This window comes from Lachnobacterium bovis (assembly GCF_900111325.1).
Lineage (GTDB): Bacteria > Bacillota > Clostridia > Lachnospirales > Lachnospiraceae > Roseburia > Roseburia bovis_A.
Map to the genome: position 1 here is coordinate 1 of NZ_FOGW01000021.1, position 46,772 is coordinate 46,772.

Below are 46,772 nucleotides of genomic sequence, written 5' to 3' on the forward strand. Positions count from 1 at the left end.
AACCACACTCTTATATATTAAATGTACATATATAGAATGTGGCTCTTTTTATTTTTTCTAAAATTATTACATACTATACAAAAATTATTATTTATGATTTCTTAAGACTACTCCTCAAAACAACGCATATTTTTTACTGTTTTTTAGATAATAAAGAACTATATTTTGAGTATGGTTTTCTTTAATTTCTAGGTTTTTCATATTTCTTGTTTCTACCTTTAGTCATAGAGATATATTCCTATATACAAAATTTTTATATAGAGAATATATCTCATTGTATTTTTACTTGTCTTACTGTCTAATATTGATCATCTCAACAATTCTATCTGCTCTTTTTGCTAATTCCATATTATGAGTTACCATTACCACTGTTTTACCATTTTCCTTACACAATTGTTTAATTAAACCAAATGCATTATCTGAGGATTTGGGATCTAGAGAACCTGTTGGTTCATCGGCTAATACAATGTTTCCTGGTTTTAATATAGTTCTTGCTAAGGCCACTCTTTGTTGCTCTCCACCTGATAAAGTATTTACAACTTCCTTTTGTAAATGTTTTAATCCCACATAATCTAACGTTTTTGAAATCATATTTATCTTTTCTTTATGAGATTTATTTACAAATTCCATTGCTATAAGCAAATTTTTCTCTACAGTCTCATTATCTATTAATGCATAATTTTGAAAAAGATAGTTAATTACATTTCTCCTAACCATTGTGGCTGCCTTAGAGTTTATTTCTGGCAACTTTTTCCCATTTATTTTAATTTTTCCTCCATCATAATTTTCTAACATTCCCAAAATATTAAGAAGTGTAGATTTTCCACATCCACTAGGCCCTACAATTGCTACAAACTCTCCTTTTTCTATTTCAATATTAAAATTTTCTATAATATGTCTATTCCCAAACTTTTTATTTAAACCAGTTACTTCTATGGCATTTTGTTTCATTTTTTAATTCTCCTTAAATTCTGTGATTATACTTTCTACTGCATTTTTTGACAAGTACACTTTAAGCACAACCAATTGCACTATTCCTAACAATGTTGTCATAAGCATACCAATTCTGCACTGTAACAATTTTGCAATTAAAATTTCTATTATTACAGCCACAATAACTACAGCCGAAATTTTTCCATGCATTTGTAAATTACTATAACCTAAAAATTTCTTTATACTGTTTTTCTTGATATTAGTCTTTTTATAAAGTACTGCTATTGCCAATAAATTTCCTGTTACTATAACGGATAAAATACCAATAACAACTCCAAACCAACATATTGATGTTCTTAGGCTTTTTTGTATTCCATTTATATATTCTCTTACTGCAATAAATTTAATTTTATTATCATCCAAATGATATTTCTTTAAATACTTTATATCAGTGTACTTGTCAGCAAGTTTTGTATTTTCAAGTTTAATCATAGTATTTTCAAGTGTTTCCGCCCTTAAATTATCACATTCAACAGAATTTATATTTTCAGACGTTGTCAACAAAATATAAGGTGAATCTGTTTCGATTTTTTCTTTAGATTTAGTTCCCCATGTAAAGAATTTTTTCTTTGGTTTGTAGTATACAAACTTATACTCTTTGTTTCTTTCAAATGAAGTTTGAATATCATCATCAGATATGTTGCTTTCTGTGTCTTCCTTAATCCATTTTTCAACCTTGATTTTTTCTTTTTTTGATAGTGTATCTGGTAAAAGATATACTCTCACTCCATTTCTTGCCTCATCTAACAGTTTCGAATCTAAATCTGGAATCTCTTTTTTAGCATAATTAGGTGAATAATAAAAATACCAAAATGGCTTATCTGGTATATTTTTATAAGACTTGTAATCTTTCCACCCCTGTATTACACTGCTACTATACTCGGAAGTATTAATTATATATACACCTTTTTTATCTTCCATGCTCTTATACCAATCAAGCACATCCATACTTAATTTATTAGAATTATTCGCAAATGATTCTTGGTCATCACCTGGTAAAATGTCATACAATACATTATAATCTGACACCTTTTCCCAACGACTTAGCAATTTTGAATTTTCATCTATACTTTTTTTCAAACCATCTACGTACCAACATGATCCTTGCAACATTCCTACAACAATCAAGTATACAACTGACATAGAAATATACAACATTTTTTTCGGCACTCTACCATGAATAGCATTAATAGGTTTTACACTAAAACATGTTAATGCAACTGGAATTAGTTCGATAAACATTAAAATCACATTTATCAAACCTGCCAAAATACAATAGCTAATAAAACTTATAGAACTATTATTCCATCCCGAAAAAACAAATAACGCTATTGCAACTATTGGAATCAAAATAAATGCAGCATTAATAATCTCTTGATAGCACATAGCGAAAAAAGATTTTCTAGACCATCCCATCAATATATATTTGCCTTCATCCTTCATTCTTAACAAATAAAGTATCATATTGGCTACTGCATTAAGTATAACGCTTCCTATTACAAATCCTATTATAAACATATCCCTTAATGGCGCTGTCTCACTTTCTTGACAATTTGATATCAAGAAATTATCTCTATTTTGTTTTGTTGCTTTTGCTAAATCATTTAATAAACTGTCAAATTTTGCAGTATCTAATCCCGATATGTAATATTGTCCATTTACAGTTTCCTTAGTTGTCTGTTTTAATTTTTCTATAACAAAGTTATCTCCAAAGTTAAAAAGGGGAATATTTCCGATTGAATTTGCACTACCATTTAGAACTCCTAAAGTAGTTTCATCTTTCTCTGACTTTAACAATTTTTTGACTGATTTCTTATTTACAATATCACGACCAAGGAAGTCAAACTCTGGCATACTATTTACATCTCCGTATACCCCCATCTTCATTCCTCTTATGGATTCTCCTTGGTCAAGACTTATTTTTTTAAAAATAAAAGCGTGTTCCCTATCTACTTCTTCTAATAGTAAACTTCTAATCTGTTCTTGTTTGTCATTTGATATATCTTTAATATAGAGTTTATGAGTTTTTTGCTCATTTTCGCCATAATTTCTCCATTTATCATTATACATATTACTCAAACAATTTAAAACAAGCAAGGCGCATATAGCACCTTGCATAATTAATAAACTGATTAAGACATATGTAGAAGTATTTTTCTTCTTCATTTCCTTTACCTCTTTGTTTTCCTTGCCACCATGATGTCAAATTTTATAAACCGTTTACATTTTTATGGTATCAATAGCAATTTTATTTGTCAAGTTTAACATTGTTTTTTCACTTTTATCAAAAGCAAATGGTCCTGGAATTGTTGACTTCTCTCTCATGTTACCATAGAAATCTCTGTCTAAAATTAATGGCTCACCATTTGGATTTTCAAATTGTTCTTCTGGTTCAAATGCTATTCCAAGAGTTTTTGTTGTTACTAAATTACTCTTTACTTCTGCTACAAAGTCATATATATCAGTATCTAAATACCAACCATTTTCGTCAGAAACAAGTTTAAGCTTGTATTTTTTATCAGAATCCACCTTATAATTTTTTTCCTTTTTCCAAGGTTTAGCTCCATTTAAAAATACATTTCCATTTGTCCATACTGGAAGAGGCATATAATATCTATCTGTATCCGGCGAACCCATTCCACAATATCCTTCAAACTCATGTTTCCACTCGTCAAATGACAAAAATCCATTATCAAATACATCTGTTCCAACATTTATATTTCCATCATCCCATCTATTGCCGTCCTTTGATAACTCTTCCATAACATTTTTCATAACTGCTCTTTTTTCTTGCTGAATAAAAATGTTATTATAGAACTTATCATCTCCATGTAAGATAGTCATAAATCCCATTATATCTGTACTATGTGCCATATGATATGGTGTATACCTAACTGTTTTATCTTTAAGTTTCACTCCACCATTATCTGTGCCTATCCCAATTGATACTAATCCTCCTGCAATTAAATTGTGAACAACCGCCACGCCCTGACTTGCAAGTTTAATAGCTCGATCTGATAAAAGAACATTATTATCTATCAGTGTTGGTCCATGTGACACTTCTACAAAAATATCTTCACCCATCCCTTGAAAAGCTGCTACGTTTAATTTTTCAATCTTTTCAAGTTTTGGCAGCGTATTATGATGGAACAAATTTTGAGAAACCCTTGTTCCTTGTGCCTGCCAGTCTAACCACAATCCTCGTGTACAATTATAAATATGATTTCTTCTGATAATTGTATCTATTGCAGCATGTAATTTAATTCCTCCAATTTCAGCACCTGCAAGATTCTGCTTATTATTAATATTGTAGATTTCATTATCCTCAATTATACTAAATACCGCGCCTAAATGTCCCACTATTCCGGCTTGTCCGCAATCGTGAATCTTACAATTTCTAACAATATGACTACCTATATTATCTTTGTTCCATCCATTTACAACTGCTTCACAGATACATTCTCGTTCAGTTTGTGCTCCATCTTTGTATTTCCAATTCAACCATTTGTTGTCATTATCCTCTTGTTTGTACTTTCCCAAAGATATTCCAACACATTTGCTTTCATATACATCACAATCTTCTATCATCCAACCTTTTGACCAATGTGGGCCAATCATTCCATCTTGAAAAGCTGTAGGTGGTGCCCATTGAGTTGCTGCTTCTCTTATAACAAAACCGCTTAGATGTATATAATTTTTCCCTATTTGTTTTGGGAAAAAGCAATTTTTTCTTACGCTTATCTCAACTATTTCCTCATTTGGATCTACTTTATCAAAATTACAAAGAAATACTATCTGATTATTTTTTTTATCCTCTTTGGCATACCAAACATATTTTGAAAATTCTTTATCCCATGAATTTGGATTTAATTTAGGATTTTTTACATCTTCTTCAGATGTTACTTCATACATAGATTTATGATTCAAATAAACATCTCCTGTATGTGCAACAAAATCCGCAATAAACCAATCCCCAGAAACTCTCGTTGTGTAAGGATTATAATCTCCAAAAATTTCGCAGTTTATCCTTCTTTCCCAAACACCATTTCCAAGCGCCTTCCAGCCTTTAACTCTTTCTGCACCCGTAATAATAGCCTTATGTTTTTCAACGCTAATATATTTTATTGGTTTATTTTCTTCTCCTGAATAAACTGGATTAACAGACTCACGATAAACTCCAGGATAGACATATATTTCATCTCCTGGTTTTGCTACATCTGCTGCTTCCTGAATTGTCATAAAAGGTGCGTATTCATCCCCAATTCCTGTTCTTTTTACATTTCCATTTACATAATACTTCATATTTTTCCCTCCATAACATTATTTTCTCCTTTAATAAAATTATACCCTTCTCTAACTTTTTTTAAATATATTTTTTATTTATACATATTTTTTATACTCAATTTTCACAAATAGTCGTGTTATTTTATTACACTTTTTCTTTATACATCTCTAAATTTACATAAAAATATAAAAAAATGCAGTTTTAAGACAAATTTCGACCTTTTTACGACTTAAATGTTCACAAACAAAATTTTTTGATATTATATACATATACGAAAGAGAAACAATTGATTCTGTTAAGATTAGGGGATTTCTTACAGGCAATTGGTACAGTTGGGGATGTATCAAATAGTTAATTGTTATCTTGAGGAGTACTGAATAATTAATCAGTTTAGGTATAACTTTGGGGAGTTTATATTTATAAGGGTAAGAAACAAATTATAGGGATTGTGTTATTTCATTAAAGAAGTAGTTTAGGGGTAGACTACTTCTTTTTTGTTTGTTTTTCATTATATATTCTTTAGTTTTTGTTAATTATTTAGTTATGAAAAATAAAATTTTTCTTTATCTTTTTTTTATAGTATCTTAATTCATTCTGTACAGTATTCTTGCTCTATTGCGCATTTTCAACCGATACAATATGTGAAAAAGTTCCAATCCATCAAGTTAAACCAATATAAACTTTACCATACACTTGGAGGTACAAACTAATGGAAAAAGAAAATCCAAACACAACAAAACGTAACGCAAAACACGGTGTAAAAAGAAGCATACGGTGGACTCTTGTTTTAGGCTTAATGCCTATTATTGTAAAATGCATTCTCTATTCTTAACTTAAGCAATTCATCTTCTAATTCTTTTACATGTTCAATACTTGTGTCAACAACTGTTTCTTCACAAGGTTGAACATTTATATTTTTCTGATGTTTATCCAATGCTTTCTTCCTACCTTTCTTATGCGGTCTCAGCGCATCAGGACCAGAAATGCGAAAGCGATTAACCCATGCAGCAATCATACTAGGATTGCTTATACCTTCTTGAATGGCCAACTCCTGATATGAAACCTCATTTGATAGATAAAATTCTACCACAGAAAGTTTCTTTTCGAAAGAATACTTTGCTTGTTGACGAGAACGCATTAAGCCTTCATCACCAAAGGACTGGTAGTTATTGACCCATTTTTGTATATTTTCTTTATGTGGACCATAGACGGATGAAAGATACTTGTAGCCTCCTTCACCTCTTAAATAGGCATCAACAATTTTTTTTAAACTCGTAGCTGTACTTAGCCATAAAAATACCGACCTCCAATCGTTAGATTTTTGGTCTAACTTTTGGGGGTCGGTACAGGGTAGGCTACTTTTTTTATAGAAAATTTTTACATGCTTATTTCTAATTCAGCCAATTCCTGCCTAATTTTTTTTATATGAGATGTCATTATTACTGTATTTCCGTTCTTTACATATTCCTTCAAAATTATTTTTATCTCTTCATATTTTTCTGAATCAATTCCTGAAAAGAATTCATCCATCAACATCAATTTTGGCTCAAGAACCATTCCACACATGAGTTGCACTCTTTTTTTCATTCCTAGCGAGCATTGTTTTATTTTTTTATTCTTTATTTCTTCACAATAGAAATGTTTAAGAATTTCTTGTTTCTGAGATGTATTCTTCTTTATATCGTTTATATCTAAAACAAGAGCAAGCATCTCACATACAGTTAAATTATCATATAAAATCACCTGATCCGTTATAAAACAAATATCTGTTTTTTTCTTAATAATAGAATCATCTATCAAAATTTTTCCATCATCTACTTTTACCATTTGCATAATTGCCTTAAATAGTGTAGTTTTTCCTGAGCCATTTTCACCACATAAAAAAATGAATTTTCCTTTCGGTATTGTAAATGATATATTTGAAAACACCTCTTTATCACCATATCGTTTGGTCAGATTTTTTACAATTAAAATATCCATCTATATGCTCCTTTTTTACATCTTTATTCAAAAAAAGTATTTAAAAAACTTTCAATCCGTATTATTTTTTTTATTTGTCGGATTCTAATTAATATATAAATTTTTATGATAATAATAATTATAATTTGATAAATAATCATGCAAATTTTATCAATTTCCCCACATGCAAATAATATCGTTCCTAAAACCAAAAGCACCGACGCAATAAAAACTTTAAAATCCTTTGAAACTTCATTTGTTCTACGGTTATACGTATTTTTCATTGCGTCATATTGGGCACTAATAGAAACGGGATTATCAACTATAAGATAATTCTTTTCAACAAATGCAAGCTCCATTAAAAAAGCTACTGCAACCAACAAATATATTATTATTCCAACATCTGTTACTTTTTTTATACATGTGAAATATGCCGCCCCATATATTGCAGTCACTGGAAGGATTTCTCTTTTATAATATATTTTTCTCTTTACTTCAAATAGTTTTGAAAAATCATTAATCCATAATAGAATCCTCTCCCTTTCATAGTCAAAACTGTATTGATTATTCATATCTAAAATGTCGCTACATATAAAAAACAATGAATTTGATATCATTACAAAAGCCAACATCAACGTAGCTTTATTATAAGTCACTCCACTTACCACTAATATTCCAACAAAAAATCCAATTATAGCACATTGAAAAAATCCAATTTTTTCAATAAAATTTTTTTCTTCTTGTCCATAAATATTCATTTTTATATTCTGTGAGTTTCTTTCATTTAATATTGTTTTAATTTTCATTACCACAGCATAAATCACTGCTACCACAACAAATCTTATGCTAATTCCAAAAAAATATGCTGGATTATTCACTATATTAGCAACACTGTTTCTTATACTACTTTTCACATCAAACGAATAAAACCACTTCCAAAAAATATTTGAATTTTTTGCATTAAATTTTAATGGTATTAGAATCACATGTTTTGATATAACATTTCCTGCGATAATTGCCGCAATAACTTCTAAATATTTTAAAATTATTTTAAATCTTTTCGATGTAATCCTAAACGCTTTTTTACTATTAGAATTATATGTTTTTACTGAATTATTTTCGTGACTTATTATCTCATGATATAGTTTTTGACACATTACCACCGAACAAATAATCACCATAATAATCCCACAAAAAAAATTTACAATACTTGACACTTTTGTTATTCCTAATATGTTAAATATTGCAATAAAAAGGATTACATTCTCTTGTAAACTCCAAATCACTTCTGCTTTTATTATGTTTTTTAAAATTTGTTTACGAGTTAACTCAGAAAAAATCAGATATACTTCAAATTCCTGCTCTTCTATTATATTTAAAACTCTGATTTTCAACTCTCTCCATGTCAGAATCACAGATAAAATAATTATTGCACTCAATAATCCTATACGTATTTCTTCTTTATCTATTTCAACATTCCAAAACATCGTTACACTCGATGCCAGGATTATCATAGTTCCCAAAGCGAACAAATATATTGGAACGAATACAGGAAATGGTATATTTTCTAATAAAACATTACTACATATTCTATCTTTGAGTTTCCTTTTCAATTCCCATATAAGCATTTTTGTACTTTCTTTTTTCATTTTTTCTCCCATACTCACACACTAACAACATTGTAATTTTTTACGTTGCTTTTTTTTAATTTATAATAATGAGCTTCTATGCGTTTTAACTTATAATGTTGCTATTTTATAAGAAATATTTGCTTCTATTAAAGCCGCTACTATTAACGCCAGTACTATAAGAATTCCCAATTGTAAATATTTTCTCCACACAACATGATTATTAATTTTAATTATTTGATTTACACCGATGGATGCACATACTATCAAAGCTGTAATTTCTATTATTCCATGTGGTAAGAGCGACAAATATTTAAAATGGGATTCAATATAGAAATCAGCACCAACTACGACGCCCCAGAAAAAGCCATTTACAAAAATTATAAGATATGATAACAATTTATTTACAATGATTCCTGCACATAACAAAAAACATACAATTAAGTTTTTTAAAAAAATCATATTCCACTTTGGTGCACCGTCATTGCTCAACACATCTGTTTCTTTTACAAATTCTATACTTCTGGATACATTTCCATATTGGGAATAAATAACACAAATAATTCCTAAGACTACTCCAGCAAACAAAACAACGCATACTTTTTTACTGTTTTTTAGATAATAAAGAACTATATTTTGAGTATGGTTTTCTTTAATTTCTACGTTTTTCATATTTCTTGTTTCTACCTTTAGTCATAGAGATATATTCCTATATACAAAATTTTATATATAGAGAATATATCTCATTGTATTTTTTATGCTGCAATTATTACTTTTTTTGCACCATGTTGAAAAGCTTTTTTTACAATATATGCTGTAATACCTGTTCCTGCTACTAATGCTATAATTGTAGTTGCTGTCGCGCCAGCATTTATGGCCGCAATAACAACTTTCGCATTTTTACTTGTAATAACTCCTGCTGCTGTTAAATTTGAAATAATCTTCGTAATAAAATACATTTATTAATCTCCTTTAAGTTTTTTTCATCATGATGTCATTTTTTAAGTAAACTGTTTACGTAATAATAATAATAATAATATCACTTGTCAATACTTTTAACTATATTTTTTTAAGTTTAATATATTCTAAATATTTTACGTCTATAAAAAATGGATGCCTCCCACCAAAACGGTCGACATCCATTAATAAATTACGATTATTCTTTATAATCAGATACATCTATACGTGTCAAAGCTTTTCTTAGAGCATATTCAGCACGTTTAACATCAATTTCATTTACATGATCTTTTAGACGTTCTTCTGCTCTTTCCTTAGCTGCCTGAGCACGATTTATATCAATTTCCCCAGGCCACTCAGCTACCTCTGCTAAAACAGTAACCTTATCTTGAAGGATCTCTACGAATCCAGAGTGAACTGCTGCCACTTTTTCTTCTTCTCCTTCATAGATAGATACTTTGCAAGGAACTATTGGCGCTGTTAAAGGAATATGATTTTTATACACACCCATCTCTCCATTTACAGTTGTAAGCTCTATAAAATCTGCTTGTCCTGTGTAAAAAACACGATCTGGTGTGATTATCTCTACTTTAAAAATATTGTCTGCCATAAGCTCCCCCTTAATTCATGCGGGCACGTACATCATCAATACTTCCTGCATTTAAGAAATAGCTTTCTGGAACATCATCATGTTTTCCATCAAGAATCTCACGGAATCCACGAATTGTTTCAGCAATTGGAACATATTTTCCTTCAAGACCTGTAAACTGTCCTGCTACGAAGAATGGTTGTGACAAGAATCTTTGAATCTTTCTTGCTCTACTTACAACAAGTTTATCATCTTCTGATAACTCATCCATACCAAGAATTGCGATAATATCTTGTAATTCTTTGTATTTCTGTAAGATTTCCTGTACACCACGAGCAACTTCAAAGTGCTCTTTACCAACGATTCTTGGATCAAGAATACGTGATGTTGATGCAAGTGGATCTACGGCTGGATAAATACCTAACTCAGCAATAGAACGCTCAAGAACTGTTGTAGCATCCAAGTGAGCGAATGTTGTAGCAGGTGCGGGATCAGTTAAGTCATCGGCAGGTACATATACAGCTTGAACGGATGTGATAGAACCATTCTTTGTAGAAGTAATTCTCTCTTGTAATGCACCCATTTCTGTCTGTAATGTTGGCTGATAACCTACGGCTGATGGCATACGACCTAGCAAAGCTGATACTTCTGAACCAGCTTGTGTAAAACGGAAAATATTATCAATGAATAAAAGTACGTCTTTTCCACCTTTATCACGGAAATATTCTGCCATTGTAAGTCCTGTTAGAGCAACTCTCATACGTGCTCCTGGTGGCTCATTCATCTGACCGAATACCATAGTTGTTTTATCAATAACGCCTGATTCTTTCATTTCATAGTAAAGATCGTTACCTTCACGAGTACGCTCACCTACACCAGTAAATACTGAATATCCACCGTGCTCTGTAGCGATATTGTGAATTAACTCCTGAATTAATACAGTTTTACCTACACCGGCACCACCGAATAATCCAATTTTACCACCTTTTTGATATGGACAAAGTAAATCTACTACTTTGATACCTGTTTCTAACATCTCTTGAGATGTTGCCTGATCCTCATATTTTGGTGCTTGTCTATGTATTGGCCATTTTTCTTCTGTATCTGGATCTGCAATTTCATCAATTGCATCTCCTAATACGTTAAAAATACGTCCTAAAGTTTTTTCACCAACTGGTACACTAATGGAAGCCCCTGTTGCAATTGCGTCCATTCCTCTTACCAATCCACTAGTAGGACCCATGGCAATACATCTTACTGTATCATCACCCAAATGCTGAGCAACTTCTACTACTAAATTTTTTCCATCTTTTAATGGTACTTTAATAGCTTCGTTGATTTCAGGCAAGTTGCCTTCTGTGAATTTGATATCCAAGACGGCACTAATAATCTGAGTAATTTTACCTACATTATTTGCCATTTTAATTCTCCTTGTTTGTTTTATCTAAATATGCACTCTTTACTGCTCAACCGCATTTGCTCCAGCAATAATTTCTGTAAGCTCTTGAGTAATTGAACTCTGACGTGCACGATTGTACTTCAACGACAAATCGCTAATAATTTCTTCCGCATTACTTGTTGCAGAATCCATCGCTGTCATTCTTGCGCCATTTTCACTGGCAACCGCTTCTACCAAAGCTCCATATAAAAGACTTGTAACATACTTTGGTATAATCATATCAAGTGCTTCAATTTCATTTGGTTCATAATTCATCAAAATTTCATTATCGCCTTCTTCTACTTCAATTTCAGATACATCCACTGGAAGTAACTTAATCATAGTAGGTACCTGGCTTACTGTGTTTTTGAAATGTGTATAAACCAAATATATCTCTCCAATTTCTCCATTTTCATAAGCTTCAAGAACTCTTTTGCAAAGTCCTGCTGCTTCATCATAAGATGGAGACTCTATTAAATCTGGAATACTTTCCTTAACGTTATAGCCACGTCTTTGGAAAGCTTCTGCACCTTTATTACCAACTGCATAAATTTCTAAGTCTTCTTTATTTAACTTTCCGTCAGTTACTAATTTAACAATATTCGAATTATATCCACCTGCTAAACCTCTGTTAGAAGTTATAACTACTACGCCTTTTTTATTTGTTTCAGGTTCATGTAGATATTTATGGTCGATATTTTGACTTCTTGCTAACATGCTTGCAACTGTTTTATACATATAGTTAAAATATGGATTTGTTTGCTCTGCACGGCTTCTTGCTTTTTGCAATTTTACGGTAGAAACAAGCTTCATGGCGTTTGTGATTTGCTGAGTACTTTGTATACTGCTTTTTCTTCGCTTAATGTCTCTCATTGAGGCCATTTCTTACCACCTACTCTTTCCTACCGATTTATTTGAACTGAGCTTTACATTCCTCAATTGCTTTAACAAGTTTTTTCTCTGTATCGTCGTCAACTACTTTCTTAGTAGAAATTGCTTCGAATACTTCTGGATATTTTGTATCAATGAAATCAAATAATTCATCTTGGAATCTTAAAATATCTTCAATTTTTACATCTAACAAATATTTCTTTGTAGCTGCATAAATGATAACAACTTGTCTTTCAACTGGCATTGGCTGATACTGTGGCTGTTTAAGAATTTCTCTAATTCTTTCACCTTGAGCCAAACGCTCTGCAGTATCTGCATCTAATTCTGAACCAAACTGAGCAAATGATGCTAACTCACGATACTGTGCTAACTCAACACGGATAGGAGCAGCAATTTTCTTCATAGCCTTAATCTGAGCAGATCCACCTACACGGGATACTGAAAGTCCGGCATTGATAGCTGGTCTAAATCCAGAGTTAAACATTTCTGTTTCAAGATAAATCTGACCATCTGTAATTGAAATAACGTTTGTAGGGATATATGCTGATACATCGCCTGCCTGTGTTTCAATAATTGGTAAAGCTGTAAGTGATCCTCCACCTAATTCATCTGAAAGTCTAGCTGCTCTTTCAAGCAATCTAGAATGTAAGTAGAATACATCACCTGGATAAGCCTCACGTCCTGGTGGTCTCTTAAGTAGTAATGAAAGTGTACGGTAAGCTGCAGCATGTTTTGACAAATCATCGTAGATAATCAATACATCTTCGCCATTTTCCATCCACTCTTCACCAATAGCACATCCTGCATATGGTGCAATATATTGTAATGGTGCTAACTCACTAGCTGTTGCTGCTACTACTGTAGTATAAGCCATTGCTCCAGCCTCTTCAAAAGTTTTAACTAATGAAGCTACTGTAGATGCTTTCTGACCTATAGCAACATAGATACATTTAACACCTTTTCCTTTTTGGTTTATGATAGTATCAACTGCGATTGCAGTTTTACCTGTTTGTCTATCACCGATAATAAGCTCACGCTGTCCACGTCCGATTGGTACCATGGAATCGATCGCTTTAATACCTGTCTGTAATGGAGTATCAACTGATTTTCTTGAAATAACACCAGATGCTACTCTCTCAATTTGACGGAATTTATTTGACTCGATTGGTCCCTTGCCATCGATTGGCTGACCTAACGCATTTACAACACGTCCTAACATCTCGTCGCCTACTGGAACTTCAACTACTCTACCTGTAGTTTTTACGGTATCTCCCTCATTGATATTTTTTGCAGCACCTAATAATACGGCACCTACATTATCTTCTTCAAGGTTTAATACCATTCCATAAACTTTGCCTGGAAATTCAAGCAACTCATCTTGCATCGCGTTCTCTAAACCATGTACACGAGCAATACCATCAGCCACCTGTATAACTGTTCCCACATCAGCTACTTCAAGTTCAGAAGCATATCTTTTAATCTGTTCTTTAATAACTGAGCTGATTTCTTCTGGTTTTAAATTCATGGAGTGTTGTCACCTACCTTCAACTGTATTTTCGATAAATCACGTGTCAATCCATATAATTTTGTTTTGACACTACTATCAACGACTCTGTCGCCAATTCTAATTATCATTCCTCCTATAATAGAAGGATCAACTTTAAAGTACATTTCGAACTTATTATAATCTGTTGTGCTTAAAAGTTTCTTTTCAATTTCTTCTTTTTGATTCTTAGATAATTCTATGGCTGTTGTTATATCGGCAATACCTATGCCTTTATATTCTTTGACCTGATTAATAAAATAATCTAATACACTATCAACTTCGTTGTAATGGTCTTTTTCAACAAGCATACTAAGTAATCCAATAATTTCATTAGAAACAAACTTTTCAAAGCAATTTTTTAAGATTTTTACTTTTTCATCTTTATCAATTTTTGGATGATTCATAAGTTTGTTCAGGTCTTCATTTTCCTGTAAAGCTGTACGAATCGCACTAACTTCATCAAAGAATTGTCCGATTCTGCCTTCTTCAACAGCTACACCAAACAATGCATCACCATATGTTTTTGATACTAGCTTCGCCATGTTGAATCACCCATCTCTCTAAGTGTTGCATCTATCAACTCATTCTGAATAGATGTATCAATATTTGCTGCTACAACTTTACTTGCCATTAATGAAGCAATTTGTATTACTTCTTGCTTCATTTCATCCATAGCACGTTTCTTTTCAAGTTCAGCTTCTTGCTGAGCTCTTTTTGTGATACGAAAAGCTTCTTCTTTTGCGCCTTCGATAATTTTGGCTTCTTGACGAATAGCTTTCTGACGAGCCTCTGCTAAAATAGTTTCAGCTTCTTTATCTACATCTCTTAGTTTAGCCTCATATTCAGCTTTTAATTTTGCAGCAACATCTTTGTCTGTCTCAGCATCTTTAATGTCTTTGGCAATTCTATCTGATCTGTCTTGTAAAATTTTACGGACTGGATTAAATAGTAAGTAACCCATGAAGAAAGATAAAACTAGAACAGATAATCCAATTGTTGATGCATCAAACAAAAGCTGTGGATCAAGACCAAACAATCTGGTATATTGTTCTGCTATAAGCAATCTCAAACTCTCCTTTCTATTGGATTTTTACTCCAATATTTATTAACTTAATGGCTGTACGAAGAGTAAAAGCATTGCAACTAATAATCCATAAAGACCAGTTGTTTCAGCTACGGCCTGTCCTAATAACATAGTTGACATAATCTTTCCACTTGCGCCTGGGTTTCTACCTACTGCAGAAGCACCATGACCAGCTGCAATACCTTGACCTACACCAGGTCCAATACCTGCTATAACTGCTAAACCTGCACCGATTGCTGAGCATGCTTTAATTAAATCGCTACCATTGATATTCATAATGAAATCCTCCTTATTTATAAAAGATAATAATACTATTCTTCAGACTCACACGCCTGAGCTATGTATGTCATAGTTAACATACAGAATACATATGTCTGAATTGCTCCTGAGAACAAATCAAAGTATACATGTAACGCTGCTGGCCAAACTTTTGCTACGGCTGTCAGTAATCCATATACCAACGCCATCATAACTGTACCTGACAAAATATTGGCAAACAAACGTAGTGACAATGAAATTGGAACTGCAATTTCACTTATCAAGTTGATTGGGAACCAAATTGGCAACCATGGTGGTAATGGTGAACACATATCTGTCCAAATCTGTTTTCCACTCTGATGCTTAAACTGGTTATAGTGAATCAGAATAAACGTCATAATACCTAAAGCAAATGTAGTACCATAGTCTGCTGTTGGTGGTCTCAAGCCCAATAAGCCTGAAATATTACTAAATAGTATGAAAATAAAAATCGTACTAATGTAATTAACAAACTTAGGAGCCCATCTTCCCATCGAACCTACAACCATGCTATTTAACAATTCAACAATGAATTCAACAACATTTTGGAAGCCCGTTGGTACATCCTCTGCTTTTTTTAACTTTACGTGTGCGACTATTGAAAAAATCAATAAAACCATGAAAACAATAAATACACACACATGCGTCGTCGTAATATAAATAGTTTGACCAAATAATTTGAATTTAGTTAGACCATGAACCATAAAATCAAGATTTTGGTCACTAGACGACAAGAGTATTGCTTGATTCACGAAGTCACCTCCTTATCCAAGTTTTCGCTATTTCCTTCCTTGGCAGACGCATCATTTCTACCAAGCAATCTATTTATGATTTTTGTCCTTATAGGTTGGGTATATGCTGAAACTTTAAGTCCCAGCACACCTATAAAAGCCATAAATAAATTTCCAAATCTAAAATAGCCCAATATAATAAACAAAATTACTACAACTACATACCTAAAAACACTTTTAGTAATAATTTTGCGATTGGCATTCTCCATATACTGCATATCTACAGCATCTCTAATTACCTGTGCGATATTAATTGCTAACCAACAGGCAATCGTTATTCCATACCACAATCCAATACTATAAGAGATTTTTTCAGATACAAACCATACTCCTATTAACTGAACTAACACTCCATAATACACTATGCCTCTTTCCAAACTTGGAAGAGCATCATTAATTCTTCTAAGCATAGCTTCCTCCTAATATATACTAACATTCATATTTTTTTATCGACTTTTTATATGAAATTCTTAAATTAGACACTTCATTCTTTTATTTTTATAGTTTTTTATTATTTTTTTATTTGTTGAAAAATAATTTTAGTGTAATTAATTATCATTTTTAAAAAACTTCTTGAACTCTTTATATACATTATTTCCACCTGCAAGAACACCCACAAAAAATAATGGAATCGGAAGCCATTTTAAATTAAATTTTTTTCCAAAATAAACTCCCACAAATGTCATTAAAACAATTGGAATTATCATATTCAAACTAATTCCAATAAACATTGTCATTGCTTGTCTTAATTCTCTAGAATCTGATTGTTTCATCTTTCGATCTCTTCTCATAATTTTACCTTCTTCCATCAAGAAATTCTTTGCAATTGTTTCATTGGCAATTTCATCTTTTCCGTTATATTAACACAACATTTAATTGTGCGTAATCTCTTAAACTAAAAAAAGGTGAGTCTCAAAACTTGATACTTCTATAATTAAATAATACAAGTATTTTTAAGTTTAATAAGGCTCACCTATCATTCAAAAAGTCTTCAAATCAATTTTTACATATGAACTTCTACGTTTCTTCCTGTTCGTCTGTATCTTCGAGTCTTAACTCCAGCTGATTTTAGCATTCTTTTTGACGCAATGACCGATGGCGTATGCTGATACTTGTCATCATCGTATATGATTTCTTTTATTCCAGACTGAATAATCGCTTTAGCGCATTCATTACACGGAAATAATGTCACATATATCTTAGCGTCTTCAAGGCTTCCACCTCTATAATTTAGAATTGCATTTAATTCACTATGGGTAGTGTAAAAATATTTATTATCTTCACCTTCTCTGCCCCATGGATATTCATCATCCGAACAACCAAGTGGCAATCCATTATAACCCATAGATAATATCTTATTGTCTGAACTTACAATACAAGCTCCGACTTGTGTGTTGGGGTCCTTTGATCTTAATGCCGACAACATTGCAACGCCCATAAAATATTCGTCCCAAGTAATAGCATCAAGTCTTTTTGTTGTCTGACTCATCCGATACCTCCAATCTACAAAACGTATTACTTCTCTTATAGTACATGTACTATATATGAATCAAAACTTAAATTTTTTCATAAATTGATTTCATAATAGCACGAATCAAATACTTTTTTCAATACACAATATTAAGAATCTGTATATCTTTTTCAAATATTTTATATTTGAAGTCGGTTTTTTCCAATTTTTAATTATTTTGTACCGAAAATTCTATCTCCTGCGTCACCTAAACCTGGAACAATATAATTGTTTTCATCTAAATGATCATCTAAAGCACCAATGTATAAATCAACATCTGGATGTGCTTCTGTCATTCTTTTAACACCTTCTGGAGCTGCAATGATACACATGAAATGAATATTTTTAACTCCACGATCTTTTAACATTTGAAGTGCTGCCACAGAAGAACCACCTGTTGCTAACATTGGATCTACAACAAATACCTCACGGTTAGCACAATCTTCTGGAAGTTTACAATAGTATTCTACTGGCTCTGATGTTTCTGGATCTCTATATAAACCAATATGACCAACTTTAGCTGCAGGAATAAGATCAAGCATACCTTCTACCATTCCTAAACCAGCTCTTAAAATAGGTACAACTGCTAATTTTTTACCTTTTAATTCTTTCACTGTTGTTTTACAAATTGGTGTTTCGATTTCTACATCTTGTAACTCTAAATCTCTTGTTGCTTCAAAACACTCAAGCGCAGCTATTTCACTTACAAGAGTTCTAAATTCCATTGAACCTGTTTCTTTTCTTCTTAACATACCAATTTTGTGTTGAATTAATGGATGATCCATTACTACTACTTTAGACATACTATTTATTTCTCCTTTGTTAAATTTCTAATATTTTTACTAACTTTTTCATTGTGTTACGAAGATATTCATAACACAAGCCATATGTTTGGAGTGGTGCTCCATATGGATTTATAATTTCAAGCTCATCTCCAACGTACTCCGATAATACAAAAGTATTTTCTTCATTTGCGTTATCAAATTGCTCAATTATCTTATTTCTATAAGTCTCTTCCATTACAAAAATTATTGTATTTTCAGTTATATCTTCCTCTTGCAATTGAGAAGAAACATAATTTTCTTCAAAATTTATTCCATTACTAATCAACACTGCTTCTGCCTTTTGGTTGATTGGTTCTGGAAATAATACTACTAAACCTTTTGAACAAACCTCTATTGGATCTGTCACTAAAATATCCCTCAATATTCCCTCTGCCATAGGAGCCCTACACGTTCCTGTTTTCTCGACAAAAATTACTTTTTCATATTTTTTCATATACCCTCTCCTATCTAAAATTATGTTTGTATTACTTGATGCCCTGCTGCTTTAAGCAATCTATTCATAATCGCATTACCAATTCTAGGTGTCTGAAAGCTTTCTGAAAAAATTGAATCTATTTCTAAATCATCGCATTCTCTCAAAATTTTATATAAATGACGCGCAATAGAATCTTCATCATTTCTACTTCCAATATTTAGTATTACGTCTGCCTGATATTTATTTTTTGTCTCATCAGTTGCAATAACTGCAACTTTTTTGTCCTGATTATGCTGTTCTTGCACCAATTCATTGATTTTTTTAACTACATTATTCTGTTTACCTTCAACTAATACCAAAGATGCTTTTGGTGCATAATGCTTATACTTCATTCCAGGTGCCTTTGGTTTAGTTGTGTCATCCTGTGCAATAATGCCTGGATCTATTTTTACTTCTTTACCAATTACTTCTGATAACATTTCTGGTGTAATGTAACCTGGTCTAAGAACTAGAATTTGATCTTCTGTTAAGTCTACAATTGTAGATTCAATTCCTATTCCAACTTCTCCGCCATCTAATACCATAGCAATTTTACCATCTAAATCTCCTACTACATGCTTAGCTTCTGTAGGACTAGGACGGCCTGATGTATTTGCACTAGGTGCTGCAATTAAACACCCACTTTGTCTGATAAGTTCTAGTGCAATTGGATGATTTGGCATCCTAACCGCAACTGTATCCATTCCACCAGTTGTCTCATATGGAACTTTATCATTTTTATTAACAATCATCGTAAGAGGACCTGGCCAAAATTTATCTGCTAATTTTTTTGCTTCAACAGGTAAATCTTTTGAAATCATTTCTAAATCCTCATATTTAGAAATATGAACTATCAAAGGATTGTCTGATGGACGACCTTTTGCCTTATATATCTTTTCCGCTGCTTTCGCATCTAAAGCATCTCCGCCTAATCCATACACTGTTTCCGTTGGAAAAGCTACAAGTTCTCCCTTTGAGATTAATTGTCCTGCTTCTTTTAAAGAGTCCATATCTATGTTATTTAGATCAACTTTTAATATTTTTGTTTTCATGACATAACCTTCTTTACTATTGCATAGTCTTTTCTATTATAACACATATAGACTCTTTAGCAAATTTAAGTTTAATAATATTTGTGTCCTGTTTTATTAGCCATTTAAATTTTTGTAGTTATAGTATCAAAAGAAATTTCATTAGTACTCTGTTCTTTTACTTCATATTTACTGACAATACTTTACATTATATACTGTTATATCCTGATTTGATGCTCCTACATACACTTTGTCTAATGTTGAAAAATTATTGCTTCCATAAGCAGCCACTACATCGCTGTATTTAAATTTGGCAAAGTAATGTCCGTTTATTGTTACAGTTTTTGATCTTTTTACTTTCACCCATTTTGCTCCACCAGACCATGACTGTAAAATAAATTCAATACAACTTGGTCTATATCCTGAATATTCAACATAAAAATATCCATTTGGTGTCATAATATATGGATCTAACCAACCGCCATTTTTCTTTGTTACAATCTCTAATGCCTGCCCCCATGGCTTAGAACTTGAAACACTGTTAAATAATGTTATCTCATTATGCTGTTGTGTTGGCTGATTAGGTTGAACTGGTTGACTAGGCTGATTTCCACCATTTGAATCTTGTGAGGGATTGCTCTTTGCATAAACATTCACTAACTCTCTAGCAATATCTGGTCCTCTAAATTTCATGGAATTTCTATCAAAGATACCAAAATTCTCTTTTCCATAATTAAATGCATTATTATCCCACCATACAACTGGCATTTGCATTCCCTTTGCCATCTGTGCATATGTTCTTGCATATGTCAAACGTGAACTATCATTTCCAAAGTTTGAAGCTCCAAATTCACCAATTACAACTGGTATTCCCTTATCAATAAATGTCGATTTTATTCTAGATAATATTCCCCATAATTCATTTTTATCATTGTCATTCCATTGAGTATGATATCCATCAAACGCAAAATCAAATGGTACATATGCATGGATTGATGCAGCTACCATATTATCATTACTTAATTTCTTCCATGAATTCATTTTAGATGCATCACTTGATGCACAATATGTTGGCATCATTACTAATCTGTTTCTATTATTTCCACCTGTTGCTCTAATTGCAGCTCTTGCTTCTTCGTTACATTCATTTACAGCGTTATATAATCCACTATTTCCATTCCAATCATCACCTTGACGTGGCTCATTAAAAGTTTCAAAAATCAATTTTTGATCATATGATTCAAAATATTTTCCAACTTGAGTCCAAATAGCTTTTAGCTCATTTTTGATTTGTTGCTTCTGCCACCAATCTGTAGTTACTTTTTGCTGAATAGCATTATGATGAACGTTGATTATCACATACATGTCATTGTTATATGCATAATCTACAACCTCTTTAACTCTTCTTAAATAATTTGGATTAATAGTATAATTAGATTTGTTTGTGTAGTTTTCGTCCCATCTTACTGGAATTCTTATTGTTCTAAATCCTTTATTTTTGATTGCGTCAATCATTGCTTTATTAGTTCTTGGATTACCCCAGTTAGTTTCTCCACCTGAAGCTTCCAAAGAATTTCCTAGATTCCAACCTGCCCCCATGTCCTGAGTGATTTGCATTGCTGTCTTACCATAAACACCTGCTGAAATTTTCTCTGGTCTTTGAATCATAACTAATCCTACAACCATGACAAACACCAAGAGTTTAGATATTATCGTTACTAGTTTTCTCTCTCTTTTTAAGTTCTCCATTAATCTTTTCCTTTCCATAATAAAACTAAATCTTTTGAACATAACTACAAAAATACTTTCTAAGTATAGCATTAATGATTTTTTTGAGCTACAACTAATTTTTTATTTATTCAACAAACTTTTTAATAAATGCTTGTTAATTTTGTGTGAATTTCCAATAAGCATCCCTTAAAATCAACATTGTGCTAAAAAAAGAACAAAAAAGGGGGATTGTTTTTAATTGTTTTTATGCTACAATAAGGATAGTCGATAAATGACTACACTATTTTTAACAAATATTAAGGAGGAATTTATTTATGGCATACGTAATTTCTGATTCATGTGTTAGTTGTGGAACATGTTCTGACCAGTGTCCAGTAGGAGCAATCTCTGCTGGTGATACACAGTACAATATTGATGCTGATTCATGCATTAGCTGTGGAACATGCGCTGGTGTTTGCCCAACAGGAGCTATTTCTGAAGAGTAATTGGCACCATTAATAATACATAAACGAATTAAACAAAAGCGTGTTTATAACACTAAAACAAAAAGACTATCGTCTACCACCGCTTATGGTGATTAGACTGATAGTCTTTTTTATTATAAAATGATATTATTATATATTAATCTCTTATTAAAATTTTATATATTGATCTCTTATTAAAATTTTATATTTTAATGTTCTAAGTTGGCAAATCTTGTATACTCTGGTAACCATGCAAGTTTAACAGTTCCAATTGGACCATTACGTTGTTTTGCTATAATTATCTCTGATATACCTTTTTGATCCGTATCTTTGTTGTAGTAATCATCTCTATAGATAAACATTACCACATCGGCATCCTGCTCGATAGCTCCTGACTCTCTCAAATCCGAAAGCATTGGTCTATGATCTGGTCTTTGCTCTACTGCACGAGATAACTGCGATAACGCAATAACTGGAACATTTAATTCTCTCGCTACCGCTTTTAGTGATCTTGAAATATCTGATATTTCTTGTTGTCTTGAATCTCCGCTTCTACCAGAACCAGACATAAGCTGTAAATAATCAATTATTATTAATTTAAGATCATGCTCTAATTTATATTTTCTACATTTACTTCTTAATTCAGTAACACTTATACCAGGTGTATCATCAATAATCAAATGTGAATCACCTATTATACCTGCTGCTTCTATCAACTGCTCCCAATCAGCATCAGACAAATTACCTGTTCTAAGTGCTTGTGCATCTACGTGACCCTCTAATGAAAACAAACGGTTCATTAGCTGCTCACGCGACATCTCCAACGAAAATATTGCTGTACACATATCTTCATGAAACGCAATATGCTGAGCTAAATTTAAAACAAACGCCGTTTTACCCATTGATGGTCTTGCTGCAACTAATATTAAATCTGAAGGTTGTAATCCAGCTGTTCTGTAATCTAAATCAATAAAACCTGTTGGGATACCTGTAATCGAACCACTTTGTTTAGATGCTTTTTCGATTCTCTCTAAAGCATTCATAACAACTGTACGAATAGGCACAAACTCTCCACCTGTTCTTGTTGATAATAAATCAAATATATCTTTTTCAGTTTTATCAAATACCTCATCAACAGAAGCTCTTCCTGCATAACATTCATTTGCAATGTTTTCATTTATGCTAATCAATCTTCTTTTTATTGCATTGTCTCTTACTATCTCTGCATAATATCTAACATTTGCAGACGTTGGTACCTGTGCTAAAATATTACCTACAAATCCTAAGCTTGCAATTTCTTCTGGTACATCTTTCTCTTTTAATTTATTCTGTAAGGTCACAAGATCTACTGGCTCACCCTCAGCATTTAATTCGAGCATAGCTTCAAAAACTTCACCATATTGTTTTTCATAGAAATCATCTTTTGTAATAATTTCACTAGCTGTAATAATAGCATCTTTATCCATTATCATAGAACCAATAACAGATTGTTCTGCTTCCGTACTATGAGGTTTTATTCTTTTTACAACCGCGTCTTCCACTGTATCTTTCTCCTTGCCTTTAGGATATATAAGGGCTATTTAATCAATCTTAAATAGCCCTTGAATTAATAAATTAACCTTCTGAAACATGAACTGCTAATGTTGCAACAACTTTAGGATGTACTTTAATCTCTAAGTTATATGTTCCTAATGAATTAATTGGAACATCGCATGACATTTTCTTTTTATCTAATTCGTATCCTAATTGATCTTTTATCGCTTTTGCAATTTCTTTAGTTGAAACAGATCCAAATGTTCTTCCATCTTTGCCCGTTTTTAACTTAACTTCAACTTTTTTGGTTTCTAATTCTTTTGCTAATTTTTTAGCATTTTCTAAGTTTTCTTCAGCGACTTTCTCATCATGTTTATTTTTTAATTTCAAATCATTAAGATTCTTGTTTGTAGCTTCAAGTCCTAATTTTTTTGAAATAATAACATTTCTTGCATATGCATCATTTAATTCGACTACGTCACCTTTTTTTCCTACTTTTTTTACATCTTCTAATAAAATTACTTTCATATGTTAATTTCTCCTTCTTTTAGCATCTCATCGATGGTCCTTAATATTACCTTCTTAGCCTCAATTAAATTTACATCTTTTAATTGAGCTCCGGCAACATTTAAATGTCCTCCACCACCAAGTTTTTCCATAATCAATTGAACATTAATCTCATCAATCGATCTAGCACTTATGTATATTTTTTCTTTATACTCAGTCAATACAAATGTTGCTTTTATTCCTATTATATTCAACAATTCATTAGCTGCCATAGCCGCAACAACTGTTGGACTTTCTAGATTTTCTGATGGACAAATTGAAATTGCAAAAATATCCCTATATACTTCTGCTTGTCTTACTGTCTCTGCTCTTGCTTTATACGCTTCCATGTCATTTCTTAGAAGTTTTCTAACATGAGCCACATCAACACCATTTCGTTTCAAATATGCCGCTGCTTCAAATGTTCTAACACCTGCTTTTGTCATAAAGTTATTGGTATCTATAATTATACCTGCATAGATACATTCTGCCTCGGCTGCATTTAATTTTAAACCTTCTGAAAAATATTGTAAAACTTCCGCTACCATTTCACACGCACTTGAAGCATATGGTTCAATATATGATAATAACGGATTAGTTATTACTTCTTTTCCTTGTCTATGGTGATCAAATACAACTATTGTATTTGTCTTTTTAAGAATTTCTGGACACTCTGTGTAACTCGGCTTATTAGTATCAACAACCATAACTAACGTATTTGCATTTGTTTCTTCTATAGCTGTTTCGCTATCTATAAATAAATCTGCTGGGTATCCATCCTCTACTCTAAATGTATCCATAAGTGGTCTAACCGATGTAGATGGCGAATTTATACATATTTGTGCTTTTTTACCAATATTTTTGGCTGCACAATAAATACCAATTCCAGCACCTAGAGAATCTATATCTGTTACACTATGTCCCATAATCACGACATTACTAACACCTTCCATAATTTCTCTAAGGGCATGTGCTTTTACTCTTGCTTTTACTCTTGTGTTTTTTTCAACTTGCTGTCTCTTACCACCAAAATATGAAATATTCTCGCCTTCTTTTACAACAACTTGATCTCCGCCTCTTCCAAGTGCTAAATCAATTGCCGCTCTAGCATATTCATAATTGTGATTATAATTATTGTCCCTTATACCAACACCAATACTTAAAGTAACCGCCATTTCGTTACCAACTTTTATAGTTTTTACATCTTCAATAACACTAAATTTATCATCTTCTAACCGTCTTAAATATTTATATTTAAAAACTAGAAAATATTTGTCTTTTTCAATTTTTCTCACTAACGCGTCATATTCTCTAAAATAATTATTAACTTTTCTATCTATCAACGCTGTCAAAAGTGATCTTTTAACATCCTCAATACTTTCAAGCGCCTCCTCGTAATTATCAATATATACAAGCGCAGATACTAATTTCTGTTCAACATTTTCATTTTTATAATGTTGCAATTCTGTCTCATCATAAATATAAACTGCTGTCAAAAACTCTGTACTATTACTTGCATCCACAAATTCACTTCCATCTGTGATTTGATTAAAATATATTCTATTTAAAATTATTTTAAATTTTCTATCTTCCTTCTCAACATGAACTACATCTTCTGTTTCTGCTTTTTGCAAGAACTCTTTGGTAATAGAAGAAAATATAGTAGTGATTGATTTATGATAATTCTTATCTACACCTGTAACATCACTAAAATGATTATTAACCCACAATATTTTTCCATTAAAGTCTAGCAATGCATACGGAATATCAAATTCATCAATCAATTTTTTTTGCACAGATGCATATTGCGTCGCAAAATCAATTAACTCATTCATAACTTTAGTCTTAGAATTACTATAAGTTATAACTGTAAAAATAAAATAAAATAAAGCACATGCGCTTACTAAAGCACCCGCTCGTGCATCGATCATATATAAAGGAATATCAACTATTACTAAAATTATTGTCAAAAATAATGGCGCAATAATATATGACTGCAACTTCCCCTTAAATTTAATGTTTCCTTTCATTTAGCATCTCCCTCTTCAGATATTCTAGTTTCAAAATTTATAAAATAATAAACTTCTTTATTCTCACATTTAACATCAAATCATGTTACATTATAACATTTTTATTAGCCTTATAAAAGACATTTGTAAATCGCACTCCACCACATATACAATCGGCATTTTGCATTTTTTTCTGCATTAATTTTATTCAACAAAAAGAAGTAGCTATTCCTTTAAGCTACTTCTTTTTATTGGTTCAAAATTTATTATTTTATTCTTCTACTTTTTCTGATTTTGTCTCATTTGTATCTGTATCCTTCGCAACTTCAACAACAGATTTTGCAAGACCTGCTAAACCTTGTATTTCAGATGGAATAATAATCTTTGTAGCTCTACCATTCGCTGCTTTAGCAAACGCCTCTAAGCTCTTTAATTTAATTACTTTATCATCAGGTGACGCATTCTTAATCATTTCAAGACCATCTGCTGTCGCTCTTTGAATCTTAGCAATAGCTGAAGCTTCACCTTCTGCTTCTTTAATAGTTGCTTCTTTTTTAGCTTCTGCGGCTAAAATTGCAGCTTGCTTTGCTGCCTCAGCTCTAAGTATTGCAGCTTCTTTCTCAGCTTGTGCATCAAGAATTGCTTTTTCTTTATTACCTTCTGCCACTCTAATTGTAGATTCTTTTTTACCCTCTGCAATTAAAATAGATTCACGTTTTTCACGTTCAGCCTTCATCTGTTTTTCCATGGCCTCTTGAATAGCTCGTGGTGGAATAATATTCTTTAACTCAACACGATTAACTTTTATTCCCCATGGGTCTGTAACTTCATCTAATGTTGCTCTTAACTTTGTATTAATTGCTTCTCTTGATGTAAGAGTTTCATCTAACTCAAGATCACCTATTAAGTTTCTTAATGAAGTAGCTGCTAAATTTTCAATAGCAAGTAATGGATTATCAACACCATATGCATATAATTTAGGATCTGTAATCTGGTAAAAAACTACTGTATCAATCTGCATTGTAACGTTATCTTTAGTGATAACTGGCTGTGGTGGAAAATCTGCAACCTGTTCTTTTAAAACGATTCTTTTTGATACTTTATCAATAATTGGCACTTTAATATGTGGGCCTACCTCCCATGTTGTTAAATAAGCTCCTAATCTTTCTACTATTCTTGCTTCTGCTTGAGGAACAAATCTAATACTTCTAACGATTGCTATAACTATAATCGCTAAAATTACAAGTAAAACTTCATATGCTTCCATATTATTCTCCTTTTCCATTCTTTGTTTATTTATTTTTTAATAAAATTAAATACATATTTTATTTTATTATTGTAATTATCATCTTTTTTCAAGTCTTTTTACTACTAATTTAACGCCCTGTACTCTAACAACCTCGCATATTTCTCCAACATCAATTTCATCTTTTGGATCATCTGCAATTATAGACCATTCCTTTCCTTGAAGATTTCCCACTCCAACTTTACCAAATGGTTCTATCTTTTGTGTTATTTCCACTTTTTCGCCTATAATACTATCAATATTCGTTGCAACTTTCTTGGTCACAACATATTTATCCATGAATGGTTTTGTAAAAATCAATAATATGATAGATACTACAAAAAAAACTATAACTTGAACATATAATGGAGCTCCAATTCCTGCGAAAACAGCCGAGGTTGCCGCTCCTATAGCAAACCAAATTGTCACCAATCCTACTGTTATAATTTCAAGTACAATCATAGCAAACATAATTACTAACCAAAATAATACCTGCTGTGAAAATATTGATAATAATTGATTCATTTATTCAACCTCCTTTTCCTTACATTATCACAATTTAGTTTGTATGTAAATAATTAACTGATATTTTTTTCACATTTTTCTAATATAATATGCAATTTGATATGGTAATCTTTCATCCGGAGTTGCCAAATCATTATTTATCAATTTTTTTATATTTGAAATACGATAGATCACAGTATTTCGATGTGTAAACATTTCCTCTGCAACAGCTTGAATACTTCCATTGTGCTTCAAATAGCATTCTAATGTATCAACATAATTACCCTTGTGCTTGTTATCATATTCCATAAGTTCTTTTAAAGGTTCATTTTTCATCTTTTCAAGCAATTGGGTGTCATTTACTGAATACAATAATCTAAACAGTCCAAGATCATCAAAATATTTCAAATTTTCTTCATGACGCAAAGACATTTTAACTGCACCCTTTGCACGCATAAAACTAATATATAAATTAGAAATATCAACTACTTCACTTCCCACACCAACATATAGTGGAAATTGAACCATTCGTTTTTTTGCACGAGTAAGCATTCCCTCTACGATTTCATCTAAATCTTTTTTTTGCACATCATTTACAACTAATACAAAAAATGAATCATAATAGAAAAAATTACCATTGTGTGTTATTTTTTCTAAATACATCTGAATTCTGTACGATAATTTTTTTCTCTCAACAGTATCCATTGTATCTAAACCTTTTAATGTAATTAAAACAACCTGAAAAGTTCCATCTACGTCAAAATATGGTAGTAGTTCCTTTCTATAAGCATCTTGATTGTCCGGAACTTCAATCGCTTTTATCATTGCATTAGAAATTTGTTCATCTGCACTATCTTGTAAAAATATACGAATATTAATATCTTTGATCATATCACCCATATGAATCTCTTGTGGAACCGTAAGTAGTGGAAAGTCGTTCTCATCACAATAATCTAATAATTCCTGTGGTACTTCTTTAATGTAATGTCCCGTATTTAAAATCAAACCAGCACCATGATGTTTTACCATTTCTCTTGCCAATTCCATCAACGACTCAGTTGTTCTAAATCCTAATCCAGTAGTAACTGCTAATTCTTTCCCCCAAAAATTTTGTACTATAGTCGTTTCTTCTAACATATGAGTCCAAACTATTGAATTTGACCATCCATTTTTGCCTGCAATCATCTTCATATTATACCTATTCTTCGATACTAACATCATATCTTCTATTGTATATCCCATAAATTCACCTCAAATTTGTTATTTTTCCGTGTACAAAAAACACTTGTCTTTATTATAGCACTTTTTGTACTCTGAGTACATATATCGGTATTTCTTTTTATTTTGGAAATCCATTGGAAGATTTCCAAAATATGATAATATATATTGTGTTGAGAAAACAACACGAAACTTTTTGATAACGATTTGAAAATTTATTTTCGAATCAGCTTCATGTAATGAAGCCACTTAAAAAGCTTTTTTCATAATATAATTCCTAATATATATAAGGGACAGTCATATAATGACGGTCCCTCTCTTCCTTTTTATTACAAATTTATTCAACACACTTATTAATGAAAACATTTAAATATCCCTATTATTTTTGTTTTCATTAATATAAATAATTATAATTCATTTTAGACTTTTTTATATTCTCAGTACTAAACTGGGATTTTTTTTTATATTTTTTTATTCTTTCTTCCATATACTATTTCGGCTAATTTTTATTATAGTTTCCTATCTCATTCAATTTTTCATTAAATTTTGACACTTTAAATTTTTTCTATTAAATAAAAAAAGACACTTTTTAGAATTCTCCTAAAAAGTGTCTTTTAAATATCTTATTATATCGAGCAATAGTAATTATCAAAATCATTCAAATTTACTCAAAAATCAAATATATTTAAATCCTTGATAACTAACTTCTATCTCTTGCCAGTACTAGGAATTAGTCCTGTACGTATGGCATAATAGCTAAGTGACGTGCTCTCTTGATTGCTACTGTAAGAGCTCTCTGGTGTTTAGCACAGTTACCTGTGATACGACGAGGAAGAATTTTACCTCTTTCAGAGATGTATCTCTTTAATTTGTTTGTATCTTTATAATCAATGACATTATCTTTGCCGCAGAATACACAAACTTTTTTTCTTCTACGCATTGGTCTTCTCTTTGAAGAACCTTCGCCTTTATTGTAAGCCATCGTAGTTACCTCCTTTTAAAATTGTAAATCTACTAATTAAATGGTAATTCTTCTTCAATTCCATCAGGAATTTCCATAAAACCTTCACTTGGTGCCGCTTGGCTTGGTGATGGTTTAAATGGCTGCTGACTATATCCGCCACCCATGTTGTTATCACTAGTATTTTTGCTTTCAGCAAATTCAACTTGTTCAACAACAACATCAGTAGTATATACTCTTTGGCCATCTTTATTGGTATAGCTTCCAGTTTGAATTCGACCTTCAACGACGAATTTAACGCCCTTGTGTCCAAATCTTTCCATAAATTCTGCTGTTTTACCAAACGAAACACAATTTATGAAATCTGCTGTCTGCTCCTCATTATTTCTTCTAAATCTACGGTCTACTGCAAGAGTAAATCTTGCAACTGCACTTGAGCTCTCACCTTGAGAATAACGGATTTCTGCATCTCTGGTTAAGCGTCCCATAAGAATTACTTTATTCATATAATCTCCTTTTATGCCTCGTCTTTTCTAACGCATAAGAAACGAAGAACATTGTCCATAATACGAACATCCTGCTCTACAAGAGCTGGAACATTAGATTCTGCATCGAACTGAATGAAGTAGTAGAAAGCTTCGTTCATTTTCTGAACTTCGTAAGCTAATCTTTTTTTGCCCCATTCTTCAACTTCTGTAACAGCACCACCTGCACGTTTAATGTACTCTTTTGCTTTTTCAACAGTTGCTGTTCTCGCATCATCTTCGATCTTTGCACTTACTACGAGTGCTAATTCATATTTATTCATGCGATTGTTTACCTCCTTTTGGTCTCTGGCTCACGACATTTCGTGAACAAGGAAAATTTTAATATACCACGAGAATAAATGATACCATGTTTTGTTTTGTTTTGCAAGTGATTTTCATTATATTTTTTTACTTTTTATCACAGTTTTGTAAGTCTTTTATTATTTTCCATCATCTAAATTTAATCTAGATATAATCACCCTTTTTATAGCATATTTTATCACTAAATTTCTATTTTCGTTTTTTATTTATAAATTAAGTTTTTTATTTTATTTATAAATGCTTTATAATATTAATGTACAGTTTGTTTTTTAAAAATTTAATCACTTTTCATTATTCTATTTATACTATTGTACATTTTTAGAAAATAAAACATTTAGAATTATTTTAAGATGTAATAAGTTTATGAAATTCTTTTTTGTACATTTAGTATATTTTTTATTTCATTATGTGTATATTTTTTTTATATCTATTAGGGAGGGTTTACAAATGAACAAAATAGAAATTTTTTCAGACTGGATCAAAGAATCAAAATCAATTGTTTTTTTCGGTGGTGCAGGCGTTTCAACTGAAAGTGGCATTCCAGATTTTAGAAGTGTTGACGGTTTATACAATCAACAGTACGATTATCCACCCGAAACAATTCTAAGTCACACTTTTTTCCGCAAAAAAACGGACGAGTTCTATAAATTTTATAGAGCAAAAATGCTCTGTCCTGATGTAGAACCCAATATTACCCACAAAGTGCTTGCTAAACTAGAAGAAAAAGGCAAACTCACTTCTGTTATCACCCAAAACATAGATGGCTTACATCAAAAAGCTGGAAGCAAGCGTGTTTTAGAACTTCACGGTAGTACTCTTAGAAATTATTGCGAAAAATGCCACAAATTTTTCCCAGTTGAAACTATTATAAATTCGAAAGATGTGCCACGTTGTGATAACTGCGGCGGAATAATTAAACCAGATGTTGTACTTTACGAGGAAGGATTAAACGAAGAAACACTACAAAATGCCATATCAGATCTTTCTAATGCTGATATGTTGATTATTGGTGGTACTTCTCTTACAGTTTATCCTGCTGCCAATTTAATTTATTATTATCAAGGAAATAAACTTGTTCTTATTAATAAAACACCAACTCCAGCCGACAAAAAAGCAAATTTATGTATAAACAGTGGCCTAGGTAGCGTATTTTCACAATTAAATATTGATGCTTTATAGTTTACAATTTTTTTACTATAAAATTCAGTCTGTTTTACATTGATTTTTATTATATTATATCTATATTTAATTTTTATCCATAAATTACTTTATTTTTTTACTTGGAATAATGTACGATTTTATTGATAATATCACGGCGAATATGATATCATATTTGCAACTTAATGATTCAAATTATTATGGAGGTTTTTATGGAATATAAATATGAAGTAGGCGATATTGTAAAATTAAAAAAGAAACATCCATGCGGAAGTTTTGAATGGGAAATACTTAGAGTTGGTGCCGACTTTAGGCTAAAATGCATCGGCTGCGGTCATCAAATCATGATCGATAGAAAATCCGTTGTTAAAAATACTCGTGGACTTAGGCCAAAAAATAATTAGGTTATTATTTCCATAAATTTAGCCCGTATACTTTAAAAAATATACGGGCTTTCTTACTTTATTTTTACTATTTTATTATTTTTATTACATTACAATTTTTATATTATTGTATTTTATGCACCTAACATAGGTTCAATATCATCTTGACGGCCAACTACAATAAGATGATCTTTGTCATTAAATCTATATTCTGCTGAAGGCAACACATCCGTACCTTCCTCATTTCTAATTCCAATGATTGTTATACTATAATTTTGTCTGATTCCTATTTCTTTAATTGTCTTTCCTATCCAATCAGCTAATGGTTCTATTTCATATAATGAATAGTCATCCGTTAATTCCATATAATCAAAAACATGATTTGTACTACATCTTTTTGCTAAATTAAAAGCCAAATCTCTGTCTGGATATATTACTTCATCTGCACCATTTTTTAATAAAAATTTGGCTTGAACATCCCTGTTTGCTTTACTAATTACATACTTAGCACCCATTTCTTTAATTAACGATGTAACCTCTAAGCTGTTTTGAAAACTTGTTCCAATACAAACAAAAACTATATCAAATTTTTCTAGATTAAGTGATTTAACAACTTTTGGAATTGTACAATCTCCAATCTGTACATTTCCAACTTTGTACATCATATCTGTAACATTTGCTTCTTCTTTATCTACTATCGTAACATTATTATCAAGTTTTATTAAATTATTACAGAGATGGTGTCCAAATCTTCCCATTCCTATAATTAGTAAATTTTTCATTGTTTCCTCCATTATTGTTTTTATGCAATATGTCTTAGTTAAGAATAACACCTTATCAGTTTCTTAGTGTGACTAAACTGTGTATATTTTAATCTATTGCAAAAAAAAAGTGGCCTTAACTAAGCCACTAAAAGTTGCGGGAATAGGACTTGAACCTATAACCTTCGGGTTATGAGCCCGACGAGCTTCCAATTGCTCCATCCCGCGTCATCAACCTCAACAACTATATTGTACTACTTTATACTCAAACTGTCAACTTTGATTCAAAAATAAATTATATAACTATTTATTCTCTAATAAAGACTGATAGACATCTCTTTTTTTCATTCCTCTATCTTTAGCAACTTTTTTCATTGCCTCCTTATGATCAACGCCTTGTTTCTCATAATATTCCATATGTTCTTCGAGTGACATTTCTTTCCACTCGTCTTGTTTATCTTTAATTATATCTTCAAATTCGCGCCCTGCTATAACCATTACATATTCTCCACGAGGCGAATTATCTTTGTAGAACTCTAACAAATCATCAAATGTTGTCTTTATTTTTGTTTCATGCTTCTTTGTCAATTCCTTACATATTGTAAGATCACGATTTCCTAAGTATTCTCTTAGCTGTTCTAATGTTTTAACCAAATGATGTGGTGCTTCATAAATAATAATTGTTCGAGTTTCATTTTTTAATTCTTCAAGCACCTGTACTCTTTGTTTCTTATCTCTTGGTAAAAAAGCTTCAAATGCAAATCTTCTTGTTTTTTGTCCTGACATAGTAAGAGCTGTAACACATGCAACCGCTCCTGGTAAGGATGTAACCGGAACCCCTTGTTCATAACATATTCTTACTATATCCTCCCCAGGATCTGAAATTCCTGGAGTTCCAGCGTCTGTTATCAACGCAATATTTTTTCCTTCTTTGAGTTTTTCTACCAAATAATATGCTTTTTCAATTTTATTAAACTCATGATAACTTGTCATAGGAGTTTTTATTTCAAAATGATTTAAAAGCTTAATTGAATTACGTGTATCTTCTGCTGCAATTAAATCTACTTCCTTTAAAGTTCTTAAAACTCTAAAAGTAATATCTTCTAAATTTCCAATTGGAGTCGCACATAAATATAATGTTCCTACCATATGTTCTCTCTTTCTTACTAACTTTTCTCTTAATTTAGATATAATAAAAATGATTACTTCTACTTATTATAAATATCTAAAATTTCCTGCGTATAACTTCCATCTTTGTTATACACAATTAGAGGCGGTTCAATTGTCATTCGACTCTTGGCACCTCTTATTCCTTCTATTAGAACCATATTTGGTTCTTTATCTACGTAGGGATACACTAATCTCATTCTTTTTGGTTCGATTCTATATCTTACCATTTCACTCAAGATTTCTGCTAACCTAAACGGTCTATGGACCATATATAGTTTTCCTTTAGGTTTAAGTAATCTAGCACTTTCTCGAAGCAAATCATTTAAATCACATAAAACTTCATGACGAGCAATAGTTTTTGCATCATTACCATTTTGTAATCCATGTTGTCCTATCATATATGGTGGATTAGATGTTACAACATCAAATGAGGCTGCTTGAAATTTTTCTGAAACATTTTTTATATCACCCTCAACAATATGAATCTTATCCTCTAAGCCATTTAACTGAACACTTCTGCTTGCCATATCTGCACTATCTTTTTGAATCTCGAGTCCATAAAATTCTTTTCCAAAACCTCTCGCTTCCATAAGTATTGGAATAATTCCTGTTCCCGTACCTAAATCAATTACTCTAGCATTTTCTTTTGCCTTGGCGAATGCAGATAATAAAACTGCATCCATCCCAAAACAAAATCTATTTTTATCTTGAATTATTTTATATCCTTTTCTTTGTAAATCATCTACCCTTTCAGTTTCATGGATAAATGTATCATTTGTCATTGTTTATTTAATCCTCTCGCTTGTTACTACGATAATTTTTCTTGTTTTTTCCATGATAATCTTTCTTACCACGTCTTGAAGATTTATTATTCTTTGAAAAATTCTCGTTTGAATCATCGTTTTTTCTTCCATTATGGTTTGGATTCTTACGATAACGATGTTTTGTTTTATTTGGTGCAAAATCATTTTCTTCTCTACTCTGATAATTTTTATCCCATGGATTATGATATCCGCCATTAGTATTATCAGAATCTGAGTTTTTACGATCTTGCCTCATATTTTTATTTTTTGATCGATGATCGCCTCTTGCTTTTTTTCTTGAATGACGCTTTTTATTATCTTCTGAAAAGATTTTAGCTTCTTCTTCGAAAATTTCATTATTCTGTGAAACTTTCACTGATTCTTCCTTTTTAGATTCTTTATTATTTTCTTGTTGGCTAAGTACTACTTTTTCATTCTTTACAGAGTCATTGAATAATCTTCCTTCATTTTTACGTTTTTTATCAAAAGTAGCTTTATTCTCTTCACCTTTATCAGCTTTCTTTTCAGTTTTTTTATCATTATCATTCGAATTCTTATTATCTGCAAAATTTTCTTTTTTGCGCTCTTGTTTTTTCTCTTGATAATTCTTCTTTCCTGAATTTTCAACAATGTCTGTTCCTTCATCTTCTAATTGTTTTAATTCAGCTAACTCTTCTTCTGTAACTTTTACAGCTTTTTTTCTAGATGGCTTAAATGAGATTTCATCAACTTTATACTCTCTTAATTCTTTCACATCACCATTTTCTACTAAAACTTTTACAGTTTGTCGCAAGACACTCATTCCTGTAACTTCACCTTTAAATCCATCAAAAGTTGTTACACTATCACCTACCACTGGCAATTTACTGTTCAAGTATTCATATGTTTCCTGCTCATTTTTTAAGCAACACATAAGTCTTCCACATACACCTGAAATTTTTGCTGGATTAAGAGATAAATTCTGTTCTTTTGCCATTTTAATTGAAACTGGTGCAAAATCAAATAGGAATGTTTTACAACATAATTCTCTGCCACAGATTCCCATTCCACCCATGATTTTTGCCTCATCACGTACACCTATCTGTCTTAGCTCAATTCGTGTTCTAAAAATTGCTGCTAAATCTTTTACAAGCTCTCTAAAGTCAATTCTTCCATCCGCTGTAAAATAAAACAACAATTTATTATTATCAAAAGTGTACTCTGCATCAACTAATTTCATGTCTAATCCATGCTTTTCTATCTTTTCTTTACAAATTTTAAATGCTTCTTTTTCTTTTCTTCTGTTTTCCTCTACGATTACGTCATCTTCTTCTGTCGCAATCCTAATAACGGGTTTTAATGGTTGAACAACTTTGTCATCCTCTACTTCTCTATTCCCCAATAGAACTGTACCCATTTCAATTCCTCTTGCTGTTTCTACTATTACATGCATTGGAGGTTCTAATTGAAAACCTGCTGTCGAGAAATAATAAATTTTCCCCGCATTTCTAAACCTAATACCTACTATTTCTGTCATTTTAATTCTCCTTAATTGTAAGTAGCAACAATTCTATAACCAAGTCAAAATTCACGTTTGCTCTTATTCTCATTTTTGCTTTTTCAAGCGCATTTATGATTTCTTCAATTCCAGCATATGAATGTTTTGAAACTTGTTTTTTTATTTCGTAAACTTCCTCTTTAAAAATTAAGCCATTTACATCTCCTGTTGCTTTAAAAAACAATAAATCCCTATACCATGTTATCATTAAATCAAAGTAATCACCGATTTCTAATTTATATTCTGCAATTTTTTTTACAGCTTGACCCATTTCATATAAATCGATGTCACCTATTCTTTTAACGAGTTGTAAAACCGATGTCTTTAACTCATTGAATTCTTGTGATTTTGCAAGTTGAATTGCTTTTCCAACGTTTCCTTGTGAAAAAGCTGCGCATACTTCAGCTTGATAATCTGGAACTTTATAAGTTTTCATAAGATAATCTACAATTACATCTTTTCTTACAACTTTAATATCTAATTTTATACATCTTGATAATATCGTTGGTAAAAATAAATCTGCATTGGTGGTTAATAAAATTATAATTGCATAAGCTGGTGGTTCTTCGATTGTTTTTAACAAAGCATTTTGTGATTGAATATTCATTTTTTCTGCTTCATCAATTATATAAATTTTATACTTACTATTGTATGGTTTAATCGCTATATCATTATTAAGTTGTAATCGAATATCATCAACACTTATCGTATTTGGTTTATCGTGATTTACATAAATTACATCTGGATGATTATGTCCGATAACCTGCTTACAAGAATGGCACTCTAAACATCCTTCTGTGTCATTATTTTCACACATGAGCGCTAACGCAAACGCTTCTGCTAGCATTCTCTTTCCTGAATAATCTGGTCCATTTAAAATATATGCATGCGATACTTTATCTAATTTAATCGCATTTTGTAAATGTTCCACTATTTTTTCATGCCCAACTATATCTTTAAATCCAGCCATAATAATACCTACCTATTCCACTACTTTAAGATCTCCTCAGCAGAATTATGTTAAAATATCCAGCAATAAACCTTCAATTTCTCCTATTCTTCCAAGAATTTCTATATGATTTGTTTCATCTTTTACTAACTCACTTGCTAATTCATCAAGATTTTCATCTATTAGTTTAATAATTCCATATACTCTATGTCTGCCTTTTCTATCTAAAAAATTTTCTCTTGAAAATTTATGTGATCGATACACAACTTCGTTAAGAAAGTCTTTTATCATTCCACGATATCTTTTCATATCACGAATATCCATATGCTGCGCAATCCTATTACCCTGTGCAGTAATATCGTTTAATAGAGTTTCTATTCTCTGCTGCAATTGTGCATCATCTATTGCACTTGATAATGTAAATTTAAAAGTTCCATCTGTATTTTCAACTTTAACAGTATCAGGAACCTGTGAAACTTGTTGCAAATTATTAACCTTGATATCCAAAATTCTCACCTCACTTATTTAAATAATAATTACTTAAATATTTCTGAGAAGCAAATATTTTTGCCAAAGTTTATTTATTATTATTAATATATGAAATTATTTCTTCTACCGTATTTTTTAAATTTTTATTTGTAAAAACCTTATCCACCTTTGCATTTTTTAGATTTTCTTTAGAAAAATCCTTTTGATCTGCTAGAAATCTTCGACACATTTCCTCATAATGTGGTGTACGTTGTTTTTTCTCTCTTCCAAGCGCGCGAGTAAGCCTTTCACCATCTTCTACTTCTATGTATATCGGAATAACTTTACTCGTGCCATAATATCTTCTTAGCGAAATAAAAGTTTCTAGCGTACCAATCAATAAGTAACTATTTTTATCTAAATCAATCTGTCCATCATCAGCTGTAAAATATTTCCAAATTCCATGAACAGTATTATATTCACGTATTTCAATTATCTTATTTTCTTTATTTAATTGTGTTACTCTTTCTTCATCACAAAAAAAGTATTCTCTACCATTTTCTTCGCCAACTCTAATTGGTCTTGTTGTATATGGTATGATTTTTTTGATATTAAAGTCTTTTCTATTTAATAAAGTTTGGTAAATAGTATCTTTACCAGTTGAACTTTTTCCCATGATACAAAAAATTTTATTCATATTCTTGCCCTTTAAGTATAATATAGTTATTTTGTAATGACAACTTCAATTCCATCTAAATGAGATAGTCCACAAACATTTAGTTTCATTTCAATACAATTTTTAATATTATTAATCATATCTGCTGATATAATTTCTCCAGGAACTAAAAGTGGTATTCCTGGCGGGTATAAAAATACATAATCTTTAGAAATTTTCCCAATTGAATCATCTAAACTTATTTCTTTAGATTCTGATTCATCCGCTTCAAATATCTCTAAAGCCTTTTCATTTGAAATATATATTTTTCTCACAAAATCATTATTATTTTGTTTATTATTTTCGCTATCATCAATGTATTTTTTATCTATTTCATTTAGAGCAAATGCTAATCTGTCAAATCCTTCCTTAGTATCTAAAAGACTTGTCATTGCCACTACATAATTTCCTGAGCACATTTCCATTTGTAAATGATACTCTTCTAGTAATATATTATATAATTCTACTCCAGTTAAATTAGTTTTTCCTGTGAAGATAAGAATTTTTCCAAAATCAAAACCAAATACTTCTTCATTTGAAAAATCCTCTCTTTTTATAATTTTTAGATTTTTAACATTTTTAACGTCATTGTAGAACATATTTAATTTATCTGCATAATCTTTAAATAAACGAACCCTATCGTTTTTAATCATTAATAAACTTTTTTCTATTCCTGACATCAAAATATATGAAGGTGAACTTGTCTCATATATTCCTAAAAATTTCTTTACTTTACTGATATCAACGCGATTGCTGCAAACATGAAGAAGTGCTGTTTGTGTAAATGCTGCCAGTGTTTTATGAACACTTACTATAACTATATCTGCACCTAATTTCACTGCATTTTCTGGGAAATCCTCGGAAAATCCAAAATGTGCCCCATGTGCTTCATCTACAATAAGAACTGCTCCATATTTATGTGTTATTTCTGCAATTTGTTTAACATCAGAAACAATTCCATCATATGTAGGAGAAGTTATCACAACCACTTTTATAGAGTTATTATTTTTTAATTCTTTTTCTATTTGTTGTGGACTTATGCTTCCCTGTAATCCCATTTTTGTAACCTCTGGCATAACATAAGTTGCCTTAAGTTCCCTCAAAAAAATACTATTATACACGGCCTTGTGAGAATTTCTTGCCACTAATATTTCTCCACCCTTATCAACTGCTGCAGAAATAGCTGATAAAATTCCACAGGTACTTCCATTTATAAGATAAAACGTCTCTTTTGCACCATATAATTTAGCTGCCATATCTTGAGATTCTTTTATAATATCACATGCTTCATGCAAATTATCAAATCCCTCAATTTCAGTTATATCTATTTCATATGGATTAACGAATCCGATATTTTTTCTCTTATGACCTGGCATATGAAAAGGATAATAATTGCTATCCTTATATTTAACTAACTTGTCGTATAACATATTTTTTCCTTTCGTATCTTTGGTTCATACTTTTACTATTATAACATTTTTTAACTAAGAATGAGCAAAATCTTTTAACCTAGGAACCTATTAAGATCTGGCATCCAATCCTTTACTAAAATTTCATTTTTACAATATGCCGTCCATATCGGTTCTATAAAATTTAATATTCTTTCTATCGCAATTTCCCACGAATCAGATTTTAGTTTTTTATTACTCAGATACTTATCCCATCTTTTTTTCATATATGCATATTTTTTATATTCTTTTAGTTTGCTAAAATATTGCATATTTTTTATCCTGTCATTTATGTTATTTTTTGCATAATCTATAAGATGCATTCCACTCAATGTATCTCTTTTTAAAATTTCATTCAAAATATAATAATATTCCATACTATCAATTAGTTCTAATTTTCCTACTATTTCAAACATATTATCTACAACAATTCGTTCTTTCGGATATATTAATATATCAACTTTATCCTTATTATCAAGAAAACTATATTCATACGCTAGATACTCTTTTTTTTGAACACTATCAAATAACGGTCTAATATGTACTGTAATCGGAATAATCATTTGTTCATATACAGCTTCTAAATTCCATTGAACATCATCTTCTTGAAAATAGAATTCTGCATTCCATTTTATTTCACTATATTTATTATTTTTCATTATATTAATAAGCATCTTTTTTGCAAAAACGACATCTAAATCTGCACAACATAGTTCCTCTTTGGGATTTTTTCCTTTAAATGTTGTCTTTTTTTTATTTTTAATATTATTTTTAATATAATAAAAATTCAAACTTTCTCTCTCTGTATTTGAGTCAAAACTCATAATAAACGGGTTCACAAAATAAAGATTTTCGTTGTACTCAGATTCGTAAATTCTACTTATTATTTCTTCTATTGCAAAATATCTTAATGCCATAGTATAGTTCAAATTAAGCTTTCCACTTTTTTCTTTAATCCTAGTATTCTTTTCCACACCAATCTTCATTTGTCCACCCCTTTTTGTTTATTAATACATTCTCCTTTTATTTATCAACAATACGATTTATATAAACCCTCTTTTTCCCCTTATAAAATTAGGTTTATATCCAAATTCCTATCATTGTTTGTACTTTTCTAAGGACTTTTCTTTTTCGAGCATATTCCATCAAACGACAAATATCTTTGTCTTCATCTGATATATACGACTGTAAGCACTCTTTAAAATCCTGTCTTTCTAACTTTCCCTCATATTTTAAACAATCACATATTAATCTTTCTTTATCATATATTTGAAATTTTTGACCTTCTATTTCAATTTCAGTACTACCTAGTTCAAGCACTTCAGGTTCTGTATAATATGGAATGACCCTTGGATAATCCAATTTAAATCTCGACTTCGAAGTATTTTTATTTATTGCAATTGACCATCCATATGGTTTTCTTGAAATATATCCATATGCATACAATGCACTTTCCATGCACAGTCTCCCATCTGGAAAAAGCTTTGCTACTAATTCTGTTTCAGAAAATCTATCTATTTTATCTGTATAATACCCATTTTTTATTCTAACTATTTCTCCTAAATCTACAAAATCTAATATAATTCTATAATCAATCCCTAATGTCATTAAATCTTCTTTTTTTGCAATTCCCCCCTCTTCTTCAATAAAATCTTTTACTTTTATAAGTAGTTCTTTTCGCCTTTTCACACTTTCACTATTTGTCATTTTCTTCCGCTCCAATACTTTTTCTTTTATAATAACTTTTTTAAGTTGTATAGTCAATTACTCTTTTTAGGGCACAATAAAAGACTACTTTTGTCAAATTCAAAAGTAGTCTTTTACATTTCCATTCTCTTATGTTTTTGATTTAGTTTGTTTTTAATTTGTTTTTAATTTTGTTTTTTAGTAAATGTTTTTTATAAAATTCTATACAATTACCGATTATATAACTAATGATATAACCAAGATTATCATCGTAATTGTATTACCTAGATATTTTGTCTAACCTCCTCTATTTCTTATTCCTTCCTATTATGATAATCTTTATTATTATACCCGTAAAAATATAAATAAACAATAATTTTTTTACTATTATCACTTCACTACGTCACATTATAACTTTAAAGTTAAAAAGGTTGTTTTTTTTAAAGAAATAGAATATTATATACTTAATAGTATTTTACAACTTTAATATAGATAGGAGATTATAATATGGAAATGCAAATGAATTTTATTCGAAAGTTACCTACTCCAAAGGAACTAAAAGAACAATATCCACTTGATAACAAAATTAAAGAGTTAAAAGAAGCTCGTGACAATGAAATTTTTGATATTTTTTCTGGTAAAAATGATAAATTTCTTTTAATTATTGGTCCTTGTTCTGCTGATAATGAAGATGCAGTTCTTGAATATATGACAAGACTCGCTAAAGTCCAAGAAAAAGTAAAAGACAAAATTTTTATAATTCCACGAGTATATACAAATAAACCTCGTACCATTGGTGTGGGCTACAAGGGAATGCTTCATCAACCTGATCCTGAAAAAGATGAAGACATGTTAAAAGGTATCATTGCAATCAGACAAATGCACACTCGTGTCGTTAACGAAACGGGCTTTACATGTGCCGAAGAGATGCTTTATCCTAGCAATCACCGTTATTTATCAGATTTACTTTCATATGTAGCTATAGGTGCCCGTTCTGTTGAGGATCAATCTCATAGACTTGTTGCTGGTGGTGTTGGAATTCCTGCCGGCATGAAAAACCCTACTGGTGGTGACTTAACAGTCATGATGAATTCTATCATTGCTGCACAAAACGGTTCTAAATTTTTATACCGCGGATGGGAAGTTGAAACAAATGGTAATCCATATGCTCACGCAATAATGAGAGGTTATGTTGATAAATTTGGTCGCAGTATTCCTAACTATCATTATGAGGATTTGATGAATGTCTCAGAATTATATGCCGAGAAAGATTTATCTAACCCTGCTATCATTGTTGATTGTAACCACGCTAATTCAGGAAAAAAATATTTAGAACAAATTAGAATTAGTAAAGATGTTTTACATAGTAAAAAGATTTCTCCAGATTTAAACAACATAGTTAAAGGACTAATGATTGAAAGTTACCTTGAAGACGGAAGCCAATGCATTGGTGACGGTATCTATGGAAAATCAATCACAGATCCTTGTCTAGGATGGGAAAAAACTGAACGTCTTATTTATGAAATTGCTGATTTGTTATAATACAAAACTTTATAATAAAATCTAATATAGAATAAGTGTCTTTTATCTAACATTTTTAGATTTAAGGCACTTATTTTTTGTCTTTTTTTATGTATTATGACTTTTGTCGTTGACTTTTTATTGTATTTCAACCTTAAATAATTTATAATTTTTATAAAGTTAATGTATTATTAGGGAGGGGAAAAATGAACAAATCAACAACACGAAAAAATCCATCGCGTGAGGTTTGTGAAAATGAAATAGTCAGAATATTAAACACAGAGCTAAAACAATCAGGAAAAAACAAACATTTTCGCAGTGCCTCTGATTTTATGAAATATTTTGAATCACTTTATCCAACATCCGGAGCATTGGTAAAACAAGTTCAACGAGCAATAAAATCTCTTGATATGCCAAAAGACAAGGATGGATTCTTTATAATCAACAAAACCAAAAAACAATATGAATACGAATGTGAAATATCTAAAATCTTAAATCAAAATAATTCTTATCCTATTGGTAATTCAAATATTGAAAGTATTTTTTTGAATTTACCAAATGATTGTGTTCAATATGTTACAGGATTATTTAATAAAATTGATTCCCTAAAAGAGTCGTATATTACGATTATTGAAACAAATAATGGACTATTATTTTTGACTGAAAACAAAGATCTTCTACTAGATGAAATTAAAAAAATTATAGAACTATAAAATTAAGGCTAACCATTTTGCTATTTTCTTAATATAGAAATTTAGCACATAATGATTAGCCTTATTTTTAAAAATTACTGTTTAATCTTAAAAAATAATATTTTTCTTTTTTGCTAACATTTTTCTAAAGGTAACTGTTAATAAAATAATAACTACCGCACCTATGATCCATTTTATGATATCATCATTATCATTCGAATTCACTGTTTTAGCTTTTTTTATTTTTTCTTTAGGTTGTACAATTTGAATTGCTCCAACTTTTCTTCCAAGGTAGCTATACTCTAACTCAACTTTTGAATTATTTTTTATAAATTTACTAGTTACTTCTTTATAATCTACAGTTTTTGGAACATTAATATAAGAATTTAGATCATATTTCACTTTTTTTCCTTTATATTTAAGTTTCTTCTCATAATCCTTAACATTTAATATTTTAAAATTATCAAAGCAATAATCAAATAATTTTATCGTATCAAGATAATGATTTGGTGATTTTGCATTTAAAACAACACAACATAACAACATATCATTTCTTTTTGCGTAAGTCACAAGAGTTGCATTAGCTGCAATAGTATATCCCGTTTTTCCTCCAAGACATCCATCATAGAGATATTTTGTCGTTTTTTTAGGATAATACATCATGTGATGATTTCTCAGATATGTTTCTTCTGGATGTTTATTCGTAGCAGGTAATGTGTATTTCTTAGTTAACATGATTTTTCTAAAATTTTCATTTTGATAAGCTTCTTTTGCTATCAATGCCATATCATATGCAGTTGTATAATGCTGCTCATCTGGCATACCATTTGAATTATTAAAATGTGTATCTTTACAACCAAGTTTTTGCGCTCTTTTATTCATTAAATCTATAAATGTTGTATAATCTCCGCCTTTTTTACTTCCTACATGCTCTGCCGTTGCATAAGCACATTCATTTGCTGATTCTAACATCGTCGCATATAAACATTGCTCCATTGTAATTACTTCACCCTCATCACGGGCAATATGTGAAGCATTAATTTCATTTTTATATACTGCTTCTCTCGAAAAAGTCACATTTTCACTTAAATTACAATTCTCTACTGCTAATAAAGTAGTAAGAATTTTAGTAATACTTGCTGGATAACGTCTTTCATTTATATTTTTTTCATATAAAATCGTCCCCGTATTAACATCCATCACAATTGCATTAGGTGTTTCTATTTCAATTCCACTAGGCCATTTGTTGTTATTATTATCATTTTCGCCCTCAGAATATACAGTTTCTTCAATTTTATGACTGTTTTTTTTATTTTTTTTATTATTACTATCTTTTGCATAAATTTTTTCACAAAAAAAGATATTATTATTCTTTTCATTTTTAATATTTTTACAAAAATATTCATTTAAAAATATATTTGAAAGAAAAATTCCTAAAACTGTTGATCCTATTACAATTTTTTTTCGTATTTTTTTATTCGACCCCTTCTTTTTCATTTTTTAGTACCTCCAAATTAATATATGAAAGTATTTCTTCTCCCCTTTAGTTGTCACGCATAATTGTGTCACAAAAAAATAATTTCACCCCTATTATACAAAGAGCACTACTAAAATACAACGAAAAATATTTTTTTCTTTTTTATTTTAAAAAAATATATTACAATATACTATGCTTTACGCAATTTGTTTTAATCACCAAATTTTTATTAAATTTAATATTTTTTAAATTATAATTTTTCAAAAAATATTATATGATATAAACAGATTTTTATGATTTGATTAAGAAAGACTAACTATTAAAAGTCAAGTTAAAAAATGATATTTTTTGATTAAAGTGCAGAAATGCATTTTAGATATATTTTGAACTCAGTTGGAGTTCTATGAACCTTGAAAACTGCATGACAAAAAGAGCATCTATGTAGGTGCTCAAAAAAGGAGTATTGAATTAGAAAAAGTTAAGATGCTTTAATGTATTGCTGATTTGTTTTTTCGAGATGATAAATGACTCGTACTAGCTTTTTTACAGCGTGAGATAGAGCAACATTATAATGTTTACCTTCGGCTCGCTTCTTGGCTAGATATTC

General features: G+C 30.7%; 47 protein-coding genes, 1 tRNA gene and 2 pseudogenes. 5 read left to right on the forward strand and 45 right to left on the reverse strand.

The features are described from left to right. Positions 1-291 precede the first annotated feature (291 nt). The 23 genes from BMY79_RS09005 to BMY79_RS09115 form a co-directional block, all read right to left on the reverse strand. Complete coding sequence (locus tag BMY79_RS09005; RefSeq protein ID WP_027422226.1) at positions 292-951, reverse strand: putative bacteriocin export ABC transporter; 660 nt, start codon at positions 949-951, stop codon at positions 292-294. A gap of 3 nt (positions 952-954) precedes the next feature. Then, the gene (locus BMY79_RS09010; protein WP_074730797.1) at positions 955-3,159 is read right to left on the reverse strand and encodes a hypothetical protein; all 2,205 of its coding nucleotides are present in this window, start codon (positions 3,157-3,159) and stop codon (positions 955-957) included. Between the two features lie 54 nt (positions 3,160-3,213). Beyond that, the gene (locus BMY79_RS09015) at positions 3,214-5,295 is read right to left on the reverse strand and encodes a right-handed parallel beta-helix repeat-containing protein (protein WP_074730798.1); all 2,082 of its coding nucleotides are present in this window, start codon (positions 5,293-5,295) and stop codon (positions 3,214-3,216) included. 776 nt (positions 5,296-6,071) lie between these two features. Next, complete coding sequence (locus tag BMY79_RS09020) at positions 6,072-6,416, reverse strand: helix-turn-helix domain-containing protein (RefSeq protein WP_074730799.1); 345 nt, start codon at positions 6,414-6,416, stop codon at positions 6,072-6,074. 239 nt (positions 6,417-6,655) lie between these two features. Further along, a complete protein-coding gene (locus BMY79_RS09025) occupies positions 6,656-7,258 on the reverse strand; it encodes an ATP-binding cassette domain-containing protein (protein ID WP_022748852.1) in 603 nt (200 codons plus the stop codon). A gap of 23 nt (positions 7,259-7,281) precedes the next feature. Then, entirely contained in the window at positions 7,282-8,886 is a 1,605-nt protein-coding gene (locus BMY79_RS09030) for a hypothetical protein (RefSeq protein ID WP_022748854.1), read from the reverse strand. A 90-nt stretch (positions 8,887-8,976) separates the two neighbouring features. Next, positions 8,977-9,537, reverse strand: coding sequence for a stage II sporulation protein M (locus BMY79_RS09035; protein ID WP_022748855.1), 561 nt, complete (start codon positions 9,535-9,537; stop codon positions 8,977-8,979). An 83-nt stretch (positions 9,538-9,620) separates the two neighbouring features. Further along, the gene (locus BMY79_RS09040; RefSeq protein WP_022748856.1) at positions 9,621-9,824 is read right to left on the reverse strand and encodes a hypothetical protein; all 204 of its coding nucleotides are present in this window, start codon (positions 9,822-9,824) and stop codon (positions 9,621-9,623) included. Between the two features lie 197 nt (positions 9,825-10,021). Continuing rightward, on the reverse strand, positions 10,022-10,432 hold the full coding sequence (atpC, locus tag BMY79_RS09045) for an ATP synthase F1 subunit epsilon (RefSeq protein ID WP_074730800.1): 411 nt from the start codon (positions 10,430-10,432) through the stop codon (positions 10,022-10,024). Positions 10,433-10,442: 10 nt separating this feature from the next. Continuing rightward, on the reverse strand, positions 10,443-11,831 hold the full coding sequence (gene atpD, locus BMY79_RS09050; RefSeq protein ID WP_022748859.1) for a F0F1 ATP synthase subunit beta: 1,389 nt from the start codon (positions 11,829-11,831) through the stop codon (positions 10,443-10,445). 39 nt (positions 11,832-11,870) lie between these two features. Then, on the reverse strand, positions 11,871-12,731 hold the full coding sequence (gene atpG, locus BMY79_RS09055; protein WP_022748860.1) for an ATP synthase F1 subunit gamma: 861 nt from the start codon (positions 12,729-12,731) through the stop codon (positions 11,871-11,873). 28 nt (positions 12,732-12,759) lie between these two features. Further along, positions 12,760-14,265 carry a F0F1 ATP synthase subunit alpha gene (atpA, locus tag BMY79_RS09060; protein ID WP_074730801.1) on the reverse strand — a complete coding sequence of 502 codons (1,506 nt, stop codon included), beginning with the start codon at positions 14,263-14,265 and terminating at the stop codon, positions 12,760-12,762. Beyond that, positions 14,262-14,828, reverse strand: a complete 567-nt coding sequence (atpH, locus tag BMY79_RS09065; protein WP_022748863.1) for an ATP synthase F1 subunit delta — start codon at positions 14,826-14,828, stop codon at positions 14,262-14,264. Before atpH ends, atpA begins: the two co-directional genes overlap by 4 nt. Further along, a complete protein-coding gene (atpF, locus tag BMY79_RS09070) occupies positions 14,816-15,349 on the reverse strand; it encodes a F0F1 ATP synthase subunit B (protein WP_022748864.1) in 534 nt (177 codons plus the stop codon). Before atpF ends, atpH begins: the two co-directional genes overlap by 13 nt. A gap of 42 nt (positions 15,350-15,391) precedes the next feature. Then, positions 15,392-15,646: an ATP synthase F0 subunit C gene (atpE, locus tag BMY79_RS09075; RefSeq protein ID WP_022748865.1), complete on the reverse strand. Its 255-nt coding sequence runs from the start codon at positions 15,644-15,646 to the stop codon at positions 15,392-15,394. A gap of 35 nt (positions 15,647-15,681) precedes the next feature. Continuing rightward, on the reverse strand, positions 15,682-16,419 hold the full coding sequence (gene atpB, locus BMY79_RS09080; RefSeq protein ID WP_022748867.1) for a F0F1 ATP synthase subunit A: 738 nt from the start codon (positions 16,417-16,419) through the stop codon (positions 15,682-15,684). Next, a complete protein-coding gene (locus BMY79_RS09085) occupies positions 16,416-16,868 on the reverse strand; it encodes a hypothetical protein (protein WP_022748868.1) in 453 nt (150 codons plus the stop codon). Before BMY79_RS09085 ends, atpB begins: the two co-directional genes overlap by 4 nt. A gap of 138 nt (positions 16,869-17,006) precedes the next feature. Continuing rightward, on the reverse strand, positions 17,007-17,249 hold the full coding sequence (locus BMY79_RS09090) for an AtpZ/AtpI family protein (RefSeq protein WP_022748869.1): 243 nt from the start codon (positions 17,247-17,249) through the stop codon (positions 17,007-17,009). A 212-nt stretch (positions 17,250-17,461) separates the two neighbouring features. Continuing rightward, entirely contained in the window at positions 17,462-17,947 is a 486-nt protein-coding gene (locus BMY79_RS09095) for a deoxycytidylate deaminase (RefSeq protein ID WP_022748870.1), read from the reverse strand. A 194-nt stretch (positions 17,948-18,141) separates the two neighbouring features. After that, on the reverse strand, positions 18,142-18,771 hold the full coding sequence (upp, locus tag BMY79_RS09100; protein ID WP_022748872.1) for a uracil phosphoribosyltransferase: 630 nt from the start codon (positions 18,769-18,771) through the stop codon (positions 18,142-18,144). Positions 18,772-18,790: 19 nt separating this feature from the next. Beyond that, positions 18,791-19,246, reverse strand: coding sequence for an arsenate reductase/protein-tyrosine-phosphatase family protein (locus BMY79_RS09105; RefSeq protein ID WP_177176438.1), 456 nt, complete (start codon positions 19,244-19,246; stop codon positions 18,791-18,793). Between the two features lie 20 nt (positions 19,247-19,266). Next, entirely contained in the window at positions 19,267-20,319 is a 1,053-nt protein-coding gene (locus BMY79_RS09110) for an L-threonylcarbamoyladenylate synthase (RefSeq protein WP_027422234.1), read from the reverse strand. A 168-nt stretch (positions 20,320-20,487) separates the two neighbouring features. Continuing rightward, positions 20,488-22,047 (reverse strand): cellulase family glycosylhydrolase, encoded by a 1,560-nt coding sequence (locus tag BMY79_RS09115; protein ID WP_074730802.1) that lies wholly within the window; start codon positions 22,045-22,047, stop codon positions 20,488-20,490. A gap of 296 nt (positions 22,048-22,343) precedes the next feature. Between BMY79_RS09115 and BMY79_RS09120 the strand changes: the two genes are divergently transcribed. Continuing rightward, positions 22,344-22,514, forward strand: coding sequence for a DUF362 domain-containing protein (locus BMY79_RS09120; protein ID WP_022748875.1), 171 nt, complete (start codon positions 22,344-22,346; stop codon positions 22,512-22,514). Between the two features lie 188 nt (positions 22,515-22,702). Here the strand turns inward: BMY79_RS09120 and dnaB are convergent, their stop codons facing one another. From dnaB to rpsF, 9 genes are all read right to left on the reverse strand, one after another. Then, a complete protein-coding gene (gene dnaB / locus BMY79_RS09125) occupies positions 22,703-24,034 on the reverse strand; it encodes a replicative DNA helicase (RefSeq protein WP_022748876.1) in 1,332 nt (443 codons plus the stop codon). A 73-nt stretch (positions 24,035-24,107) separates the two neighbouring features. Continuing rightward, positions 24,108-24,554: a 50S ribosomal protein L9 gene (gene rplI, locus BMY79_RS09130; RefSeq protein ID WP_027422235.1), complete on the reverse strand. Its 447-nt coding sequence runs from the start codon at positions 24,552-24,554 to the stop codon at positions 24,108-24,110. Continuing rightward, positions 24,551-26,602 carry a DHH family phosphoesterase gene (locus tag BMY79_RS09135; protein ID WP_027422236.1) on the reverse strand — a complete coding sequence of 684 codons (2,052 nt, stop codon included), beginning with the start codon at positions 26,600-26,602 and terminating at the stop codon, positions 24,551-24,553. Before BMY79_RS09135 ends, rplI begins: the two co-directional genes overlap by 4 nt. A 250-nt stretch (positions 26,603-26,852) precedes the next feature. Continuing rightward, positions 26,853-27,848, reverse strand: a complete 996-nt coding sequence (locus BMY79_RS09140) for an SPFH domain-containing protein (RefSeq protein ID WP_022748880.1) — start codon at positions 27,846-27,848, stop codon at positions 26,853-26,855. Positions 27,849-27,926: 78 nt separating this feature from the next. Further along, a complete protein-coding gene (locus BMY79_RS09145; protein WP_022748882.1) occupies positions 27,927-28,391 on the reverse strand; it encodes an NfeD family protein in 465 nt (154 codons plus the stop codon). 69 nt (positions 28,392-28,460) lie between these two features. Continuing rightward, positions 28,461-29,612 (reverse strand): PucR family transcriptional regulator, encoded by a 1,152-nt coding sequence (locus BMY79_RS09150; protein ID WP_027422238.1) that lies wholly within the window; start codon positions 29,610-29,612, stop codon positions 28,461-28,463. 706 nt (positions 29,613-30,318) lie between these two features. Beyond that, positions 30,319-30,570 (reverse strand): 30S ribosomal protein S18, encoded by a 252-nt coding sequence (gene rpsR / locus BMY79_RS09155; protein ID WP_022748884.1) that lies wholly within the window; start codon positions 30,568-30,570, stop codon positions 30,319-30,321. A 32-nt stretch (positions 30,571-30,602) separates the two neighbouring features. Then, complete coding sequence (locus BMY79_RS09160; protein WP_022748886.1) at positions 30,603-31,055, reverse strand: single-stranded DNA-binding protein; 453 nt, start codon at positions 31,053-31,055, stop codon at positions 30,603-30,605. Positions 31,056-31,066: 11 nt separating this feature from the next. Continuing rightward, on the reverse strand, positions 31,067-31,357 hold the full coding sequence (gene rpsF, locus BMY79_RS09165; RefSeq protein WP_022748887.1) for a 30S ribosomal protein S6: 291 nt from the start codon (positions 31,355-31,357) through the stop codon (positions 31,067-31,069). Between the two features lie 487 nt (positions 31,358-31,844). On the opposite strand from rpsF, the gene BMY79_RS09170 reads away from it, so the two are divergent. Both BMY79_RS09170 and BMY79_RS09175 read left to right on the forward strand, forming a co-directional pair. Further along, positions 31,845-32,576 carry an NAD-dependent protein deacylase gene (locus tag BMY79_RS09170; RefSeq protein WP_074730803.1) on the forward strand — a complete coding sequence of 244 codons (732 nt, stop codon included), beginning with the start codon at positions 31,845-31,847 and terminating at the stop codon, positions 32,574-32,576. A gap of 191 nt (positions 32,577-32,767) precedes the next feature. Next, positions 32,768-32,959, forward strand: a complete 192-nt coding sequence (locus BMY79_RS09175; protein WP_022748890.1) for a DUF951 domain-containing protein — start codon at positions 32,768-32,770, stop codon at positions 32,957-32,959. Between the two features lie 113 nt (positions 32,960-33,072). On the opposite strand, the gene BMY79_RS09180 is transcribed toward BMY79_RS09175, so the two are convergent. The 11 genes and pseudogenes from BMY79_RS09180 to BMY79_RS09230 all read right to left on the reverse strand — a co-directional run bounded on the left by BMY79_RS09180 (position 33,073) and on the right by BMY79_RS09230 (position 42,496). Then, complete coding sequence (locus tag BMY79_RS09180; protein ID WP_022748891.1) at positions 33,073-33,720, reverse strand: potassium channel family protein; 648 nt, start codon at positions 33,718-33,720, stop codon at positions 33,073-33,075. A 134-nt stretch (positions 33,721-33,854) separates the two neighbouring features. Beyond that, positions 33,855-33,927 (reverse strand) — tRNA-Met (locus tag BMY79_RS09185). 75 nt (positions 33,928-34,002) lie between these two features. Further along, complete coding sequence (gene rsmI, locus BMY79_RS09190; RefSeq protein WP_022748893.1) at positions 34,003-34,848, reverse strand: 16S rRNA (cytidine(1402)-2'-O)-methyltransferase; 846 nt, start codon at positions 34,846-34,848, stop codon at positions 34,003-34,005. 59 nt (positions 34,849-34,907) lie between these two features. Continuing rightward, complete coding sequence (locus tag BMY79_RS09195; protein WP_027422239.1) at positions 34,908-35,651, reverse strand: tRNA1(Val) (adenine(37)-N6)-methyltransferase; 744 nt, start codon at positions 35,649-35,651, stop codon at positions 34,908-34,910. A 658-nt stretch (positions 35,652-36,309) separates the two neighbouring features. Further along, a pseudogene (locus BMY79_RS12585) lies at positions 36,310-37,188 on the reverse strand (PSP1 domain-containing protein); the annotation flags it as partial. A 1-nt stretch (position 37,189) separates the two neighbouring features. Then, a complete protein-coding gene (locus BMY79_RS09205) occupies positions 37,190-38,179 on the reverse strand; it encodes a DNA polymerase III subunit (protein ID WP_027422240.1) in 990 nt (329 codons plus the stop codon). A gap of 45 nt (positions 38,180-38,224) precedes the next feature. Then, complete coding sequence (locus BMY79_RS09210) at positions 38,225-38,665, reverse strand: YaaR family protein (RefSeq protein ID WP_022748898.1); 441 nt, start codon at positions 38,663-38,665, stop codon at positions 38,225-38,227. Positions 38,666-38,735: 70 nt separating this feature from the next. Then, a complete protein-coding gene (locus BMY79_RS09215) occupies positions 38,736-39,323 on the reverse strand; it encodes a nucleoside/nucleotide kinase family protein (RefSeq protein WP_074730804.1) in 588 nt (195 codons plus the stop codon). Between the two features lie 26 nt (positions 39,324-39,349). After that, the gene (locus tag BMY79_RS09220) at positions 39,350-40,771 is read right to left on the reverse strand and encodes an aminotransferase class I/II-fold pyridoxal phosphate-dependent enzyme (RefSeq protein WP_022748901.1); all 1,422 of its coding nucleotides are present in this window, start codon (positions 40,769-40,771) and stop codon (positions 39,350-39,352) included. 74 nt (positions 40,772-40,845) lie between these two features. Further along, a complete protein-coding gene (locus tag BMY79_RS09225; protein ID WP_022748902.1) occupies positions 40,846-41,775 on the reverse strand; it encodes a hypothetical protein in 930 nt (309 codons plus the stop codon). 94 nt (positions 41,776-41,869) lie between these two features. Next, positions 41,870-42,496: a type IV toxin-antitoxin system AbiEi family antitoxin domain-containing protein gene (locus tag BMY79_RS09230; RefSeq protein WP_083383532.1), complete on the reverse strand. Its 627-nt coding sequence runs from the start codon at positions 42,494-42,496 to the stop codon at positions 41,870-41,872. Between the two features lie 486 nt (positions 42,497-42,982). On the opposite strand from BMY79_RS09230, the gene BMY79_RS09235 reads away from it, so the two are divergent. Both BMY79_RS09235 and BMY79_RS09240 read left to right on the forward strand, forming a co-directional pair. Further along, positions 42,983-44,017, forward strand: coding sequence for a 3-deoxy-7-phosphoheptulonate synthase (locus tag BMY79_RS09235; RefSeq protein ID WP_022748905.1), 1,035 nt, complete (start codon positions 42,983-42,985; stop codon positions 44,015-44,017). Positions 44,018-44,202: 185 nt separating this feature from the next. Beyond that, entirely contained in the window at positions 44,203-44,709 is a 507-nt protein-coding gene (locus tag BMY79_RS09240) for a hypothetical protein (RefSeq protein WP_022748906.1), read from the forward strand. An 87-nt stretch (positions 44,710-44,796) separates the two neighbouring features. Here the strand turns inward: BMY79_RS09240 and BMY79_RS09245 are convergent, their stop codons facing one another. Both BMY79_RS09245 and BMY79_RS12590 read right to left on the reverse strand, forming a co-directional pair. After that, positions 44,797-46,185 carry a D-alanyl-D-alanine carboxypeptidase family protein gene (locus BMY79_RS09245; protein WP_074730805.1) on the reverse strand — a complete coding sequence of 463 codons (1,389 nt, stop codon included), beginning with the start codon at positions 46,183-46,185 and terminating at the stop codon, positions 44,797-44,799. Positions 46,186-46,643: 458 nt separating this feature from the next. Further along, positions 46,644-46,772 (reverse strand): annotated as a pseudogene (locus BMY79_RS12590) (IS110 family transposase); the annotation flags it as partial.

Bases quoted from the DNA above. Each gene is read 5' to 3' on its own strand.
- BMY79_RS09015 (WP_074730798.1), bottom strand. From the start codon at position 5,295: ATGAAGTATTATGTAAATGGAAATGTAAAAAGAACAGGAATTGGGGAT.
- BMY79_RS09085 (WP_022748868.1), bottom strand. From the start codon at position 16,868: ATGCTTAGAAGAATTAATGATGCTCTTCCAAGTTTGGAAAGAGGCATA.
- atpH (WP_022748863.1), bottom strand. From the start codon at position 14,828: ATGGCGAAGCTAGTATCAAAAACATATGGTGATGCATTGTTTGGTGTA.
- rplI (WP_027422235.1), bottom strand. From the start codon at position 24,554: ATGAAAGTAATTTTATTAGAAGATGTAAAAAAAGTAGGAAAAAAAGGT.
- BMY79_RS09235 (WP_022748905.1), top strand. From the start codon at position 42,983: ATGGAAATGCAAATGAATTTTATTCGAAAGTTACCTACTCCAAAGGAA.
- BMY79_RS09035 (WP_022748855.1), bottom strand. From the start codon at position 9,537: ATGAAAAACGTAGAAATTAAAGAAAACCATACTCAAAATATAGTTCTT.
- atpG (WP_022748860.1), bottom strand. From the start codon at position 12,731: ATGGCCTCAATGAGAGACATTAAGCGAAGAAAAAGCAGTATACAAAGT.
- BMY79_RS09230 (WP_083383532.1), bottom strand. From the start codon at position 42,496: ATGACAAATAGTGAAAGTGTGAAAAGGCGAAAAGAACTACTTATAAAA.
- BMY79_RS09170 (WP_074730803.1), top strand. From the start codon at position 31,845: ATGAACAAAATAGAAATTTTTTCAGACTGGATCAAAGAATCAAAATCA.
- BMY79_RS09115 (WP_074730802.1), bottom strand. From the start codon at position 22,047: ATGGAGAACTTAAAAAGAGAGAGAAAACTAGTAACGATAATATCTAAA.
- BMY79_RS09010 (WP_074730797.1), bottom strand. From the start codon at position 3,159: ATGAAGAAGAAAAATACTTCTACATATGTCTTAATCAGTTTATTAATT.
- BMY79_RS09205 (WP_027422240.1), bottom strand. From the start codon at position 38,179: ATGGCTGGATTTAAAGATATAGTTGGGCATGAAAAAATAGTGGAACAT.
- BMY79_RS09140 (WP_022748880.1), bottom strand. From the start codon at position 27,848: ATGGAAGCATATGAAGTTTTACTTGTAATTTTAGCGATTATAGTTATA.
- atpE (WP_022748865.1), bottom strand. From the start codon at position 15,646: ATGAATATCAATGGTAGCGATTTAATTAAAGCATGCTCAGCAATCGGT.
- BMY79_RS09090 (WP_022748869.1), bottom strand. From the start codon at position 17,249: ATGAGAAGAGATCGAAAGATGAAACAATCAGATTCTAGAGAATTAAGA.
- BMY79_RS09030 (WP_022748854.1), bottom strand. From the start codon at position 8,886: ATGAAAAAAGAAAGTACAAAAATGCTTATATGGGAATTGAAAAGGAAA.
- BMY79_RS09160 (WP_022748886.1), bottom strand. From the start codon at position 31,055: ATGAATAAAGTAATTCTTATGGGACGCTTAACCAGAGATGCAGAAATC.
- BMY79_RS09110 (WP_027422234.1), bottom strand. From the start codon at position 20,319: ATGAAAACAAAAATATTAAAAGTTGATCTAAATAACATAGATATGGAC.
- BMY79_RS09195 (WP_027422239.1), bottom strand. From the start codon at position 35,651: ATGACAAATGATACATTTATCCATGAAACTGAAAGGGTAGATGATTTA.
- BMY79_RS09005 (WP_027422226.1), bottom strand. From the start codon at position 951: ATGAAACAAAATGCCATAGAAGTAACTGGTTTAAATAAAAAGTTTGGG.
- BMY79_RS09040 (WP_022748856.1), bottom strand. From the start codon at position 9,824: ATGTATTTTATTACGAAGATTATTTCAAATTTAACAGCAGCAGGAGTT.
- rpsF (WP_022748887.1), bottom strand. From the start codon at position 31,357: ATGAATAAATATGAATTAGCACTCGTAGTAAGTGCAAAGATCGAAGAT.
- BMY79_RS09240 (WP_022748906.1), top strand. From the start codon at position 44,203: ATGAACAAATCAACAACACGAAAAAATCCATCGCGTGAGGTTTGTGAA.
- atpC (WP_074730800.1), bottom strand. From the start codon at position 10,432: ATGGCAGACAATATTTTTAAAGTAGAGATAATCACACCAGATCGTGTT.
- BMY79_RS09120 (WP_022748875.1), top strand. From the start codon at position 22,344: ATGGCATACGTAATTTCTGATTCATGTGTTAGTTGTGGAACATGTTCT.
- BMY79_RS09105 (WP_177176438.1), bottom strand. From the start codon at position 19,246: ATGAAAAAATATGAAAAAGTAATTTTTGTCGAGAAAACAGGAACGTGT.
- BMY79_RS09145 (WP_022748882.1), bottom strand. From the start codon at position 28,391: ATGAATCAATTATTATCAATATTTTCACAGCAGGTATTATTTTGGTTA.
- BMY79_RS09180 (WP_022748891.1), bottom strand. From the start codon at position 33,720: ATGAAAAATTTACTAATTATAGGAATGGGAAGATTTGGACACCATCTC.
- BMY79_RS09135 (WP_027422236.1), bottom strand. From the start codon at position 26,602: ATGAAAGGAAACATTAAATTTAAGGGGAAGTTGCAGTCATATATTATT.
- BMY79_RS09245 (WP_074730805.1), bottom strand. From the start codon at position 46,185: ATGAAAAAGAAGGGGTCGAATAAAAAAATACGAAAAAAAATTGTAATA.
- BMY79_RS09150 (WP_027422238.1), bottom strand. From the start codon at position 29,612: ATGGGATATACAATAGAAGATATGATGTTAGTATCGAAGAATAGGTAT.
- BMY79_RS09095 (WP_022748870.1), bottom strand. From the start codon at position 17,947: ATGAGTCAGACAACAAAAAGACTTGATGCTATTACTTGGGACGAATAT.
- atpD (WP_022748859.1), bottom strand. From the start codon at position 11,831: ATGGCAAATAATGTAGGTAAAATTACTCAGATTATTAGTGCCGTCTTG.
- rpsR (WP_022748884.1), bottom strand. From the start codon at position 30,570: ATGGCTTACAATAAAGGCGAAGGTTCTTCAAAGAGAAGACCAATGCGT.
- atpA (WP_074730801.1), bottom strand. From the start codon at position 14,265: ATGAATTTAAAACCAGAAGAAATCAGCTCAGTTATTAAAGAACAGATT.
- BMY79_RS09220 (WP_022748901.1), bottom strand. From the start codon at position 40,771: ATGTTATACGACAAGTTAGTTAAATATAAGGATAGCAATTATTATCCT.
- upp (WP_022748872.1), bottom strand. From the start codon at position 18,771: ATGTCTAAAGTAGTAGTAATGGATCATCCATTAATTCAACACAAAATT.
- BMY79_RS09025 (WP_022748852.1), bottom strand. From the start codon at position 7,258: ATGGATATTTTAATTGTAAAAAATCTGACCAAACGATATGGTGATAAA.
- BMY79_RS09175 (WP_022748890.1), top strand. From the start codon at position 32,768: ATGGAATATAAATATGAAGTAGGCGATATTGTAAAATTAAAAAAGAAA.
- BMY79_RS09225 (WP_022748902.1), bottom strand. From the start codon at position 41,775: ATGAAGATTGGTGTGGAAAAGAATACTAGGATTAAAGAAAAAAGTGGA.
- BMY79_RS09020 (WP_074730799.1), bottom strand. From the start codon at position 6,416: ATGCGTTCTCGTCAACAAGCAAAGTATTCTTTCGAAAAGAAACTTTCT.
- rsmI (WP_022748893.1), bottom strand. From the start codon at position 34,848: ATGGTAGGAACATTATATTTATGTGCGACTCCAATTGGAAATTTAGAA.
- BMY79_RS09215 (WP_074730804.1), bottom strand. From the start codon at position 39,323: ATGAATAAAATTTTTTGTATCATGGGAAAAAGTTCAACTGGTAAAGAT.